General features: G+C 72.5%; 54 protein-coding genes and 2 pseudogenes (1 of these 56 cut by a window edge). 28 read left to right on the top strand and 28 right to left on the bottom strand.

The features are described from left to right. Together egtB and egtA are read right to left on the bottom strand one after the other, a co-directional pair. A protein-coding gene (gene egtB / locus P1P75_RS05335; protein WP_319252241.1) for an ergothioneine biosynthesis protein EgtB crosses the window boundary here: on the bottom strand, nucleotides 1-704 show its 5' portion. 637 nt of this gene lie to the left of the window's left edge; the window shows 704 of its 1,341 coding nt (coding positions 1-704); it begins with the start codon at nucleotides 702-704; its stop codon lies beyond the left edge, outside the window. After that, nucleotides 701-2,008 carry an ergothioneine biosynthesis glutamate--cysteine ligase EgtA gene (gene egtA / locus P1P75_RS05330; RefSeq protein ID WP_319252240.1) on the bottom strand — a complete coding sequence of 436 codons (1,308 nt, stop codon included), beginning with the start codon at nucleotides 2,006-2,008 and terminating at the stop codon, nucleotides 701-703. The genes egtB and egtA overlap by 4 nt, the downstream gene beginning before the upstream one ends. A 352-nt stretch (nucleotides 2,009-2,360) precedes the next feature. Between egtA and P1P75_RS05325 the strand changes: the two genes are divergently transcribed. After that, nucleotides 2,361-3,290 carry a TIGR02452 family protein gene (locus tag P1P75_RS05325; RefSeq protein ID WP_319252239.1) on the top strand — a complete coding sequence of 310 codons (930 nt, stop codon included), beginning with the start codon at nucleotides 2,361-2,363 and terminating at the stop codon, nucleotides 3,288-3,290. A 70-nt stretch (nucleotides 3,291-3,360) separates the two neighbouring features. Here P1P75_RS05325 and P1P75_RS05320 read toward each other — a convergent pair whose 3' ends face one another. After that, entirely contained in the window at nucleotides 3,361-3,807 is a 447-nt protein-coding gene (locus P1P75_RS05320; RefSeq protein WP_319252238.1) for a type II toxin-antitoxin system PemK/MazF family toxin, read from the bottom strand. A gap of 241 nt (nucleotides 3,808-4,048) precedes the next feature. Then, nucleotides 4,049-5,470, bottom strand: coding sequence for an amidase (locus P1P75_RS05315; RefSeq protein ID WP_319252237.1), 1,422 nt, complete (start codon nucleotides 5,468-5,470; stop codon nucleotides 4,049-4,051). Nucleotides 5,471-5,696: 226 nt separating this feature from the next. On the opposite strand from P1P75_RS05315, the gene P1P75_RS05310 reads away from it, so the two are divergent. The 3 genes and pseudogenes from P1P75_RS05310 to P1P75_RS05300 all read left to right on the top strand — a co-directional run bounded on the left by P1P75_RS05310 (nucleotide 5,697) and on the right by P1P75_RS05300 (nucleotide 8,203). Beyond that, the gene (locus P1P75_RS05310; protein WP_319252236.1) at nucleotides 5,697-7,085 is read left to right on the top strand and encodes a glycoside hydrolase family 43 protein; all 1,389 of its coding nucleotides are present in this window, start codon (nucleotides 5,697-5,699) and stop codon (nucleotides 7,083-7,085) included. A 245-nt stretch (nucleotides 7,086-7,330) separates the two neighbouring features. Continuing rightward, a pseudogene (locus P1P75_RS05305) lies at nucleotides 7,331-7,591 on the top strand (ABC transporter); the annotation flags it as partial. A gap of 147 nt (nucleotides 7,592-7,738) precedes the next feature. Next, entirely contained in the window at nucleotides 7,739-8,203 is a 465-nt protein-coding gene (locus P1P75_RS05300) for a helix-turn-helix domain-containing protein (protein WP_319252235.1), read from the top strand. Between the two features lie 396 nt (nucleotides 8,204-8,599). Here P1P75_RS05300 and P1P75_RS05295 read toward each other — a convergent pair whose 3' ends face one another. Next, complete coding sequence (locus P1P75_RS05295; protein WP_266465736.1) at nucleotides 8,600-9,127, bottom strand: TerD family protein; 528 nt, start codon at nucleotides 9,125-9,127, stop codon at nucleotides 8,600-8,602. A 372-nt stretch (nucleotides 9,128-9,499) separates the two neighbouring features. On the opposite strand from P1P75_RS05295, the gene P1P75_RS05290 reads away from it, so the two are divergent. Beyond that, nucleotides 9,500-9,883, top strand: a complete 384-nt coding sequence (locus P1P75_RS05290; protein ID WP_319252234.1) for a nuclear transport factor 2 family protein — start codon at nucleotides 9,500-9,502, stop codon at nucleotides 9,881-9,883. Between the two features lie 41 nt (nucleotides 9,884-9,924). Next, nucleotides 9,925-10,596, top strand: coding sequence for a formylglycine-generating enzyme family protein (locus tag P1P75_RS05285; RefSeq protein WP_319252233.1), 672 nt, complete (start codon nucleotides 9,925-9,927; stop codon nucleotides 10,594-10,596). Between the two features lie 459 nt (nucleotides 10,597-11,055). Here P1P75_RS05285 and P1P75_RS05280 read toward each other — a convergent pair whose 3' ends face one another. Beyond that, complete coding sequence (locus P1P75_RS05280; RefSeq protein ID WP_319252232.1) at nucleotides 11,056-11,538, bottom strand: MarR family transcriptional regulator; 483 nt, start codon at nucleotides 11,536-11,538, stop codon at nucleotides 11,056-11,058. 237 nt (nucleotides 11,539-11,775) lie between these two features. On the opposite strand from P1P75_RS05280, the gene P1P75_RS05275 reads away from it, so the two are divergent. Further along, entirely contained in the window at nucleotides 11,776-13,227 is a 1,452-nt protein-coding gene (locus P1P75_RS05275) for an MFS transporter (RefSeq protein WP_319252231.1), read from the top strand. Nucleotides 13,228-13,297: 70 nt separating this feature from the next. On the opposite strand, the gene P1P75_RS05270 is transcribed toward P1P75_RS05275, so the two are convergent. The 4 genes and pseudogenes from P1P75_RS05270 to P1P75_RS05255 all read right to left on the bottom strand — a co-directional run. After that, on the bottom strand, nucleotides 13,298-13,948 hold the full coding sequence (locus tag P1P75_RS05270) for a response regulator transcription factor (protein ID WP_319252230.1): 651 nt from the start codon (nucleotides 13,946-13,948) through the stop codon (nucleotides 13,298-13,300). Further along, nucleotides 13,945-15,267 carry a histidine kinase gene (locus P1P75_RS05265; RefSeq protein ID WP_319252229.1) on the bottom strand — a complete coding sequence of 441 codons (1,323 nt, stop codon included), beginning with the start codon at nucleotides 15,265-15,267 and terminating at the stop codon, nucleotides 13,945-13,947. The genes P1P75_RS05270 and P1P75_RS05265 overlap by 4 nt, the downstream gene beginning before the upstream one ends. Nucleotides 15,268-15,357: 90 nt before the next feature. Beyond that, nucleotides 15,358-16,512, bottom strand: coding sequence for an extracellular solute-binding protein (locus P1P75_RS05260; protein WP_319252253.1), 1,155 nt, complete (start codon nucleotides 16,510-16,512; stop codon nucleotides 15,358-15,360). Nucleotides 16,513-16,788: 276 nt separating this feature from the next. Further along, nucleotides 16,789-17,064, bottom strand: a pseudogene (locus P1P75_RS05255) (alpha/beta hydrolase); the annotation flags it as partial. Between the two features lie 394 nt (nucleotides 17,065-17,458). Between P1P75_RS05255 and P1P75_RS05250 the strand changes: the two are divergent. Next, on the top strand, nucleotides 17,459-18,340 hold the full coding sequence (locus tag P1P75_RS05250; protein WP_319252228.1) for an LLM class F420-dependent oxidoreductase: 882 nt from the start codon (nucleotides 17,459-17,461) through the stop codon (nucleotides 18,338-18,340). A gap of 164 nt (nucleotides 18,341-18,504) precedes the next feature. On the opposite strand, the gene P1P75_RS05245 is transcribed toward P1P75_RS05250, so the two are convergent. After that, on the bottom strand, nucleotides 18,505-19,068 hold the full coding sequence (locus P1P75_RS05245; RefSeq protein WP_319252227.1) for an NAD(P)H-dependent oxidoreductase: 564 nt from the start codon (nucleotides 19,066-19,068) through the stop codon (nucleotides 18,505-18,507). Between the two features lie 121 nt (nucleotides 19,069-19,189). Here P1P75_RS05245 and P1P75_RS05240 point away from each other — a divergent pair, with 121 nt between their 5' ends. From P1P75_RS05240 to P1P75_RS05230, 3 genes are all read left to right on the top strand, one after another. Beyond that, nucleotides 19,190-19,840: a helix-turn-helix domain-containing protein gene (locus P1P75_RS05240; RefSeq protein WP_319252226.1), complete on the top strand. Its 651-nt coding sequence runs from the start codon at nucleotides 19,190-19,192 to the stop codon at nucleotides 19,838-19,840. Nucleotides 19,841-20,014: 174 nt separating this feature from the next. After that, complete coding sequence (locus tag P1P75_RS05235) at nucleotides 20,015-21,052, top strand: LacI family DNA-binding transcriptional regulator (protein ID WP_319252225.1); 1,038 nt, start codon at nucleotides 20,015-20,017, stop codon at nucleotides 21,050-21,052. Between the two features lie 248 nt (nucleotides 21,053-21,300). Continuing rightward, complete coding sequence (locus tag P1P75_RS05230) at nucleotides 21,301-22,737, top strand: benzaldehyde dehydrogenase (RefSeq protein ID WP_319252224.1); 1,437 nt, start codon at nucleotides 21,301-21,303, stop codon at nucleotides 22,735-22,737. 15 nt (nucleotides 22,738-22,752) lie between these two features. Here the strand turns inward: P1P75_RS05230 and trxA are convergent, their stop codons facing one another. Then, complete coding sequence (trxA, locus tag P1P75_RS05225; RefSeq protein ID WP_319252223.1) at nucleotides 22,753-23,130, bottom strand: thioredoxin; 378 nt, start codon at nucleotides 23,128-23,130, stop codon at nucleotides 22,753-22,755. A gap of 144 nt (nucleotides 23,131-23,274) precedes the next feature. Here trxA and P1P75_RS05220 point away from each other — a divergent pair, with 144 nt between their 5' ends. Beyond that, complete coding sequence (locus P1P75_RS05220; protein ID WP_319252222.1) at nucleotides 23,275-24,693, top strand: NAD(P)/FAD-dependent oxidoreductase; 1,419 nt, start codon at nucleotides 23,275-23,277, stop codon at nucleotides 24,691-24,693. A gap of 20 nt (nucleotides 24,694-24,713) precedes the next feature. Here P1P75_RS05220 and P1P75_RS05215 read toward each other — a convergent pair whose 3' ends face one another. Next, nucleotides 24,714-25,358, bottom strand: a complete 645-nt coding sequence (locus P1P75_RS05215) for a peptide deformylase (RefSeq protein WP_319252221.1) — start codon at nucleotides 25,356-25,358, stop codon at nucleotides 24,714-24,716. Between the two features lie 133 nt (nucleotides 25,359-25,491). On the opposite strand from P1P75_RS05215, the gene P1P75_RS05210 reads away from it, so the two are divergent. Continuing rightward, entirely contained in the window at nucleotides 25,492-26,886 is a 1,395-nt protein-coding gene (locus P1P75_RS05210) for a PepSY-associated TM helix domain-containing protein (RefSeq protein ID WP_319252220.1), read from the top strand. Between the two features lie 70 nt (nucleotides 26,887-26,956). Here the strand turns inward: P1P75_RS05210 and P1P75_RS05205 are convergent, their stop codons facing one another. The 3 genes from P1P75_RS05205 to P1P75_RS05195 all read right to left on the bottom strand — a co-directional run bounded on the left by P1P75_RS05205 (nucleotide 26,957) and on the right by P1P75_RS05195 (nucleotide 28,335). Further along, complete coding sequence (locus P1P75_RS05205) at nucleotides 26,957-27,316, bottom strand: tetratricopeptide repeat protein (RefSeq protein WP_319252219.1); 360 nt, start codon at nucleotides 27,314-27,316, stop codon at nucleotides 26,957-26,959. Between the two features lie 75 nt (nucleotides 27,317-27,391). Next, complete coding sequence (locus tag P1P75_RS05200) at nucleotides 27,392-27,829, bottom strand: MarR family transcriptional regulator (RefSeq protein WP_319252218.1); 438 nt, start codon at nucleotides 27,827-27,829, stop codon at nucleotides 27,392-27,394. Beyond that, nucleotides 27,826-28,335 carry a MarR family transcriptional regulator gene (locus P1P75_RS05195; protein ID WP_319252217.1) on the bottom strand — a complete coding sequence of 170 codons (510 nt, stop codon included), beginning with the start codon at nucleotides 28,333-28,335 and terminating at the stop codon, nucleotides 27,826-27,828. The genes P1P75_RS05200 and P1P75_RS05195 overlap by 4 nt, the downstream gene beginning before the upstream one ends. Nucleotides 28,336-28,424: 89 nt before the next feature. Between P1P75_RS05195 and P1P75_RS05190 the strand changes: the two genes are divergently transcribed. The 5 genes from P1P75_RS05190 (at nucleotide 28,425) to P1P75_RS05170 (ending at nucleotide 32,364) form a co-directional block, all read left to right on the top strand. Next, complete coding sequence (locus P1P75_RS05190; RefSeq protein ID WP_319252216.1) at nucleotides 28,425-28,781, top strand: zinc ribbon domain-containing protein YjdM; 357 nt, start codon at nucleotides 28,425-28,427, stop codon at nucleotides 28,779-28,781. Between the two features lie 164 nt (nucleotides 28,782-28,945). Continuing rightward, nucleotides 28,946-29,287: a metalloregulator ArsR/SmtB family transcription factor gene (locus tag P1P75_RS05185; RefSeq protein WP_319252215.1), complete on the top strand. Its 342-nt coding sequence runs from the start codon at nucleotides 28,946-28,948 to the stop codon at nucleotides 29,285-29,287. Beyond that, nucleotides 29,284-31,017, top strand: coding sequence for a SulP family inorganic anion transporter (locus P1P75_RS05180; protein ID WP_319252214.1), 1,734 nt, complete (start codon nucleotides 29,284-29,286; stop codon nucleotides 31,015-31,017). Before P1P75_RS05185 ends, P1P75_RS05180 begins: the two co-directional genes overlap by 4 nt. A 493-nt stretch (nucleotides 31,018-31,510) precedes the next feature. Further along, nucleotides 31,511-31,930, top strand: a complete 420-nt coding sequence (locus tag P1P75_RS05175; RefSeq protein ID WP_319252213.1) for an anti-sigma factor antagonist — start codon at nucleotides 31,511-31,513, stop codon at nucleotides 31,928-31,930. Between the two features lie 83 nt (nucleotides 31,931-32,013). After that, on the top strand, nucleotides 32,014-32,364 hold the full coding sequence (locus tag P1P75_RS05170) for a metalloregulator ArsR/SmtB family transcription factor (RefSeq protein WP_319252212.1): 351 nt from the start codon (nucleotides 32,014-32,016) through the stop codon (nucleotides 32,362-32,364). 288 nt (nucleotides 32,365-32,652) lie between these two features. Here P1P75_RS05170 and P1P75_RS05165 read toward each other — a convergent pair whose 3' ends face one another. Together P1P75_RS05165 and P1P75_RS05160 are read right to left on the bottom strand one after the other, a co-directional pair. After that, a complete protein-coding gene (locus tag P1P75_RS05165) occupies nucleotides 32,653-33,144 on the bottom strand; it encodes a hypothetical protein (RefSeq protein ID WP_319252211.1) in 492 nt (163 codons plus the stop codon). Nucleotide 33,145: 1 nt separating this feature from the next. After that, entirely contained in the window at nucleotides 33,146-33,604 is a 459-nt protein-coding gene (locus P1P75_RS05160; RefSeq protein ID WP_319252210.1) for an ATP-binding protein, read from the bottom strand. Between the two features lie 128 nt (nucleotides 33,605-33,732). On the opposite strand from P1P75_RS05160, the gene P1P75_RS05155 reads away from it, so the two are divergent. Beyond that, a complete protein-coding gene (locus tag P1P75_RS05155) occupies nucleotides 33,733-33,963 on the top strand; it encodes a DUF397 domain-containing protein (protein ID WP_086771837.1) in 231 nt (76 codons plus the stop codon). A 133-nt stretch (nucleotides 33,964-34,096) separates the two neighbouring features. After that, nucleotides 34,097-35,020 (top strand): helix-turn-helix transcriptional regulator, encoded by a 924-nt coding sequence (locus P1P75_RS05150; protein WP_319252209.1) that lies wholly within the window; start codon nucleotides 34,097-34,099, stop codon nucleotides 35,018-35,020. A 21-nt stretch (nucleotides 35,021-35,041) separates the two neighbouring features. Here the strand turns inward: P1P75_RS05150 and P1P75_RS05145 are convergent, their stop codons facing one another. Next, nucleotides 35,042-35,860: an SAM-dependent methyltransferase gene (locus tag P1P75_RS05145; protein WP_319252208.1), complete on the bottom strand. Its 819-nt coding sequence runs from the start codon at nucleotides 35,858-35,860 to the stop codon at nucleotides 35,042-35,044. 195 nt (nucleotides 35,861-36,055) lie between these two features. On the opposite strand from P1P75_RS05145, the gene P1P75_RS05140 reads away from it, so the two are divergent. The 3 genes from P1P75_RS05140 (at nucleotide 36,056) to P1P75_RS05130 (ending at nucleotide 38,307) form a co-directional block, all read left to right on the top strand. Beyond that, the gene (locus tag P1P75_RS05140) at nucleotides 36,056-36,769 is read left to right on the top strand and encodes a helix-turn-helix transcriptional regulator (RefSeq protein WP_319252207.1); all 714 of its coding nucleotides are present in this window, start codon (nucleotides 36,056-36,058) and stop codon (nucleotides 36,767-36,769) included. Then, entirely contained in the window at nucleotides 36,766-37,746 is a 981-nt protein-coding gene (locus tag P1P75_RS05135; protein WP_319252206.1) for a pyridoxal-phosphate dependent enzyme, read from the top strand. Before P1P75_RS05140 ends, P1P75_RS05135 begins: the two co-directional genes overlap by 4 nt. Nucleotides 37,747-37,947: 201 nt before the next feature. Next, complete coding sequence (locus tag P1P75_RS05130) at nucleotides 37,948-38,307, top strand: cupin domain-containing protein (protein ID WP_319252205.1); 360 nt, start codon at nucleotides 37,948-37,950, stop codon at nucleotides 38,305-38,307. 27 nt (nucleotides 38,308-38,334) lie between these two features. On the opposite strand, the gene P1P75_RS05125 is transcribed toward P1P75_RS05130, so the two are convergent. From P1P75_RS05125 to P1P75_RS05115, 3 genes are all read right to left on the bottom strand, one after another. After that, entirely contained in the window at nucleotides 38,335-39,711 is a 1,377-nt protein-coding gene (locus P1P75_RS05125) for a VWA domain-containing protein (RefSeq protein ID WP_319252204.1), read from the bottom strand. Then, a complete protein-coding gene (locus P1P75_RS05120; protein ID WP_319252203.1) occupies nucleotides 39,708-40,565 on the bottom strand; it encodes a MoxR family ATPase in 858 nt (285 codons plus the stop codon). The genes P1P75_RS05125 and P1P75_RS05120 overlap by 4 nt, the downstream gene beginning before the upstream one ends. 132 nt (nucleotides 40,566-40,697) lie before the next feature. Then, nucleotides 40,698-41,546 (bottom strand): NAD(P)H-binding protein, encoded by an 849-nt coding sequence (locus P1P75_RS05115; protein WP_319252202.1) that lies wholly within the window; start codon nucleotides 41,544-41,546, stop codon nucleotides 40,698-40,700. Between the two features lie 104 nt (nucleotides 41,547-41,650). Between P1P75_RS05115 and P1P75_RS05110 the strand changes: the two genes are divergently transcribed. Further along, the gene (locus P1P75_RS05110; protein WP_319252201.1) at nucleotides 41,651-42,046 is read left to right on the top strand and encodes a helix-turn-helix domain-containing protein; all 396 of its coding nucleotides are present in this window, start codon (nucleotides 41,651-41,653) and stop codon (nucleotides 42,044-42,046) included. Nucleotides 42,047-42,111: 65 nt separating this feature from the next. Then, nucleotides 42,112-43,650: an FAD-dependent oxidoreductase gene (locus P1P75_RS05105; RefSeq protein ID WP_319252200.1), complete on the top strand. Its 1,539-nt coding sequence runs from the start codon at nucleotides 42,112-42,114 to the stop codon at nucleotides 43,648-43,650. A gap of 7 nt (nucleotides 43,651-43,657) precedes the next feature. Here P1P75_RS05105 and P1P75_RS05100 read toward each other — a convergent pair whose 3' ends face one another. The 6 genes from P1P75_RS05100 to rhaI form a co-directional block, all read right to left on the bottom strand. Next, nucleotides 43,658-44,299, bottom strand: a complete 642-nt coding sequence (locus tag P1P75_RS05100) for an LUD domain-containing protein (RefSeq protein WP_319252199.1) — start codon at nucleotides 44,297-44,299, stop codon at nucleotides 43,658-43,660. Continuing rightward, nucleotides 44,296-45,774 (bottom strand): LutB/LldF family L-lactate oxidation iron-sulfur protein, encoded by a 1,479-nt coding sequence (locus P1P75_RS05095; protein WP_319252198.1) that lies wholly within the window; start codon nucleotides 45,772-45,774, stop codon nucleotides 44,296-44,298. Before P1P75_RS05095 ends, P1P75_RS05100 begins: the two co-directional genes overlap by 4 nt. Then, complete coding sequence (locus P1P75_RS05090; protein WP_319252197.1) at nucleotides 45,771-46,526, bottom strand: (Fe-S)-binding protein; 756 nt, start codon at nucleotides 46,524-46,526, stop codon at nucleotides 45,771-45,773. The genes P1P75_RS05095 and P1P75_RS05090 overlap by 4 nt, the downstream gene beginning before the upstream one ends. Nucleotides 46,527-46,602: 76 nt before the next feature. Beyond that, complete coding sequence (locus P1P75_RS05085) at nucleotides 46,603-47,991, bottom strand: rhamnulokinase family protein (protein WP_319252252.1); 1,389 nt, start codon at nucleotides 47,989-47,991, stop codon at nucleotides 46,603-46,605. Between the two features lie 53 nt (nucleotides 47,992-48,044). Further along, entirely contained in the window at nucleotides 48,045-50,084 is a 2,040-nt protein-coding gene (locus P1P75_RS05080; RefSeq protein WP_319252196.1) for a bifunctional aldolase/short-chain dehydrogenase, read from the bottom strand. A 143-nt stretch (nucleotides 50,085-50,227) separates the two neighbouring features. After that, nucleotides 50,228-51,388, bottom strand: a complete 1,161-nt coding sequence (gene rhaI, locus P1P75_RS05075) for an L-rhamnose isomerase (protein WP_319252195.1) — start codon at nucleotides 51,386-51,388, stop codon at nucleotides 50,228-50,230. 296 nt (nucleotides 51,389-51,684) lie between these two features. On the opposite strand from rhaI, the gene P1P75_RS05070 reads away from it, so the two are divergent. The 3 genes from P1P75_RS05070 to P1P75_RS05060 are packed head-to-tail and all read left to right on the top strand — an operon-like array spanning nucleotide 51,685 to nucleotide 55,242. After that, nucleotides 51,685-53,202 (top strand): sugar ABC transporter ATP-binding protein, encoded by a 1,518-nt coding sequence (locus P1P75_RS05070; RefSeq protein WP_319252194.1) that lies wholly within the window; start codon nucleotides 51,685-51,687, stop codon nucleotides 53,200-53,202. Further along, a complete protein-coding gene (locus P1P75_RS05065; RefSeq protein WP_319252193.1) occupies nucleotides 53,199-54,236 on the top strand; it encodes an ABC transporter permease in 1,038 nt (345 codons plus the stop codon). Before P1P75_RS05070 ends, P1P75_RS05065 begins: the two co-directional genes overlap by 4 nt. Next, nucleotides 54,229-55,242 carry an ABC transporter permease gene (locus P1P75_RS05060; protein WP_319252192.1) on the top strand — a complete coding sequence of 338 codons (1,014 nt, stop codon included), beginning with the start codon at nucleotides 54,229-54,231 and terminating at the stop codon, nucleotides 55,240-55,242. The genes P1P75_RS05065 and P1P75_RS05060 overlap by 8 nt, the downstream gene beginning before the upstream one ends. Nucleotides 55,243-55,249: the final 7 nt, after the last annotated feature.

Below are 55,249 nucleotides of genomic sequence, written 5' to 3'. Positions count from 1 at the left end.
ATGAACGCCTGATAGGCGCCGTTGGTCACCGGCGTGGTGTCGATGTGGAACGCCGCCACCTCACGCCGGTGAGCGGGCTTCTCGTTGTCCAGCGCCCACGGCTCCCCGGAGGTGCCCATCGTGAACGGGCCGCCCGGCACGAGCACTTCGGACGGGCCGGTGAACAGTGGCGCCGGCCGCGGGTCGGGGGCGGTCAGAGCCTGTGGGCCCGTACGGAGCTGATGGGTGATCAGCATCGTCTCGTCGTGCTGCTGTTCGTGCTGGGCGACCATCCCGAAGGCGAAACCGGCCTCCGTCAGCCGCGTCCCGTCGAAGTCGGCCGACTCCAGCACGTCCAGGACCCGCCCGCGCACCTCTGCCGCGTAGGCGCGGGCCTCGGCGGGCGGCAGCAGCGGCAGCGAGGGCCGCTCGGAGCGAGGGTGCTCGAAGGCGTCGTACAGGCCGTCGATCTCGGGGCGCATGGCGTCACGGCCGGCCACGGCGCGCAGCAGCCACAGCTCCTCCTGGTTCCCGATGTGCGCCAGGTCCCACACCAGGGGGGACATCAACGGGGAGTGCTGAGCGGTGAGGTCGGGCTCCTCGACGCAGCTCGTCAGCAGGGTGGTGCGCTCGCGGGCGGTGACGAGGGTGCTCAGCGCCCGCTCGCGCAGCGCCTCGGTGTCCAGCGCCTCGGCGTCCAGGGTCTCGGGTGCGAGGTCGGTCATGTGCGGATGTCCTTCCCGTGTGTGCGGCCGTCGGTGCCGCACAGGCGGTCGAGCTGGTCGTCGGCGGGGCTGCGGCCCCTGCGGACGTAGTGCTCCAGGTACGCGGCGACGGCGTCCGTCACCTCGGTGGTGGCGCCGATGCGGGGCAGCGCCTCCAGGGCCGTCGTGAAGCAGGCGACAGCGGTTTCGCGCAGTTCGGGGTCGGCCAGGCCCACGCGTGCGGCCTCGCTCCAGAGCGGATTGTGCGGGGCCGGAAGTGGCCGGGACCTTTCCGCAAGCGGTTTCACGGCCCGGTAGGCGCTCTCGGCGGCCTCCGGATCGTCGAACAGCGCCGTCGTCACGGCGAGCGGCACGATCCAGCCGTCCTCGCCCGGCTGCGCGTCGATCATGCGCAGCTCCAGATGGCCACGCGGCCTGACCGGCGGGAACAGAGTGGAAACGTGGTAGTCGAGGTCCGCCCGGGTGGGCGTTCCCGACCGGGTCCACTCCCGGAAGGTCAGATCCTCGGGCACGTCCCAAGGACCGGCGTCCCGGCGTACGCACATCACCGGGGCGTCCAGGACATGGCGGGCCCAGGCGGCGCGCGGTTCCCGGTCCAGGGCGGGTGCGCCCGCGCGGCCCGCGCCGATCTCCATCCACAGCAGCTGGCGGGTGGAGCGCCAGCCCGTCGGAGCGCTGCCCAGCAGCGGCGAGTTGGCGAAGGCGGCGACCAGGACCGGGCCGAGCGTGTGCGCCAGCCACCAGCGGCGCCCGTGCCCCAGCGGGCCGGGCTCCTCGTGCCCCGCGTCCAGGCAGACCTGCACGGAGGCCGAGGTGCACATCATGGCCCGCCCGGCCGGGCCGGTGCGGTCGAGATACGCCTCCATGGCGTCGTAGCGCGGCTCGTGCAGGAACCGCCGGGGCTGGTGCCAGGGCTCGGTGCCGAGTCCGGCGAGGACAAGTCCCGCCTCGCGCAGGACCGCGCGGACGGCGTCCAGGTCGGCGGAGACGGTGTTCACGCACTCCATGAGGGAGGCGGCGGGCGGCGAGCTGAGCTCCAGCTGGCCACCGGGTTCGACGGTGAGCGCCGAGGACAGCGGCACCGTCCGCAGGGCCTCGTAGGCCGCCGCGAGTCGTTCGGGTGTGACGGGGAGCCGCGGTCCGCGCAGCTCGTGGACGATCCATTCCACTTCGACCCCGACGGTGCGGGGCGGCCCGGTCTTGAAGCAGATGCCCTTGACCAGGGCCTCCACCTCCGCCTCGGTGAGGGCTGTACGGGTCTCCGTACAGTCGCTCCCCGAAGCACTGCTCGATGTGTCGGACATGTCGGGATCCTCCTGAGATTCCACCATGCCACCGGTCCGGCTTCGGTGGCGCCGGCGCGGTTCGCTCATCCACCCAAGACCCTCGCGCCGAATCGCACAAGAGTGCCCAACGGTGCGTCCGGGACCGGAGAAGCGCCGCTTCCTCACCGCTTCCCTACCGTTTCCTGCGCGTTCTTGGTGAGGCCCGCCGGTGTTCCCGGATCGTAGAAACCCGGTTGCACCGCCTGTCCAGCATCGCTCACGATGCGTGCATGAGCACGACGGGGGAGACGGGCCGGAGGATGACCGGGATGCGGTGCGCCGCGCGGCGCACCGTGCGGCAGGTGGCTGTGGCGTCCACGGGGGTGGCGCCATGAGCGCGCGGCTGCGCGGTATCGCGCGGGAGACGGAAGAGGCCGTGGCGGCGGGCGCGTACCGGACGCCGGACGGGCGTGAGATACCGCTTGCCGCGGCGGTCGAGGCCGCCCGGGAGGGGACCCGCATGGTGGGGCCAGGCCCGGTGCCGGTCCCGGAATCGGCACGGGAAGCGGTTACGGGAATCGTGCGGCGACCCGTTTCGGAAACCGCTCGCGAACCTGTTTCGGAAACCTCCTGGCAAGCGATTCCGGACCTCCCGCCGGCCGAACCGCGGATCGAGGTCACCGGCGAGAGCAGCCTGGAGGCCGCCCGCAGACTTGCGGACGCACCGGTGGCCGTCCTCAATTTCGCCTCCGCCCGCAACCCCGGCGGCGGTTACCTCAACGGTGCCCAGGCCCAGGAGGAAGCCCTGTGCCGCGGCTCGGCCCTGTACACGTGTCTGCTGCGTGCCCCCGAGTTCTACGGCCACCACCGGGCTCACCGGGACCCGTTCTACACGGACCGCGTCATCCATTCACCTGGCGTTCCGGTCTTCCGCGACGACCGGGGCCGGTTCCTGTCCGAGCCGTACACCGCCGGCTTCCTGACGGCCGCCGCGCCGAACGCCCAAGTGGTGCTGCGTACGGCGCCGCAGCGGGCGTCGGAGCTGCCGCGCGCCCTGGCCGTACGCGCCGAACGCGTGCTGGAGACGGCCGCGGCGCACGGTTACCGGCGGCTGGTCCTCGGCGCCTGGGGCTGCGGCGTGTTCCGCAACGATCCCGCCCAGGTGGCGGGCGCCTTCCGGACGCTGCTGGGACCCGGTGGCCGCTTCGAGCGGACGTTCGCGCACGTGGTCTTCGGGGTGCTGGACCGGACGCCGGGCAGCACGGTCCGGGAAGCGTTTGCCCAGGCGTTTCCACAGCCGCGGCACCAGAACCGGGTCTGACCCGGCCGCCGCTCGGCCACGGTGGTGATCCGCGGCCGTGATCCGCGGTCCTGCCCAGCCCGTCCGTTTCTCAGCTCCAGCCGTACCGCTCCCGCAGCCGGTGCACCACCAGGTTGAACCGCATCCGGTCCAGCGCGCAGGCCTCCCGGCGCATCCCCGACTCGTGCAGCCGCAGTACACGGTCGATGTCCACCCAGGAGTCCCGCCCCGATCGGTCCCAGGGCCCGCTGCCGATCGGTACCCACTCGCGGTCCCCGTCGTGCCGCTTGCTGGACAGCTGCACGGCCAGGAAGGTCCCGGCCGCCTCGCGGGCGACGACCAGTACCGGGCGGTCCTTGCCCCGCCCGTCGTTCTCCTCGAAGGGCACCCAGGTCCAGACGATCTCGCCGGGGTCAGGGTCGCCGTCGTGGGCGGGCGAGTACTCGGTGCGCACCCGCCCGACCTCGCGGGGCTCGGCCTCGATGGTGGCGGAGGGGCCGAAGCGGCCCGGAACGTTCTCTTCGGTAGACGCGGTCACGAGGGCACCCTAGAGGCTGCCCAGGACACCCCGGCGACCGCGGTCCGTCACGACCGCCGACCGCAGTGCAGGGGGTTTCACTCGACGGGCCCTAACGGGCACGGTCCGCAGGGGATTCGGACCATGCCCGTGACGAGCCGGCCGGCGAAACCGCCCACTGACCACATCCGTTGGCCACCATGCCATGCCATGCATGCCGTGCCGTCGGGCGAGATCCGCCTCGTGCTCGGCCTCCGCCGGTTCACACCGCCGGGAAATCCGTCATGAGCGGCTCGGGCCACCGTTCGTGCCAGCGCAGCTCGGCCTCCAACTGGGCGGCGAGCGACAGGAGCAGCGGCTCGCTGTTGGCGGGGCCCAGGAGTTGCGCCCCGACCGGCAGTCCGGCGGACGTGACACCCGCGGGCACGCTGATGCCGGGCCAGCCGAGGACGTTCCAGGGCCACGCGTAGGGGCACGCGGCGATCATGGCGCGGTCGGTGGCGAACCCGCTCAGCTCCAGCAGCGCGCCGATGCGGGGCGGGGGAGCGGCCGTCGTCGGCGAGAGCACCACGTCGTACGTCTCGAAGAAGCGGCCGATACGGCGGTGCAGGACCGTCTCCGCACGGCGGGCCGCGCGCAGCGGGGCGCCGCCGAGGAGCCGGCCCAGCCGGGCGGCGTCCCGGGTGCGCCGGTCGAGCAGCGCGGGGAACGGCGCGTCGGCGACCCATTCGGCGATGCCGGCGGTCGCCCGTGGCACGAAGGTCAGCCCGATCTGCCCGTAGGGCGGGTCGGCCTCCTCGACGGTGTGTCCGAGGTCGGCCAGTGTCCCAGCCAGGCCGACGACCCGGTCGCGGACCTCGGGGAGCAGCCGGGCGGGCACGGCGGTGAACGGCGGCTTCAGCGCGAGTGCGATCCGCAGCCGGCCGGGGTCGCGGCCGACCGCGGCGAGGGCGTCGACGGCGGGCGGACAGTGCGGGTCGCGCGGATGGTTGCCGCTCGCCGCGTCGAGGAGAAGGGCCGCGTCGGCCACGGTCCTGGCGAGGGTGCCGTTGACGGTGATGCCCTGGAAGGACTCGCCGCGCGGCCAGGTCGAGACGCGTCCGCGCTGCGGTTTGACGCCGACGAGGTGGGTCCAGGACGCCGGGATGCGGACCGAGCCGGCGCCGTCCGAGCCGAGCGCGGCCGGTACCAGGCCCGCGGCCACCGCGGCCGCCGAGCCGCCGGACGAGCCGCCCGGGGTGTGCCCGGTGTGCCAGGGATTGCGGGTGGCGCCGAAGGCCGGGCCTTCGGTGAACGGCCACTGTCCCAGTTCGCAGGTGTTGGTCTTGCCGACGATCACGGCGCCCGCCGCGCGCAGCCGCCGTACCGCCTCCCCGTCCTCGGCGACCGCCGGGTGGGTGCCGGCGCAGCCGAAGGCGGTCGGCTCGCCCGCCACGTCCATGTCGTCCTTCACCGCGACCGGCACCCCCAGCAGGGGCCTGCGCACCCCGGCGGCCAACTCCCGGTCCGCGGCGTCCGCTTCGGCGAGGGCGGCCTCGGTGCGGACGATGCGGAAGGCGTTGAGGGTGTCCTGGGTCGCCTCGATCCGCGCCAGGGCCCGCTCGACCAGCGCGCGGGAGGTGACCTCCCCTGCGGCCAGCGCGCGGGCGGTGTCGATGAGGCCTTCTGAACGGTCGAGCGGCATTGCGGAGCACCTCCGGGAGCACGTCGTCTACCGAACGGTAACCTCTGGGGCCCGGCGGCGGGACGCACTCCGGCAGGCCGCGGGTTTCCGTGTCCGACGCAGGCGTCGCACAGGGCGCGGCCGTTCCTGCGCAAAGCATTGACGTGCCCTGGAGCCGCCCCTACCTTCTGATCGGCTTTCCGAACCTCGTTCGGTAAGTCGAACGTTGATAGGGAGAGAGCCGCACATGACCACACGTCGCCCCACCCCGTCCCGCCGCAGCCTGCTGCGAGCCATGGCCGCCCTGCCCGCGTCCGCGCTGGTGCTCGGGGAGATGCCCGGCCTGCTCGGCACCGCGCTCGCCGCCGCTCCGCCCAGCGGCTCGGCCACCCGCTACACCATCGTGCCGTTCCTGGACAGCAACGACGGCACGGTGAACGTCTACCAGTCGGACGACGCCACCGACTTCCGCCTCGCGAAGTCCGCCGCCTACACCCCGCCCGCCAACCGCATCCGCGACGCGAGCGTCATCAAGCACACCAACGGCTACTACTACCTGACGTACACCACCCACACCTGGCAGGACCCCAGCACCACCATCGGCTTCGCCCGCAGCACCGACCGGCTCAACTGGTCGTTCCTGTACGACTACACGGTGCCCATCGCGAACCTTTCGCGCGCCTGGGCGCCGGAGTTCTTCGTCGACAACGACGGCAGCGTGAACGTCATCGTGTCCTGCTCCACCACGGACGACGAGTGGATCTTCACCCCTTACCTGCTGAGGGCCACCAACTCGGGCCTCACCGCCTGGACTTCACCGGTCGCCCTGGCCGGCATCGGCAAGAACCACATCGACACCTTCGTCGTGAAGCTCGGCTCGACCTACCACGCCTTCACCAAGAACGAGACGACCAAGTACATCGAGTACGCCACCGCCACCAGCCTCGCCGGCCCCTACACCATCTCCCGCACCGGCAACTGGGCGGGCTGGGGCAGCTACCGGGAGGGCCCGGCCCTCGTCCAGCTCGACAACGGCGGCTGGCGCATCTTCTTCGACGGCTACGGCGACGGCACCTACTACTACAGCGACAGCTACGACACCTTCACCACCTGGAGCGCGGCCAAGGGTCTCCCGGCCGTCTCCGGCACGGCCCGCCACTTCACCGTCGTCAAGGAGACGGTGACCGGCGGAGTGAGCCTCCCCAGGAACGTCACCCGCTCCTTCCGTTCCGTCAACTACACCACCCGGCACTGGCAGACGCAGTCCTCGCTGCTCAACCTCCCGGTGGTGACCGCCTCCAGCACGGCCGCGGAGAAGCAGGCGTCCACCTTCACGGTCGTCGCCGGCCTCGCGGACGCGAACGGCTACTCCTTCCGTGACGCGTCAGGCAACTACCTGCGCCACTACTCCTACCGCGCCCGCTTCGACCCGAACGACGGCACATCGACCTTCGCCAAGGACGCCACCTTCATCGCCCGGACCGGCACCACGAGCGGCTCGGCACGCTTCGAGTCGTACAACTACCCCGGGTACTACCTGCGCCACTACAACTACCAGCTCCGCGTGGAACAGTGCGACGGCACGGAACTGTTCCGGACGGACAGCTCCTTCCTGCCGGTGACCGCCTGGGCCTGACCGGGTCGGGTCACATCAGGTCACGTCGGACCTGATCTCGTCCGACGTGACCTGACGTGGCCGGCTCGTCCTCGCTCGGGGACCTCGTGGAGCCGCCTCGTTCTGATCAGCAAAACCGAGCGGTTTACGATGGCGCCGAAACCGATCGGTTTCGGAGTTCCCGGTGCCTGAACGCCTGACACCATCCGTACTCCCCGCAAGGGCGGCACCGGGTCCTGCCGCTCGTCCGAGGTGCTCACACGCCGACGCCCCCCGAGGCGCTGCCCGGCTTCCACCGCTTCCTCGCCGAGTTCGAGCCGCTGCGGCAGCTCACCGGCGGGCTCCGCTCGATCCTCTACTGTGACGCCCAGGCCGACGCCGGCCTGACCCGTGCCTGGGTGATGATGGCCGTCGGACTCGCGGCGGGCGTGCTGTTCGGGTTCGGCGTGACGAACTGGTACGACGGCAAGGGGCTGTACCGCATCCCGGCTGAGAAGAAGCCCGAGGAGAGTGCTGTCCCGGTGTAGGGGGGCGACCCGTGCACGGTGACCCGCTGTAAACTGATCGGTTTCAACGTGTGAGCCCCGCGGCCGTGCCCGTGTCCGGCGTCCGGCGTCCGGCGTCCGGCGTCCGTCGTTGTCAGTTGCTTGGTGCAACGTGCTAGCTTTGGCGGCATGTTGGGCAGGACCTACGAAAATCAGCTGTGCTCCATCGCCCGGACCCTGGAGGTCGTCGGTGAGCGCTGGACCTTGCTGATCATTCGGGACGCACAGCTGGGCCTGCGCCGGTTCGAGGAGTTCCAGGACAGCCTGGGTATCGCTCGCAACGTGCTGACCAACCGTCTCTCCAAACTGGTCGACGACGGTTTGCTGGAGCGGGCCTGTTACCAGGAGCGGCCCGCCCGCTACGAGTACCGGCCGACGAGGAAGGCCGAGGACCTGCTCACCGCCCTCCTCTCCCTGATGCACTGGGGCGATGAGCACGCCGAGGACCCGGCCGGCCCGTCGCGGATCGCCGGTCACGCGGGATGCGGTGGCAATGTCCGAGAGCGGCTCGTGTGCACCGGATGCGGGCAGACGGTGACCTCGGACGCCGTTCTCCTGCTGCCCGGCCCGGCGCTCACGGAATCCCAGGCCTGACGCCCCCGTAGGTTCCGTACGCCCTCGATCGGCTCGCCTGCGCGTTCTCCGTCCGCTGTCGGCGTGACGAGCCGGAGGAAACGTACGGCGGAGCCGCCTGGCCGAAGCCTCGGCGGTGCGCCACTCGGGCAGTTCTGCGTGCGCCCGCCGGTCCCCTCGCGTGGCTGCCTGACGCCCCGTCACACTCGTGGCTCTCCTGGCCGCCGCACTCGCGCGCCGTGACGGCCTCCCGCCGGCCGGCTGAGCGGTCCGGGCGGCGGCGAGCAGACGGGCGCACCACCCGCCTGCGCCGCGGGCCGCAGCCGCGTTGCGGAAGCCGCCGCCACGCCGCGTTGTGGAAGCCCGCCGCCACGCCGCGTTGTGGAAGCCGCCGCCACGCCGCGGGCGGAACCGCCGCTACGACACCGCGCCCATCTCCGCCGTGAAGGTCACGGGGTCGCAGTCGAACCCGCGGACCATCTCGCGGTACGTCCACGTCGTGGCGGTGTCCCGGGTGAACTCCGCGACGGTGGTGGCGGTGGACCCGGCGACCTGCGCGAAGTCGTCCTTGAGCAGTTCCTTGTAGCCGTGAAGGACCAGCACCCCGGCGTTGGTCAGGTCGCCGAAGGTCTTCGGACCGGTGTTCTGGTGGATCACCACACCCACGACCACGCGTGCGAAGGAGGACGCCAGGCGATCCAGTTCCAGCGTCATCTCCTCGACATAGCCGAGGCCCTGGCCGGTCTGGCTGTGCCGGTTCATGTTGATGGTGCCGTCGGGTGAACGGCTGTCGAAGTGGACGACGTACACCGGCCGTCCGTGGGGATCGTCCGCCGAGTAGGTCGTGGCGATGATGTCGAGGTGGTGAGGTGGCTCGTTCCAGGGGCTGGGATCCCACTTGAGCCGTACCTCGGCCTTCGCCAGTCCAGGGTTGTCGCTGCTCACCGGATCGCCGCCTCCTCGTGCCGTACCACCACGGGACGTTCTCCCGCTCCGTCAAGTATGGCCGTCTGTCACACTGTTGAGGCCCCGTAGGGCGGACCGCCCGGCCGCGCCGGTGATCACCGCAGGCCTCGGCAGGGCCGACCCGCCCGCACGACGAGGCAGCACGACTCCGCGAGGCGGACCTGAGTCCGGCGTGGCACCCGGACCCGAGCGGCCCTGTCGGCGGCGGTGCGGCGAGCACGGGGTGATCCGAGCAGCCATGATGATCACTGACAGGCATGCGCCGAGGTACGCCCACGACTGCCGCGCGGTGACGGCGACCCTGCCGGGGTGAGCCGGCGGCGGAGACGGGGCACGACGACAGGAGCCCGTATGAACCCCTCAGCCGACGTCAACACCCGCATGGAGGTCATCGACGCCTACCGGGCCCATCTGCGGGCGATGGCCGACGGCGACACCGTCGCGCTCGACGCCCTGCTCGACGACGGGTTCACCCTGACGCAGACCACGGGGGACCGGCAGCAGAAGGCCGAGTGGCTGGCGGACCTGCGCGCGGCGACGTTCGTCCCCCTCGGGATCGAGGAGAAGACCGTGACCGTCGTGGTCGACGGCGGGACGGCACGCCTCGTGGGCCGTGTCGTCACCCGCGCGACCGGGGACGACGCCCCCGAGGACCAGCGGCTTCAGCTGACCATGGACTACGCCCGGGTACGCGACAGCTGGATCGCTCTGCGTTCCGTGGCCAGAAGTTGGTGAACGCGGCGGGGCCCGCCGCCCGCCGGTGAGATCATCGGCCCATGGACGTGCAGGCGGGGGACCGGATGGTCGACGTGGCGGCGGGCCGGGTCACGTTGGCGGACCGGCGGACCGGCCGGAGCTGGACCGTCGACCTCGCCCCGTACCGCATCGGGGTGTACCCGGTCACCCGGGAGCTGTACGCGCGGATCACCGGCGGGCCGCCGGACGGCCCGCGAGGGCTGCCCGTGGAGAGCGTCTCCTGGTGGGACGCGGTCCGTTTCTGCAACGCCCTGTCCCACGCCGAGGGCCTGGCCCCCGTCTACGATCTCGCGGCCGACGGCGGGAGCGCCGGGCGGGACGCGACGGCCGACGGATACCGGCTGCCGACCGAGGCCGAGTGGGAGCACGCCTGCCGCGCCGGCACCACCGGACCGCGCTACGGCGCCCTCGACGACATCGCCTGGTACCGCGGCAACTCGCAGGAACGCCTCCATGAGGTGGGCGGCAGACTCCCCAACCCGTGGGGCCTGCACGACATGCTCGGCAACGTCTGGGAGTGGTGCTGGGACCACTACGACACCGAGGTCTACGGCAGCTACCGCGTGCTGCGCGGCGGCGGCTGGTTCGACGAACACTGGAGCTGCCGCGCCTCCGTACGGCGCCGCAGCCATCCCACCTTCCGCGTGGACGACGTCGGCTTCCGTGTCGCCCGGTCGGGACGTGCGCGGTGAGGGTCCGGCTGCTCGCCGTCCTGTGCCTGGCCGGCGCGCTGTCGGGGTGCTCGCTCAACGGCCGGGGAGTGGCCTGCACACAGGCGGACATGGACTCGGCCGTCGGCGTGCGTGGCCGCCCGCCGACTTCGGGGGCGCGGACGCGGCCGTCGTAGGGGTCTGTGTGGGGGAGCGGTGCGCCCAGCGGGCGTCGGGCAGACCCGAGGAGCCGTTCGCGAGTCTCTCGGTACGGCGGCCGGACGGCATCGGCGACACCACCGAGCCGGTACGGCTCACCGTCACCTCGGCCGAGGACGGCCGGGGCGTCGTGAGAGACCGGGTCCTGGCCCGGCTGACCGAGCAGCACCCCGACGGCCCCTGCTGCCGCCCACGATCCGAACCGCGGCCTACCGCGCCCACCCGGAGCGGGGGCTCCTACCGGCCGCGGGAACCAGCCCCCGCTGACCACGGCGGCCGGCGTCAGCCGCCGGTCTCGTCGTCCTGCGCGGAGGGGCGCGGCCACGGGCGCCCGCCGATGGCCTCGATGCCGTTGTTGAAACGCTTGAGGTAGGACGCGAACGCGGTGATGTCGTCCTGCGACCAGTCCGCCATCACCCGGTCCAGGACCTCGACGATGCCCCGCCGCTCCTCGTCGAGCAGCCGCTCGCCCTCCGTCGTCAGCCGGAACTTGCGGGCCATTCCGCCCTCCGGATCGGGAATCCGGCTCAGCAGGCCCGCACGCACCGCCGCCGCGGTCTGCCGGTTCAGGGTGGAGGCGTCCAGGCCGAAGGCATCGCTCAGTTCCCCGATGGACATCGGGCCCTGCACCCGGATCCGGCTCAGCAGGATGTAGGCGCTGCGCTCCAGGACGGCGTCCGTGCGGCGGCCCCCGCGCCGGCTGAGGAACGTATGGCGGCTGAGCAGCATCTGCTCGTACTCGACCTCGTGCGTCGGCCTCTGCATGTGCCCGAGCCTCCTGTTTCGTGCGGCTGCCCCGGGGCCCGTCCCGGCGGCGGCCGCTCCATCCTGGCACACCGTTCTGCACGCCCCACATCACATGGCTGATACATAAGACATGTATGATGCACATCCTTCGTTCCGTGCTCGTTCCCTCACCGTGCTCGTTCCGTCGTCCGGTGCTCTTCCCGGAACCCTGGCCGAACGGGCCGAACCCCCTAGAGAAAGCCGAGGAGTCCACCCATGGACGCCCCCCAGCCCACGGCCCGCGCGGGCGGCGTGGTCGCCACGCTCGCGCTCGCCGGCGTCACTGCCGCGATCATGCAGACCCTGGTCACCCCGCTCATCGCCGAGCTGCCGCAGATCCTCGACACCTCGTCCTCGAACGCGGCCTGGGTCATCACGGTCACCCTGCTGGCCGCGGCGGTCTGCGTGCCGGTCGTGGGCCGCCTCGGCGACCTGCTGGGCAAGCGGCGCATGCTCCTCGCCTGCGCCGTGCCGCTGATCGTGGGCTCTGTGGTGTGCGCCCTCGCCTCCGACGTCGTCACGATGATCGTGGGACGTGGACTCCAGGGCATGGGCATGGGCATGCTGCCGCTCGGCATCGCCCTGCTCCGCGACGTCCTCCCCGCGGAGAAGCTCAGCTCCTCGATCGCCCTGGTCAGCGCCTCCATGGGCATCGGCGGCGGCCTCGGCCTGCCCATCGCCGCGGCGATCGCCCAGTACGCCAACTGGCGCGTGCTGTTCTGGGGTTCGGCCGGCATGGCCGTCGCCGTCACCCTGCTCATCTGGTTCCTGATTCCCGACGTGCCCGCCGGAGCCAAGGGCCAGCGCTTCGACCTGCCCGGCGCGCTCGGCCTCGCCGCCGGCCTGGTCTCCCTGCTGCTCGCCGTCTCCAAGGGCGCCGACTGGGGCTGGGGTTCGGCCACCACGCTCGGCCTGTTCGCCACCGCCGTCGTCGTCTTCGTGGCCTGGGGATTCTGGGAGACCCGCACCACCGACCCGCTGACCGACCTGCGCACCACCGCCCGCCCGCGGGTGCTGCTCACCAACCTGGCGTCCGTCTTCGTGGGCTTCGCCATGTACGCGAGCATGCTCGTCATGCCCCAGCTGCTCCAGTTCCCGGAGGCCACCGGCTACGGCCTCGGCCAGTCGATGCTGGCGACCGGCCTGTGGATGGCGCCCGGCGGCATCATGATGATGTTCGTCGCCCCCCTCGGGGGGAAGCTCACCAACGCCCGCGGCCCGAAGTTCACCCTGGTCTGCGGCGCGCTGGTCATCGCCGCCGGCTACGGCCTGTCCATGGCGCTGATGGATTCCGCCTGGGGTCTGATGGTCGTGGGCATCGTCATCAACAGCGGCGTCGGCCTCGCCTACGGGGCGATGCCCGCCCTCATCATGAGTTCGGTACCGGTGTCGGAGACCGCCGCCGCCAACGGCTTCAACACCCTCATGCGGTCGCTCGGCACCTCGATCGGCGCCGCCGTCGTCGGTGTGATCCTGGCCCAGATGACGACCACCTCGGGGGGCGTCAGCCTCGCTTCCGAGGACGGTTTTCGCACCGCGCTCCTCGTCGGCGGCGGCCTCGCCCTGGTCTCCGCGGCCATCGCGTGCTTCATCCCCGGCGTCCGCCCGGCCGCCTCCGGCACGCAGGAGACCGGCGCGGCGCCCGAGCCCGCGCAGGCCAAGGCCTGAGTCCCGGCACGGGTGCGGGGCGTTCCACCGCTACGGCCCCGCACCCGCCGCAGGAATCAGGCCGGTTTCGTCAGGCGAGGTCCAGCAGCCCCCTGCGGACCGCCTCCGACACCGCGGCCGCCCGGTTGTCCGCGCCGAGCTTGCGGTAGACGCGCACGAGGTGCGTCTTGACGGTGGCCTCGCTCAGAAACAGGGCCTCGGCGATCGCCCGGTTGCCGAGGCCCTCGGCCAGCAGCCGCACCACTTCGACCTCCCGCCCGCTCAACTCCCGCTGGGCGTCCTGCACTTGACCGACCAGGCCGCCCACGATCTCCGGGGCGAGCCCCAGCGCGCCGGCCGCCGCACCCCGTACGGCACGGAACAGCTCCTCCGGCGGCCCCGCCTTGAGGACGTATCCGCGGGCCCCCGCCTCCAGCGCGCGCACGACGTCGGCCCGGCCCGAGTAGCTGGTCAGCATGACGACGGGAATGCCGGGCGCCTCGGCCGCCAGCCGGCGCACCGCCGCCACCCCGTCCATCCCCGGGGCGCCGCCCGCCCCGAACCGCAGGTCCATCAGCACCACGTCCGGCAGCAGTGCGGCCGTGAGCCGTACGGCCTCCTCGGCGCTGCCCGCCTCGCCCGCCACCGTCAGATCCGGCTCCCCCTCCAGCAGTGCGCGCAGCCCGGCCCGTACGACGGCGTGGTCGTCGGCGATCAGCAGGCGCAGCGGCGCGGCGGTCACCGGGCGGCCACCGCACTCGCCGAACCGGCCGCACTCGCCGAACCGGGCGCACTCGCCGAACCGGGCGAACCCGCCGGCGAACCGGCAGGGCCGGTCTGCGGCGGGGCGGGCACCACGGCGCGCACCCGGGTGCCGCGTCCGGGAGCGCTGCCGACGTCCAGGTCTCCGCCGCACTCGCTCAGCCGCGCCTTCGCGGCGGGGAACCCGAATCCGCGGGAGCCGTGGGACAGGGCCCCGGAGCCGGCGCACGCGGGATCGAAGCCGGCCCCGTCGTCCAGCACTTCCAGCTCCACCCGGTCCGGCTCCCGCCGCAGGGTGACCTGGACGTTCACCGCGCGGGCGTGCTCACGCACATTGGCCAGGCTGCTCTGCGCGACCCGGAACAGTGCCGCGGTCGCCGGACCGTCCAGGGCCGAACCGGCCGCGCCGACCGGCCGGAACCGCACCCTGGCCGCCGCGCCCTCGGCCTGGGCCCGCGCGCACAGCAGTCGCAGCGCGCCCTCCAGACCGGCCTCGTCCACCGCGGACGGCGTCAGGTCGCTGATGATCCGCCGGGTCTCGCCCAGGTTGGCGTGCAGCCCGTCGGCGACCGCCCGGATCCGGGTACGGGCCACGCCGGGCCGCGCGTCCCAGTCCCGGTCCGCCGCCTGCAACAGCATCACGCCGCCCGCGAGTTCCTGGGCCAGCGTGTCGTGCAGATCCCGGGCGATCCGGGCCCGCTCGGCCAGCACCCCGGCCTCCCGCTGCTGCCGCGCCAGGACGTCGCGGGTGCCCCGCAACTCCTCGACGAGCCGCTGCCGTTCCACGGCTTCCCGCTGCTGAGCGCGGTACAGGGCGACCGTGCCCCACACGGCCGCCACCGGGATCAGCACCACCTCGGCGTCGAACCCGCCGCTGCTGCGCACCAGTTGAGCGGCCAGTACGACGGTGAGCGCGCCCACCGCCACCCCGGCCGCCCGCCGGTCCAGGGCCCGCAGGGCGGCACAGGCGAGCGGCACCGCGCACCACACGTAGGCGGTGGTGAGCGAAGGCGGCGCGAGGACGACGAGGACGCCCCACAACAGGACGAGCGCCCCGGTCCACAGATGCCGGCCGAACCGCCCCAGCCGGTCCCAGGCGGCGGGACCGCTCGCGTACACCAGCGCCAGCGTCGCGCTGACGGCCACGATGTCCCGGCACAGCGGAGCCCGCAGCTCCACCAGCCGGACCGTTCCGGCGCCGACCACCAGGAAGAACGTGAGGTGGGCGAGGAACGGCAACGCCGAACGGCTCCCGCGGGCGGCCGTCGGAGCGGGGCGGGCGGGAGCGCGGTCGGGCACGACGGATTCCCTTGGACGATGATCTGTTCGAACAGGGGGGCCGAGTCTATCCGTCGCCTGTAGGGCGGGTGTGAAGGACGGGGCTCGCCGCTACGCGCCCGGGTGCAGGCCGAGCGTCCCCGGCGTGGGGGCGCCGGTCACCTCGCCGAAGTACAGGGCGAACGTCTGCTTCCAGCGCTCGACCTCGGCCCGGTCGGCCATGAAGCGGGGGAAGCCGTCGACGTGGGCGTCGGGGTACTCCCAGATCGGTTTGAGACCGGCCGCGGGAGTGATGTCGGTGCGCACCGACCAGCCGTTGAACGAGGCCTGTTGCTGGGCGGTGGACAGTTGCCAGTTGAGGTAGAGGCGGGCGGCGGCGGGGTGCGCGGCCTGCCGCAGGATCGCGGCCCGCTGTCCCCACGCCATGAAGGGGTGCCCGTCGGCGACGACGAACCGCTGTGTCGACGACGGGGGCGAGTTCAGCGACCCCGAGGTGCCGATGCCGATGGCCTTCTGCCCGCTGCGGACGGCCACGCCGGGCGTGTGGCTGCCGCGCGCGAACTGGACGTCCTGCGCGGCCAGCTTCGCCGCCCACTCCCAGCCGTACCGCTTGACGTACTGCGCGTACAGGTAGAGGACGGCGTCGTCGTCGTGCGGGTAGGAGGAGGCGATCCTGCCCTTCCACTTCGGGTCGATCAGGTCGAGCGGGGTGCGGGGCGCGTCCGCACCGACGGCGTCGGTCCCGTACACGGCGCCGAAGGCGATGACGCCGATGGCCACCCAGGCGCCCTGCGGGTCCTTGAATCCGTCGTGGACCTGGGAGAACCCGGCGGGCCTGTATGACAGGAGACGGCCCTGCGCCTTCCAGCGGACGAAGTCCTGGACCGTCTGGAGCTGGACGACGTCGGGTACCAGCGTGCCGGTGGCGAACTGGTTGTCGACGCGCACGTCGTGGTACTTGCTGTAGTCGACGACCAGCGTCAGGTCGATGTCCGGGAAGCGGCGGAGGAAGGCCGCCCTGGCGCCGTCCTGCTGGGTCGGGGTGTCCCCGCCGGCGTAGAGGACGAGCTTGCCGCCTTCCGCCAGCGCCGCCTGGTACAGCTCGTCGAGCGACCTGGTCTCCTCGGCACCGCCGGACCGCTGCTGCGGAGAGGCCGCGGCGGGCGAGGCAGCCGCGGGGCCGGAGCCGAGACCGAGCGCGCCGATACCGAGGGCGGCACCGGCTCCGGTCGTGAGGAGACGCCGCCTGCTGGGGGAGATGGGCATGCTGAGGACCTCTCTGAGGGGGAGGAAACGGGGGGGTGTCGGTGACCGGGCGCCACGGTCACCGCCGATTCTTCCGCCGCGCGAGCGAGACGCGCGTCCTGCGGACGGAGCGGAGACCGGGCGTCCGGGGTAATCCGCGTTCAACCGAACGGTTGAACGCCGGCTCGCCCCCTCCGGGGCCGCCCGCGGACCTACCCCCGCGGCAGCCTCCGCAACGTCAGCGCGAGGTGCAGACGCAGCCGGCCCCGGGGTGTGCGGGTCGGCCGGCCCAGCAGGCCAGACCACCGGGCGAGGCCGGTCGGGGGCCGGGGCGGTGGGCCGGCAGATCAGCAGCGAGCTCTCCGGGGAGCCCTCGGCGCCGGAGCACGGTCCGGTCCTCGACCTCGAACGCGCCGCCGGCCGTCAGGTCCTCCTCGGCCAGCAGCGCGATGCCCGGCGACTGCCGGACGGCCTCGATGTCTCCTCCATGCTCATGCCGGGCGTGATCTTGTCCTGGATCAGTTCCAGGGCGGCGGCGAGTTCGGGGTCGAAGGGCGGCGGGACGGTCGTCATGGTGTCTCCTTCGCGCGAACGCGGCGGCTCGTCCCGCCATCCTCGGCTCCCCCGCGCCGGGCGGAGGCCCGCCGGACGGCGGAATCCGCCCGCCGTCCGGCGGATACCGCCGCAGGCCGGGCCCGCCACGGCGTGGTGGCCGCGTCCGCGCGATGTCGGTCACCTGGACGCCGATGCGGGGCATCGGCCGCAGGAGTCGCCGACGAAGAGTCCGCATCCCGTCAGCCCGGTGGGACAGGACGGGGTGCGGTCGCCCCGGCAGCGACGTTCGTCGCGCAGGGGTCGACCGGCTTCCCGCGTGCGGCGCGTTGCGGGATCTCTTCTTGACTTGGAGAGCGCTCCAGCATCTAGCGTCGTCACGGTTGTTGAGGACGGCCGGTGAACGGAGAAGGACATGCGTGTCGGTGTGCACATCAACCAGTTCGGCAACTCCGGGGGTGGTCCCGCGCTCGGCGCCGAACTCGCCGCGGTCGGGGCCGCCGCCGAGGCGGCCGGGGTGAGCCGGCTGTCGGTGATGGACCACTACTTCCAGATGGAGTTCAACGGCGGCGCCGAGGAGCCCATGCTGGAGGCGTACACCACGCTGGCGTTCCTCGCGGCGCACACCTGCACGGTCCGTCTCGGCGCGCTGGTGACCGGAGTGACGTACCGGCATCCCGGCCTGCTCGCCAAGATCGCCACGACGCTCGACGTGGTGTCCGGCGGCCGGGCCTGGCTGGGCGTCGGGGCGGCTTGGTACGACCGTGAGCACGAGGGTCTGGGTGTGCCGTTCCCGCCGGTCGCCGAGCGGTTCGAGCGGCTGGAGGAGACCCTGCGGATCTGCCGGCAGATGTGGGACCCGGCCGACAACGGGCCCTTCGAGGGCCGGCACTACCGGCTGGCCGAGACCCTGTGCGTCCCGGCGCCGGTCAGCACGCCGCACCCGGAGATCCTCATCGGCGGCGGGGGCGAGCGCAAGACGCTGCGGCTGGTGGCCCGCTATGGCGACGCCTGCAACCTGTTCGCCTCCTCGCCCGAGGAGGTCCGCCACAAGCTGGACGTCCTGCGCGGCCACTGCGAGGCGGAGGACCGCGACTACGGCACGATCCTCAAGACGCTCACCTATACGGGCGAGGCGGCCACCGAGGAGGACCTGGACGCCCTTCTGCGGGACGTGTCCGGTTACTCCAAGCTCGGCGTGGACACGGTGATCATCGCCCCGAGCCTTGGGGAGACGTCCGGATGGCTGGAGCGGTTCGTCGGCCCGGCGGTGGAGCGGCTGGCGGAGCTGGACTGAGTCCGCGGCGGACCGGCCGCCGGACCGCGTCTTTGGCGGACCCGCCACACGGACCCCGCCACACGGATGCGCCACACGGAAGCGCCGGAAGGGGCCCGGAGAGGACTCCGGGCCCCTGTGCGCTCAGCTCCGCTGCTCAGCCATGTCGCTGTCCGCTACGGGGATCAGGCGGCGACGGTCTCGCCCGCGTGGCCGTGCAGGCGGGCCACGACCTCGGTCAGCTGCGCGGCGACCTCGGCGTCGTCCGCCGGGTGGGTCTCGGCGAAGCGGGTCAGGGAGCCGGGGATGGACAGCTTGAGGTCCTCGATCACGTTGGCACCGGCGATGCCCACGGCCTTGCGGGCCTCGTCCTGCGCCCACACGCCGCCGAACTGGCCGAACGCGGTGCCGACCACGGCGGCGGGCTTTCCGGCGAAGGCGCCGGCGCCGTACGGGCGGGACAGCCAGTCGATGGCGTTCTTCAGGACGGCGGGGATGGTGCCGTTGTACTCGGGGGAGAAGAGCAGGAAGGCGTCGGCGGCCTGGGCGGCCTCACGCAGCTTGGCGGCGGCGGCCGGCACGCTGCCCTCGACGTCGAGGTCCTCGTTGTAGAACGGGATCTCGGCAAGGCCTTCGAACAGGGCGACCTCGGAGCCCTCGGGAGCGACCTTGACGGCCGCCTCGGCGAGCTGACGGTTGGTGGAACCGGCGCGGAGGCTGCCGACGAGCGCGAGGATGCGGACAGACATGGGTCACTCCCAAAAGGCTGGAACATTGTCGTAACGGAACCGGACCGGGGTCCGCTTCACTGTTCTAGCACCATAACCGGACCGCGGTCCAGTTTCATTCCCGGTGCTTTACGCTGAGTTCATGTCCGCCCTCCTGCCGCCCCTCCCCGGACCCGAGACACCCCTCGACGGCCTCGAACTGCTCCAGCTCGGGTCCGCCGAGGACGAACCCTGCCTGCGCGCCGACGCTGCCCGTAACCGCGCCCGGCTGCTCGACGCCGCCGCCCGGCTGGTCGCCGAGCACGGTGCGGCCGGGGTCACCATGGAGGCGGTGGCCGCCGCGGCGAACGTCGGGAAGGGGACCGTCTTCCGCCGCTTCGGCGATCGCACCGGACTGCTGACGGCGCTGCTGGACCACTCCGAGCGCAACTTCCAGGCGGCCTTCCTCGGCGGACCCCCGCCGCTCGGTCCCGGCGCCGAACCCGCGGAGCGCCTGCGGGCGTTCGGCATCGCCTACCTGCGGCGCGCCATCGAAGAGCTGGACCTGCTGCTGGCGGCCGAGGGGGGCCCGGACCGCCGCTTCACCAGCCCGGTCCACCGCCTGCACCACGGCCACCTCGCCCTGCTGCTGCGTCAGGCGGTCCCGGACGCAGACGCGGACCTCCTGGCCCACACCCTGCTGGGCTACCTCAACCCGCCCCTGATCCACCACCTGGTCCGTCAGTGCGCCACCCCGCCGGTCCGCCTGGAAACCGGCTGGACCGACCTGGTCGACCGGATCACCGGGAGCTGAGCCGGGCCCCGGCCACGAACCGCTTCGCCGGAGCACGGACGACCGCCGGCCGCGGCAGCGTCGTTCACGACACGGACGACCGCCGGCCGCGGCACTGTTAGTCCAAACACGGACGATTTGAGCGTTCCCCCGCCCAAAACCCCCGCCCCCGCTTCTGCCAAGATGCCGTACGTCATGGTGCAGATACCGAACACGCCCGCGCCGACATCGCCGTCGGCGCCGCGCTCCGTGCCCACGAGCGCCGACGTGGCCCGCCTGGCCGGCGTCTCCCGCGCGACCGTCTCCTACGTCCTGAACAACACCGGCGCCGTCCGGATCAGCGAGCCCACCCGCCGCCGTGTCCACCGGGCCGCCGAGGAACTCGGGTACGTGCCGCACGCGGCGGCCCGCAGCCTGCGCGCCGGACACAGCCGCATGGTCCTGATGCCCGCCCCGCCCGTCCCGGCGGGCCCCCTCCACAGCCAGTTCGTGCATGACTTCCAGGGCGCTCTCAGCCGCCTCGACTACACCGTCGTCCAGTACGGCAACAGCGGCCTGTGCGGGGACGAGGCCGCCCGCGCCTGGGCCGAACTGCGGCCCGTGGCCGTCCTGGTGCCCGGTCCCGGCCTCGGCCCGCGCGGCGTCGCCGTGCTCAAACGGTCCGGCGCCCGCGCCGTGGTCACCCTCGGCACCGAGCCTGTCGACGGTGCCCATGCCCTGCTCACCGACCACGCCGGCGTCGGCCGGGGCGCCGCACGCCATCTGTACGCGCGAGGCCGCCGCCGTATCGGCGTGGTGGTCCCCGAGGAGCCCGGCACGCAGACGTTCTCCGCGCCGCGCCTCGACGGCGCCCGCGAGGCCGTGCACGGCACCGGCGCCATCGTCACCGCGCTGTCCCTGGCCTACACCGAGGAGTCCGCGGCCGCGCTCGCCGCCCGCTGGCACGACCTGGGCCTGGACGGGGTCTTCGCCTACGACGACGAGTACGCGATGCTGCTCATGAGCGCCCTCCAGGACGAGGGCGTGCGCGTCCCCGAGGACGTGGCCGTCATCGGCGCCGACGATCTGATGCTGGCCAGGCTGCTGCGCCCGCGCCTGAGCACCGTCCGGATCGCGCTGCCCTCGGCCCGCCGCCTCGCCGAGCTGGTCGACCGGGCGGTCCGCAACCCGGCCGCCACCCCCGAGTCGTACGAACTGTTCGAGGCTACGGTGGTTCAGCGGGACTCGACGTGACCGGCGCCCGAGCGGGTCGCCCCTGACCGGCACGGCCGAAGGTCGCGCGTCGCGGCCCGCCCGGTTCCGCCACCCGACGACTAGGATGTTGCACGCTCAACCAGATGGGACCGCGTTCGACACCGGACGCAGCTCGCCCGGCTGCCCGGATCACCGCATCCCGCCACGCGACCGCCCGACCGGCGGCGCACACACGGGACCTCCGTTCCCTCCGGTACGTCCCGTGGGTCACAGATCGGAGAGCCGTCATGCCGTTGCTCGACCCCACGACCTGGCAGTCCGGCGGCCTGTCGGGCCCCGCGCACCCCGTCACCGAGCCCGCCACCGGCGACCGTCTCGCCACGGTGGTCCTGGCCGGCCCCGAGGACGTCGCCCCGGCCGCGGAGGCCGCCCTCGCCGCCCGCACCGAGTGGGCCCGCGCCCCCCACTTCGTCCGCGCCGCGGTGCTGCGCAAGGCCGGCGACCTGTTCGGCGCGCACGCCGGTGAACTGCGCGAGTGGCTGGTACGGGAGTCAGGGTCCATACCCGGCAAGGCCGACTTCGAACTGCACGTCGCCGCCCAGGAGTGCTACGAGGCCGCCGCCCTCGCCTCCCGCCCGGCCGGCCAGGTCCTGCCCACCGAGGCGCCCCGGCTGTCGTACACCCGGCGCGTCCCCGTCGGGGCCGTCGGTGTGATCGCCCCGTTCAACGCCCCGCTGATCCTGTCGATCCGCTCGGTCGCGCCGGCCCTGGCGCTCGGCAACGCGGTCCTGCTCAAGCCGGACCCGCGCACGGCGGTCTGCGGTGGTCTCTCCCTGGCCGCGGTCCTCGCCGAGGCCGGTCTCCCCGAAGGGCTGCTGCAGATCCTGCCGGGCGGCGCCGAGACGGGCGCGGCCCTGGTCGCCGACCCGCGCGTCCCGGTCATCTCCTTCACCGGTTCCACCGCGGCCGGCCGCGCGGTCGGCGAGGCCGCCGGACGCCACCTCAAGCGCGCACACCTGGAACTCGGCGGGAACTCCGCCCTGATCGTCCTGGAGGACGCCGACCTCGACGCGGTGATCTCCACCGCCGCCTGGGGCTCCTTCTTCCATCAGGGCCAGATCTGTATGACCACCGGCCGCCACCTCGTGCACGCCTCGCTCTACGAGGAGTACGTCGAGCGGCTCGCGGCGAAGGCCGACGCCCTGGCAGTGGGCGACCCGCACCGCGCGCAGGTCCACCTCGGCCCGCTCATCGACAGCGGCCAACTGGCCAAGGTGCACGCTTTGGTGGAGGCCAGCACGGCGGCCGGCGCCAAGCTCGCGGCCGGCGGCACGCACGAGAACCTCTACTACCGCCCGACCGTCCTCGCGGGCGTCGACGACCGCACCCCCGCCTACGCGGAGGAGGTCTTCGGACCCGTGGCCCCGGTCCGCGCCTTCCGCACCCCCGAGGAGGCCGCCGCCCTGGCAGCCGCCAGCTCCTACGGACTGTCCCTGGGCATCGTCACCCGCGACCCGGCCCGCGGGCTCGACCTGGCCGAACGCATCCCAACCGGCATCGTGCACATCAACGACCAGACGGTCAACGACGAGGCCGTGGCGCCGTTCGGCGGGGTCGCCGCCTCCGGCACCGGCGCCCGCTTCGGCGGCGAGGCCAACCTGGAGGCCTTCACCGACGTGCGCTGGACGACGGTGCGCGGCGACGTGGCGCCGTACCCGTTCTAGCTGTGGTTCCGGGGCTCACTCGCCCTGGGGCGCCTGCTGCTCCGCCACGGACTTGCGGACCTCGTCCATGTCCAGCTTGCGGGCCTGCCCGATGACGTCCGTCAGGGCGGCCTCGGGCAGGGCGCCCGGCTGCGCGAACACCGCGACCCGCTCACGCACGATCATCAGCGTGGGGATCGACTGGATGCCGAAGGCCGCGGCCAGCTCCGGCTGGGCCTCGGTGTCCACCTTGCCGAAGACCAGGTCCGTGTTCTCCGCGGCGGCCTTCTCGTAGACCGGGGCGAACTGACGGCACGGCCCGCACCAGGACGCCCAGAAGTCGATCAGGACGAAGTCGTTCTCGGTGACCGTCTGGTCGAAGTTCTCCTTGGTGAGCTCCACGGTGCTGCTCATGACGTGATTCCCTCTTCCCGGTGCTTCCTGCCGGGGTCCTCCCGGCATGGGGTCAAGCCGACCTCGCCAACACGGCAGGCCGGTCGCGTATTCCGCGCCCCTACCCGTGTGGCCACGCCGCACACCACCCACCAGACTGACCCCATGACGGAAACGGAAACCATCGCGTACGACGTCGTGGTGCTCGGGGCCGGGCCCGTGGGGGAGAACGTGGCCGACCGCACCCGTGCGGCCGGCCTCACCACCGCGGTCGTGGAGAGCGAACTGGTCGGCGGCGAATGCTCCTACTGGGCCTGCATGCCCAGCAAGGCCCTGCTGCGACCGGTCATCGCCCAGGCCGACGCCCGCCGCCTGCCCGGCCTGCGCCAGGCGGTACAGGGCCCCCTCGACGCGGAGGCGATCCTCGCCCACCGCGACTACTTCACCTCGGACTGGAAGGACGACGGCCAGGTCGGCTGGCTGGACGGCATCGGCGCCGACCTCTACCGCGGTCACGGCCGCCTGACCGGCCCGCGCACGGTGGCCGTCGGCGACAAGGTGCTGACCGCCCGGCACGCCGTCGCCGTATGCACCGGCACCCGGGCCGTCCTGCCCGATCTGCCGGGCCTGGCCGAGGTCGGGCCGTGGACCAGCCGCGAGGCGACCAGCGCCCAGTCCGTGCCCGGCCGCCTGGTCGTGGTCGGCGGCGGAGTGGTCGCCACCGAGATGGCCACCGCCTGGCAGGCCCTCGGCTCGCAGGTCACCCTCCTGGTACGCGGCAAGGGCCTGCTCAACCGCATGGAGCCGTTCGCCGGCGAACTGGTCGCCGAGGCGCTCACCGCGGCCGGCGCGGACGTGCGCACCGGGACCTCGGTGAAGTCGGTGACCCGCACCGACGGCACGGTCGTGGTCGTCACCGACACCGGCGACCGGATCGAGGCGGACGAGATCCTCTTCGCCACCGGCCGCGCCCCGCGCACCGACGACCTCGGCCTCGACACGGTCGGCCTGCAGCCGGGTTCCTGGCTGCCGGTCGACGACAGCCTGCGCGTCACCGGCAGCGAGTGGCTCTACGCGGTCGGCGACGTCAACCGGCGCGCCCTCCTCACCCACCAGGGCAAGTACCAGGCCCGTATCGCCGGCGCGGCGATCGCCGCCCGTGCCTCGGGTGCCACGGACCTGGACGCCGGACCATGGGGCGCCCACGCCGCCACCGCCGACCACGCCGCCGTCCCGCAGGTCGTCTTCACCGACCCGGAGGCCGCCGCGGTCGGCCTCTCCCTCGCGGAGGCGGAACAGGCCGGACACCGCGTCCGCGCCGTCGACGTCGACCTCTCCTCGGTCGCCGGTGCGGGCCTGTACGGCGAGGGCTACAAGGGCCGCGCCCGCATGGTCGTCGACCTGGAGGAGGAGATCCTGCGCGGTGTGACCTTCGTCGGCCCCGGCGTCGGGGAACTGATCCACTCGGCGACCGTCGCCGTCGCCGGCCAGGTCCCCGTCGCCCGCCTGTGGCACGCCGTGCCGTCCTACCCGACGCTCAGCGAGGTGTGGCTGCGCCTGCTGGAGGCGTTCCGCGACAACTGACGTACCGAGTACCGGTCCGGTCACGGCAGCCCGAAGCCCAGCGCGCGGGCTGCCTCCTGCGGTGTCGGCTGCGCCCAGCGCCGGGCCACCGTCTCGTTGGCGGACAGCGAGCGCAGCTCGGCCCGGTCCAGGTAGAGCAGGCCGTCGAGGTGGTCCGTCTCGTGCTGCACGATGCGGGCGGGCCATCCGCCGAACTCCTCGTCCAGCGCCCGGCCGCTCTCGTCCTCGCCGGTCAGCCGCACCTCGGCGTGCCGGGCCACAACGGCCTGCCAGCCCGGCACGCTCAGGCAGCCCTCGAAGAAGGCGACGCGGCCCGAACCCACCGGCCGGTAGGCGGGGTTGACCAGAACGCGGAAGGGCTGCGGCACCCGTCCGCGGGCCAGCCGCACCTCCTGCGGCACCGGTGCCGGGTCCTCGATCACCGCGATCCGCAGCTCCACGCCGACCTGCGGCGCGGCGAGGCCCACGCCCGGCGCCGCCCGCATGGTGAGGCGCAGCGCCTCGACGAACCGGGCCAGCAGCGCGGGGCCGAGCTGACCGTCGTAGCGCTCGGTGCCGGTGCGCAGGACCGGATCGCCGGCCGCCACGATCGGCAACGGGCCGCCGGCGGCGAGGAGTTCCTCGACCCGCTCGGCAAGAGGTGCGCGAGGACTGGGAGATGCCATCCGGCCAGCATGCCACGACCACGACGACTGTGACGCAGGTCACCGAAGTGGCCGGGAACTCGGCGGGACCGCGGTCCGACTACTGCTCCGTCACGGCTGATACGTCCCCACCGACCACCGGAGAAGCCCGCCGATGTCCATCGCTCCCTCGACCACGGACCAGGCCCCGCGGCCCGCGGAACCCGCGCCGGGACCCCGCGGCCCGTGGGCCCCGCTGCGTCCGCTCGTCCTGCGCCTGCACTTCTACGCCGGCCTGCTCGTCGCCCCCTTCCTCCTCGTCGCCGCCCTCACCGGCTTCCTCTACGCGGGCGCCTTCCAGGCCGAGAAGCTGGTCTACGCCCACGAGACGACCGTCCCCGTCGGCGACGCGAAGCTGCCGGTGTCCGAGCAGGTCGCCGCCGCCCGCAAGGCCCACCCCGAGGGCACGGTCACGGCCGTACGGCCCTCCCCGCGAGCCGACGCCTCCACCCGGGTGCTGCTCTCCGGCGTCGAGGGCGTCGATGCGACCCACTCCCTGGCCGTGTTCGTCGACCCCTACACCGGCGAGGTCCGCGGCGCGCTGGATCAGTACGGCTCGACCGGCGCGCTGCCGCTGCGGACCTGGATCGACGAGTTCCACCGCGACCTCCGCCTCGGCGAGAACGGCCGTCTCTACAGCGAGTTGGCCGCGAGCTGGCTGTGGGTGATCGCGGGCGGCGGCGTCGCGCTGTGGTTCTCCCGCCGCCGTGCCCTGCGCAAGGTCCGCGGCACAGGCGGCCGTCGTCGCACCCTGGGCCTGCACGGCACGGTCGGCGTCTGGGCCGCCGCCGGGTTCTTCTTCCTCTCCGCGACCGGGCTCACCTGGTCCCAGTACGCCGGCGCGCACATCGACGAACTGCGCACCTCGCTCGGCCAGTCCACCCCGGCCGTCTCCTCGGCGGCGGGCGGTGGCGAGCACGCCGGCCATGACGCGGCCGGCGGTGACGGCGGCGACGGCGAGCACGGCGTCGGCCTCGACAGGATCCTGGCCGCCGCCCGCACCGAGGGCCTCGGCGACCCGGTGGAGATCGTGCCGCCCGCCGACGCCGGATCCGCGTACGTCGTACGGCAGGTGCAGCGCAGCTGGCCCACCAAGCAGGACGCCGTGGCCGTCGACCCGGCCTCCGGCGAGGTCACCGACGTGCTGCGGTTCGACGACTTCCCGGTGCTCGCCAAGCTGACCCGCTGGGGCATCGACCTGCACACCGGCGTCCTGTTCGGCCTGGCCAACCAGATCGCCCTGATGGGACTCGCGCTCGCGCTGATCCTGCTGATCGTGTGGGGCTACCGCATGTGGTGGCAGCGCGGCCGCGGCTCCGCCTTCGGGCGGCCGATCCCGCGCGGCGCCTGGGCACAGGTCCCGCCGTACGTCATGGTGCCGCTGATGGCGGCGATCGCCGTGCTCGGCTACTTCCTGCCGCTCCTCGGCATACCGCTCGCCGTGTTCCTCGCCGTGGACGTCGTCCTCGGGGAGCTGGCCCACCGCAGGGGACGGCGGACGTCCGTCTGAGCGCGTCCGGCACGACGGAGCGGCCCGGCGGTGACGCGCACCGCCGGGCCACTGCGGGCCGGACGTCCTGTCAGGCCTGCGCGAAGTCACCCGTGAACGCCGAGGCGATCCTCAGGTGCGGGCGGGCCTCCGCGTGCCGCCCCTGCCGCTCCAGGGTGCGGCCCAGCATCAGGCGGGCGTAGTGCTCCACCGGGTCACGCTCCACGATGGCGCGCAACTCGGTCTCGGCGCGGCTGAGTTGGGCCGAGTGGTAGTAGGCGCGGGCCAGCAGCAGCCGCGGTCCGCTCTGATCCGGCACCTCTTCGACCAGCCCCGCCAGGACCCGCGCGGCGGCGGTGTACTCCTTGGCGTCGAAGAACAGCCGCGCCCGCTCCCAGCGCTCGGCCGGCGTTCCGTGGGCGTAGTACTCGGTGTCGTAGGTGATGTCCACTCGTGGCCTCCTTCGACCGCCACAACCGCGCCGGAAGGTTGAAAATTCCACCGCATGCCCGACCGGGTCACCCGGCTACATGGCGGCCAGTTCCGCCTCCGCCCGCTCGGTGATCCTGGTGAGCACGCGGCCGGCGACGGCCCGGTCCTCCGCGGGGATCCCGGCGTAGATCCGGGCCGTGACCGGGGCGGTCTCGGCGGTCACGGTGTCGTGCAGGGCCCGACCGGCGTCCGTGGCGCGGATGCTCGCCCCGTCGGCCGCCAGCAGGCCCATGGTCACCAGCTCCCCGATGACCGCGTGTGCCTCGGTGGGGTCGATCTTGAGGGAGGCGACGACCCGGCCGGCGAGCGCCTCCCGGTCGAGGGGGCCGTCGGCGACGGCCGGCCGGAGGGTGAGCTGCTGTTGGAACGTGACTCCGTGGCGGCTCAGGACGCGCTCGAGGACGGCGCGGGCGGCGTAGTGGGCCAGGCCGATGACACGGCTGTCGACGGGAGGTGCGGTGGTGGTGGTCATGACTTCCCCTTGCTGCTCTCGTCAGTGATGGTCTGTGCCGTGCTGTCGTGCGGTGGTTCCAGGGGTGCGTCGAGCAGGAGGGCCAGTTCGCTCGCGAAGGTGCGGGTGCGGGCGCTGTCCAGGCCGCCGAGCGGTCGCGTCAGCTGCTCCAGCAGCCCGTGCACCATCCCGATGGCCCGCCGGGTGACGTCCACGCCCTGCTCGGTGAGCGCCAGTTGCACCGCGCGCGGATCGCGCGGATCACGGGTGCGCTCGATCAGCCCCGCGGACTCCAGGGCGCGGGCCAGCTTCGACACGTACAGCGGTTCGAGGCCGGTGTGGTCGGCGAGCCGCCGCTGACTGGGGCGCTCACCGGCGTGCCGCATGCCGTGCAGTGACGCGACGATCGCGTACTGCGCGTGGGTGAGGCCGAGCGGTGCCACCGCACGGTCCACCGCCACCCGCCACTTCGTGGACAGCCGCCACACCAGATATCCGGGCGTCGCCCCTTCGGAACCCTTGCTCATGCCCATACCGTACATGGCGATTATGTACATGGCTACTATCGCCCTGAAGCGCGGCGGGCCACCGTCGGAACGCCGGATACGCTGGCCGCGTGAACGAGAACCTTCCTCCCTGTCCCCAGTGCTCCTGCGAGTACACCTACGAGATGAACGCCCTGGTGGTGTGCCCGGAGTGCGGCCACGAATGGGTGCCCGCCGAGGACGGCACGGACTCCGGCGCCCCCGCCGAGCAGGTCGTCAAGGACTCCGTCGGCAATGTGCTGAAGGACGGCGACACGGTGGTCGTCGTGAAGGCGCTCAAGGTCAAGGGGAGCCCTTCCGGCATCAAGGCCGGCACCAAGGTGCGCAACATCCGGCTGGTCGACGGCGTCGACGGGCACGACATCGACTGCAAGATCGATGGTTTCGGCGCGATGCAGCTGAAGTCCAGCGTGGTCAGGAAGGGCTGAGCCCTCCGAGCCCTCCCCATGAGCTTCCCGGCGGCGCATCCACCGGATGCTGAATTGCAAAATTTCGCAATTGCCTAGATGCTGTGTTGGTCGTGTTCGCAGGTAGTCGTGAGCGCGGCCTTCGCTCGCCCCGGTGGGGGCGCCGTCGGGGAAGTCGAGGGACCGTGTCCGTTCCGCTGTACCAGGCCAAGGCCGAGTTCTTCCGCATGCTGGGGCATCCGGTACGTATCCGCGTACTGGAGCTGCTCCAGGACGGCCCCATGCCGGTGCGCGGCCTGCTCGCCGCCATCGAGGTCGAACCCTCCAGCCTCTCCCAGCAACTGGCCGTACTGCGCCGGTCCGGCATCGTCACCTCCACCCGGGAGGGCTCGACGGTCGTCTACGCGCTGGCCGGCGGTGACGTCGCCGACCTGATGAAGGCCGCGCGCCGGATCCTCACCGAGATGCTCACCGGGCAGAACCAGCTGCTGGCCGAGCTGCGGGACGGCGAGGTCACCACCCGATGACGTCCGCTCTCGCGCGGATCCGGGGCCGGATCGCCGCCCTGCTGCCCGGCCGGGGCGATCTGGCGGAACTGCGCCGCGATCCACGCCGGGACCTTCTCGCGGGCCTGACCGTGGCGGTCGTCGCACTGCCGCTCGCCCTCGGCTTCGGCGTCTCCTCCGGGCTCGGCGCCGAGGCGGGCCTTGCGACCGCGGTCGTCGCCGGCGCGCTCGCCGCGGTGTTCGGCGGCTCGAACCTCCAGGTGTCCGGGCCGACCGGCGCGATGACGGTCGTGCTCGTGCCGATCGTCGCCGCACACGGACCGACCGGGGTGCTGACCGTCGGGCTGATGGCGGGCGCGATACTGGTCGCCCTCGCCCTGCTCAGAGCCGGCACATACATGCAGTACGTGCCCGCGCCCGTCGTCGAGGGCTTCACCCTCGGCATCGCCTGCGTGATCGGCCTGCAACAGATCCCGAACGCGCTCGGGGTGCCCGAGCCGGAGGGCGACCGCGTCCTCGTGGTGACCTGGCACGCGGTGGAGGAGTTCACGAAGAACCCCAACTGGACCGCCGCCGCCATCGCTCTGGCCGTCGCCGCCGTCATGCTCGCCGGGGCCCGCTGGCGGCCCACCGTCCCCTTCTCCATCCTCGCCGTCATCGCGGCCACCGTCGTGGCCGAAGCGGCCGGACTCGACGCGGCGAAGCCGATCGGCGACCTCCCGTCCGGCCTGCCCGCGCCCTCCCTCGCCTTCCTCGACCCGGGCACGCTCGGCTCCCTGCTCGCCCCGGCCGTCGCGGTCGCCGCCCTGGCCGCCCTCGAATCGCTGCTGTCGGCCTCCGTCGCCGACGGCATGACCGTCGGACAGAAACACGACCCGGACCGCGAGCTCTTCGGCCAGGGCCTCGCCAACCTCGCCGCCCCGCTGTTCGGCGGCGTGCCCGCGACCGGGGCCATCGCCCGCACCGCCGTCAACGTCCGCACCGGCGCCGGATCCCGCCTCGCCGCGCTCACCCACGCGGCGGTCCTCGCGGCGATCGTGTTCGCCGCCGCGCCCCTCGTCTCCAGGATCCCGCTCGCCGCGCTCGCCGGAGTCCTCCTGGCCACCGCGGTCCGCATGGTCGAGGTCGGCTCCCTGCGGGCGATGGCGAGGGCCACCCGCTCCGACGCCCTGATCCTGGTGCTCACCGCCGTCGCCACCCTTGCGCTCGACCTCGTGTACGCCGTGATCATCGGCCTGGTCGTCGCGGGAGCCCTCGCCCTGCGCGCGGTGGCCAAGCAGGCACGGCTCGAAGAGGTCCCGCTCGACCGGGGCGACCACAGCGCCGAGGAACACGCTCTGCTCGCCGAGCACATCGTGGCGTACCGCATCGACGGACCGCTGTTCTTCGCCGGTGCCCACCGCTTCCTGCTGGAACTGGCCGAGGTCGCCGACGTACGCGTCGTCATCCTGCGCATGTCCCGCGTCACCACCATCGACGCCACCGGCGCCCTCGTCCTCAAGGACGCCGTGGAGAAACTCCACCGGCGCGGCATCGTCGTCATGACGTCCGGGATCCGCGCCGGCCAGCGACAGGTCCTGGACTCGGTCGGCGCGCTGGAACTGCTGCGCCTGCAGGGACGCGAGTACGCGGGCACACCCGAGGCGATCAAGGCCGCCCACCTCTACCTGGAGGGCGCCGGCTTCATGCCGTCCCTCTCCGGCCGGCCGGCCCGGTCCGTCGGCGAGGAAACAGGGGGGACCGTCGGATGAGTACCCGGCGCGCAGCCCTGCACCACCGGCACGTCCTCACCCCGCCGCCGATGCCGTCCGCAGCCTGGACGGTCCGGGAGACAGCCGAGCAGGCGACGACCGAGTGGGGCTTGGGCCCGCGCCACCCCACCGTGGACCCGGCCCCGCTGATCCTCGGCGAACCGGTCACCCCCAGCGTCCGGCACGCCGCGGTGCCCTCCCCGCACCTGACGGCCATCCACGCGGCCGGCGCCGGCCCGCTCGCCTCCGCCGTGCACGAGCGTCACCCCTGCCCCTCGCCGCTCCACGCGCGGCCACCAGTGGCGCTACGGGCGGCCTGCGGGTCGCGGGCAACGGCGTCGCGGGCGTGCTCCCGGGCGACACCACCGTCATGGAACCCGCCCTCGGCCTGGGCGGCACCGCGGTCCTGCGCACCGACGCCGACGGCCGGGGCAGGAGCATCTGGATCACCCTCCCCCTCTGAGCCTTCCCACCCCACCAGGAACGGACGACGATGACGATCGAATGGCGCTACACCGTCGAGCAGGACCTCGGCATCCTGTCCGTCTCGGGATACCTGGGCCCGGACGCGGTCCGCCGCTTCACCGGTGCCATCGGCTGGGTGGTGGGACGGGGGAGCGGTCCGGTCATCGTCGACCTGACCGGACTGCGCAGCTGGTCGGCGGAGGGACAACTGACGATCATCGAGGCCGCGCGACGTCTCGCCGCGGCCGGCCGCCCTCTGGAGCTGGCCGCCATCCCCGCCGACGGGTCCCTCGTCCCCGACCGGGACTGCCCGCCCATCCCCGTGCACGCCGACCTGGCCGGCGCGCTCGCGGCCCACGGCACCCCGCACGGCGAGGCGCCCGAGGGCCGCCACGAGTGGCGTACGACGGGGTGGCCGACCGCGGACGTGCCGGTCCCCCGGAGCTGAACGCGGTGACGGCGCACACCTGCGGAGTCGCTAATCTTGGCAACTGACGCACTGGTCACCGCTCTTCGCGGGGGGACGGCACGATGAGCACGCCGCTGTACCAACTGAAGGCCGAGTTCTTCAAGACGCTCGGCCATCCGGCGCGCATCCGCGTCCTCGAACTCCTCAGCGAACGCGAGCACGCGGTGGCGGAGATGCTGCCCGAGGTGGGCATCGAGCCGGCCCATCTCTCGCAGCAGCTCGCCGTGCTGCGCCGCGCGAACCTCGTCGTGACCCGCAAGGAGGGCTCGACCGTGTACTACTCGCTGACCAGCCCGTACATCGCGGAGCTGCTGCGGGTCGCGCGCACCATCTTGTCCGGGGTCCTGGCCGGACAGGCCGAGCTGCTCGCAGACCTCCGGGCCGCCCAGACCCAGGCGCGACCCCCGTCCTGACCGCGCCTCAGCCCGACTGACCTGACCTCGGTTCGGAAAAGGCGTCGCCGGCGGTCAGGCCGGTGCCTTCCAGGAAGATCCCCGACTGGCCCGCGTCGATGGTGACCGCCATGACCTGGGCGGCGAAGTGCTCGTTGAGTGCGCGGAAAACGCCGCTCCGGACGCCGTCCTCGATCAGTTCGTGGACTCGGTGCGCGGCTGCGGCGCGGCGACGACGAATCCGCGTCCGCCGCACACGCTGGGCACGGGCGCGCGGTCAGGGTTGCTCATGGCCCACAACCCGACGGGTCACCGGTCGGTCAGTGTGGCGTCGAGTTCCCTGCTGGCCCGGACGAGGTCGCGGTCCGGTTCGTCGAGCAGGTGGCGCAGGACGCCGCGCTGGGCCCGGACGGCGTGGCGCGCGTCGCGTTCCCATTCGACGTACTTCTCGCGGCGGCGCAGCAGCTTGGGGTAGGCGGCGGCGGTGGTCTCCCACTGCCGGGCGTCGGCGATGCTTTTCAGCAGGTGCAGTATCTCGACGCGGCAGGTGACCTGCGGGAGCCGGACGAGTTCCCAGAGGAAGGGCACGGTGGCCGCCGTCGCCTGGCCCACCACGAAGCCGTACTGGCAGATGCGCTGGCGCAGTTGGCCGAGCGCGGGCCCGGCGGTGTCGGCGTCGCCGCGGGCGACGGTGGTCAGCAGGACCGGGATGGCTTCGGCGGACCCGGTCGAGTCGGCTATCTCGGGCCAGGGCACATGGCCGAGGTCCTCGAGCGGCGTGGATCTCTTGATGGCAGTCATGTCAGGTGTGGGTACGGGTCGGGAGCATGGCCCAGACGGTCTTGCCCACGGGGGAGCGGCGGGTCCAGCCCCAGTGCTCCGAGAGGGCTTCGACCAGGTGCAGTCCACGGCCGTGCTCCAGCAGGGGGTCTTCTCCGGCGTGCGGGTAGACGGGCAGGTCGTTGCTCGGGTCGGTGACGGCACACACCAGGTGGGAACGGCGCAGCGAGAGCCTGAGCCGTACGTCCCCGTCATCCTCCGGCGGGTCCGGCAGGGCGTGCAGGACGGCGTTGGCGGCGAGCTCGGTGACGACGGTGAGCGCGTCGTCGGCACAGTGCTCCAGGGACCAGCCGTCCAGCGTGCGGTGGGTGAAGTCCCGTGCTGCGGCGAATCCTTCCCGGCTGCCCGCGAGGTGCAGCACGGCCGTTCTGGACAGGCCGCGGACGGACCCGGGACTCCGGAACTGCGCAGGTGATGACACGGCATCTCCCTGAGGCAACGTCAGTACAAGGCGGTGGAACTGCGGTTGACGACAGGGCTATTATCCACGCTGACGATGTCCTCGTGCAATTTCACGGGAAATTGCGCGTACGAAGCGAGGAGAGTGCAGTGTCGTCAGTGCCGAACGGAGTCCCGGCGAGCGCGCTGGGTGCCCGCTGGATCAAGAGCAGTCACAGCAATGCCGAGGGCAACTGTGTGGAGGTGGCCGTCCTGGACGGGGGAGGAGTCGCGATGCGCAACTCCCGTGACCCCGAAGGGCCGGCGCTGATCTACACGCCGGCCGAGGTGGCGGCGTTCGTGGCCGGAGCGAAGGGCGGAGAGTTCGACCATCTGCTGTAACGGCATGCGATCACCTGGTGTCGGGGCGGCACGGACCGGCACAATTCCCGTGCGCCATGCAGTCGGTGGCCCTCGGATGCGACAATGAGGTCTGTCGTCTGCCGGACAACGCAAGCCAGAACGGGGAGCCAGGATGTCTGCCGAGTCGCCTCGCGTCTCCCGCCTCGAACCGTATCTGAACCGGGCCGAGCCCGCCCCGACCTTGCTGAAAATGCTGGTCGGTGTGCAGTTGGCGGGCATCCGCGAGGACGCCGGACTGTCCCAGGACCAGGCCGCGCGTGCGGTCGGCTTCAGCCCGGCGAAGCTGTCGCGGATCGAGGCGGGCAAGGGGCGTCGCCCTCCCACGGAGGGCGATGTCCGCGCACTGCTGAACCTCTACGGATCAGAGGATCACGAGGCCTTGGTCCTGCTCCGGTTGCTGCGGCAGGCGGGGGAGCCGGGCTGGTGGCAGCGCTATGACAAGCGGCTGATGCCCGAGTGGTTCGACCGCCTGGTGGGACTCCAGGAGGCGGCCACCGCCATCCGTACCTTCGAGATCCAGTACGTGCCGGGCCTGTTGCAGATCCCGGCGTACACCCGTGCCGTGGTCGAGCGCGGCCTGCCGACGGCACCGGTCCGCGAGGTGGAGCGGCGGGTGGAGCTGCGCACGCGGCGCACCCGGCTCCTGGAGCGGCCGGACGCCCCGCAGTTGTGGGCCGTCATGGACGAGTCGGTGCTGCTGCGTGTGCTCGGCGGCCGTGAGGTCATGCGGGAGCAGCTCGACCACCTGATTGCCATGGCCGCGCTGCCCCATGTGACCGTCCAGGTGGTGCCGTTGGACGTCACGCACGCCTCCGCGCCGTCGATCCCGGTGACGTATCTGCGGTTCGGCGGCTCCGATCTGCCCGATGTCGTCTACCTCGAGCAGATCAGAAGCGCCACCTTCCTGGAGGACCAGGACGAGACGGAGGAGTACCGGGTCACGCTGGACCGGCTGGCCGACGAGGCGCTGAACCCGCGTGATTCCCTCGCGCTTCTGCGGGAGACGGCGCGCACGCGCTACCGCCCGGCCCCGTGAGTCCCGCGCACCGGGCGGGGGTCAGGGCAGTTTCGCCACGCCGCCGTACTCGATCCACTCCTGGGTGAGCTGACGGGGTGCCACCTCGGTGTCGGGGCGCCAGGTGGAGACCTCCACCAGGCCGGGATCGAGGATCTCCAGGCCGGCGAAGAGCGCGTCCATGTCCTTCTCCTGACGCACCCGGCCCCAGTGGCCCTGGGTGGCCTGGTCCATGAAGTTCGTGACGAACTCGCGGACTTTTGCGTCCTCGCTGACCAGTTGGCACATCACCAGGAAGCTGCCCGGCGCGAGGCGTTCGGCCACGCGGCGGACCACGGCCGGCGGTCCGTCGGTCTCGCTGTCCGGGATGCAGTGGAAGACGGAGTTGAACAGCACGGCCACCGGCTGCGAGAAGTCGATCAGCCGCTCGGTGTCGGGGTGGGCGAAGATCGCCTCGGTCTCGCGCATGTCGGCGTGGATGACGGTGGTGCGTTCGTCCTGCTCCAGCAGGGCCCGGCCGTGCACGAGCACCATCGGGTCGTTGTCGACGTAGACGACATGTGCGCTCGGGTCGATGCTCTGGGCGACATGGTGCACGTTGTTCTGCGTGGGCAGGCCCGACCCGTGGTCCAGGTACTGCCGGATTCCGTGCTCCTGCGTCAGGGTCCGTACGACGCGCTGCAGGAAGCGCCGGTTGTTGAGGGCGAGGGCGCGCGTGCTGGGGACGACCTTGTCGAGTTCCTCGCACGCCGCGCGGTCCGCCGCGTAGTTGTCCTTGCCGCCCAGATAGTGGTCGTACATGCGCGCGGCTGTCGGAACCGTGGCATCGATCGACGTGGACAGCTGCTTGCCTGGCTGCATCTCTTCCCCCAGTCCGGGCCCGCGCCGAGGGCTGGCGCGGTCGGCAACCCATCCTAGGAGAGCGGCAATTGGCGATGCCACCCCTTGATCCGTGGTTCCCCTGAAGGCGGGACGGGAGGGGGCGTGGGCTTGGAATTCCTGTCCAGCACCTGGAACTGTGATCTAATAGGGGTAGGTGTACGGAGGAGGAACCGCATGACGGTCGAGGACCGCCCGGACGAGGACCCCCGCAGGGCCGAGCGTGACGCGATCCTGCGTGCCCTCGGGCCCGTCGTGAACGGCATCGCGGCGACCTTCGGTCCGGTGTGCGAGGTGGTGCTGCACGACTACCGGCGTCCGGAGACCTCCGTGGTCGCCGTCGCGGGGGAGGTGACCGGGCGGACCGCCGGAGGGGCGATGAGCGAGATCGGCATGCGCGTCCTCGCCCGCGGCGACGACGCCGACGACGAACTCAACTACCTCACCCGCACCGGCGCCGGCCGGACGCTCAAGTCCTCCACGATGGTGCTGCGCGACTCCGCCGGCACGGTGTTCGGGGCCCTCTGCGTCAACGTGGACGTCACCGAGGTCGGTCGCGTGCAGAACCTCCTCGCCGCGCTCGCCGGGGCCGGCGGTCCGTCCGCGGACACACCCGTGACCACCTTCGGCGACGACATCGACTCCGTCGTCGACTCGCTCCTCGACGCCCATCTGCCGCGCGACCGTAGCTGGGCCGGCCTGGAGCGGCCCCGGCGCCTCGCTCTCTTCCGCGCCCTCGACGAACGCGGGGTGTTCGCCGTACGCCGGGCGATCGAGCAGGTCGCCGCCCGCCTCGGCATCTCCCGCGCCTCCGCCTACAGCTATCTGTCCCAGGCCCGGACGGCCGCCGGGCCCGGCCCGCACCCCACCTCCGAGGGAGCCCACCCGTGACGACCGCACCTTTGCCGATCATCACCCTGGACGACGTCCGCGACGCGGCCGCCCGCCTCAAGGGCGTCGCCCACCGCACGCCCGTTCTGCGCTCCCGCACCCTCGACGCCCTCGTCGGCTCCGAAGTCCTCCTGAAATGCGAGAACTTCCAGCGGGTCGGCGCCTTCAAGTTCCGCGGCGCCTACAACGCGGCCTCCCGGCTGACCAGCGAGCAGCTCGCGCGCGGCATCGCCGCCTACTCGTCCGGCAACCACGCCCAGGCCGTCGCCCTCGCCGCCCGGGAACTCGGCACCACCGCGGTGATCGTCATGCCCGACGACGCGCCGCACTCCAAGCGGGCGGCGACGCAGGCGTACGGCGCCGAGATCGTGACCTACGACCGCTACGGCGGCGACCGGGTGGCCATCGCCGAGACCCTGGCGGCCGAGCGGGGCCTGGCCGTCATCCCGCCCTACGAGCACCGCCACGTCATGGCGGGACAGGGCACCGCCGCACTCGAACTGCTCGAGGAGGCCGGTGAGCTGGGGGCGCTGCTGGCGCCGGTCGGCGGCGGCGGACTGATCGCGGGCAGCGCCACGGCGGCCAAGGGGCTTCACGAGGGGATCCGGATCGTCGGCGTCGAGCCGGAGGCCGGTGACGACACCCGGCGCTCGCTGGAGGCGGGCCGGCGCGTCGAGATCCCGGTGCCGCACACCATCGCCGACGGGCAGGCCCTGCACACGCCCGGCGAACTCACCTTCTCGGTGAACCGGCGGCTGGTCGACGCGATCGCGCTGGTCTCCGACGACGAGATCCGCACGGCCATGCGCTTCGCCTTCGAACGCCTGAAGATCGTGATCGAGCCGAGCGGCGCCACCCCGCTGGCCGCCCTGCTCTCCGGGCGGGCCGGCCCCCTGCCGCGCCGGGTCGGTGTGATCGTCTCGGGCGGCAACATCGACGCGGAGCGCTTCGCCCGGCTCTGCGGCGACGGCGCCTGAGAACGCCTGCCGGTCCGCTGCCGGTTCGCTGTCCGGTCGGCAGGGGGCCGGGGGGGCCGCCATGCCGGTTCACCCGAATGGCGGCCCCCCGGTAGCGGGCGGAGGATGAACGTGTGGGGACCGGCCCCCACCGGTGACGTCCGGTGCCGCCGGGGAGACCGGTCCCGGCCGCGGTCGACAGCGGCCGGAAGGAGAACCGTCATGATGGAAGTGAAGACGCTCGACAAGCCGGACGAGCGACGGGACTTTCCGCGGGGACACCTCGAAGCCGTCCACATGACGGGCCTCGACTTCGCCGTGGCGACCTTCGAGCCCGGCTGGCGCTGGTCGGAGTCGGTGGCGCCGATCGCGGGAACCGACAGCTGCATGGTCCACCACAACGGCTACATCGCCCAGGGCCGGCTGCGCATCCGCATGGACGACGGAGCCGAGAGCGAAGTGGGCCCCGGTGACGTCTACGTCTGCTCACCCGGCCACGACGCCTGGGTGGTCGGCGACGAGCAGGTCGTGGCCTACGACTTCGCCGGGCAGATGGCCCAGGAGTACGCCAAGGCCGACTGAGGCCGACAGGTCACACCCACGACCGGATCAGACCGGGAGGATGCGGCTGATCAACGCGCCGAGCTGGTGGGCGTTGCGGCACTCGTGCATCGCGACCAGCTCGGCGTAGTCGAGGGCGGCCGAGTCTCCTGTGCCCCACTGCGGACGCGGCTCGGGATTCAGCCAGTGCACCCGGCGCGCCCGCCCCAGGATCCGCCGTACGGCGGGCAGGTTCGGGTCGCCCATGTTCGTGCGGGCGTCGCCCAGCACGAAGACCGTCGTGCGGGGGCCGACCGCCGCGCCGTACCGTTGCGCGAACTCGCCCAGGGAGGTGCCGTAGTCGCTGCTGGCGTGCCAGCCCGTCAGGGTGGCCTCCGCGCGGATGCGGGCGCCGAGGCCCTCCGGGTCGGCCGAGCCGTGCCGGAGCAGGCCGGTGATCTCGTCGACACGGTTGACGAAGGCGAACACCCGTACCTTGCTGAACTGGTCGTGCAGCGCCTGCACCAGCAGCATCGTGAAGTCGGAGAACCCGGACACCGAGCCCGACACATCGCACAGCAGCACCAGTTCGGGCCGGGCCGGGCGCCGGCGGCGCAGCACCGGACGCATCGGCACCCCGCCCGTCGACAGCGAGCCGCGCAGCGTGCGCCGCAGGTCGATCGCGCCGCGCGATGCCCGACGCCGCCGCGCCGCCAGCCGGGTGGCGAGCTTGCGCGCCAACGGGTGGACCGTGCGCCGTAGTTCGGCCAGCCGGTCGCGGCCCGCGTACAGGAAGTCGACCCGGTCGGCGGTCGGGGCCACCGCGCGCCGCGCGATCTCGTCCCGGCCGCGCCGCTCGGCCACCCGCCGCCGCGCCTCCACGGCCACCAGTGCCCGGAAGGCGTCGATGCGCCGCCGGACCTCGTCCTCCAGCAGCCGGTCGGTGAAGCCGGCGGCCCCGCCGCGGCGCCGGACCTCGTCCCGCACCCGCGCCAGCAGGGTCTGCGGGCGCAGCCGTTCGAGGGTCTGGTGCGCCGACCAGCCGTCCGCCCCCGGTGAACTGCCGTATCCGCCCAGGCCGTCGACGGCCTCGATCGCCAACCGGGCGGTCAGGGCCTCGTCATTGTCGGCGAGGGCCGCGGCGAGCCGGTCGCGCAGGTCGTCCCGGTCCGCCGCCGCGGCGGAGTCCGGCCCGCCGGTTCCGGGCGCGCCGACGCCGTACGGGAAGTACAGGTCGAAGACCGTGTCGAACACCCGCCGCTGGTCCGCGGAGTGCAGCAGGGTCGCGGCGAGCCCCTCGCGCAGCAGCGCGCGGTCCGCGAAGCCCAGGGCGGCCGCGGCCTGAGCGGCGTCGACCGTCTCACCGGTGCCGATCCGCACGCCGTGCGAGCGCAGCGCGGCGACCAGGCCCGTCAGCCTCGCCGTCACCTCCGTCGCGGCGGTCACACGGCGTCCAGGTCGAGCTTCGCGGCGGCCTTCAGCACATCGTCCTGGTGCTTGAGGATCACGCCGAGGGTGTCGTGCACGAGGTCCGCGTCGAGTGCGTCGGCGCCCAGGGCGAGCAGGGTGCGCGCCCAGTCGATCGTCTCCGCCACGGAGGGCACCTTGCGCAGGTCCATCGCGCGCAGCGCGCCCACCACCCGGACCACCGACTCCGCCAGCGCCGCGTCGATACCGGGCACCTTCAGCCGGACGATCCGCCGCTCCAGCTCCTGCTCGGGGAAACCGATGTGCAGGAACAGACAGCGGCGGCGCAGCGCCTCCGACAGCTCCCGGCTCGCGTTGGAGGTGAGCACGACGAAGGGGCGGCGGGTCGCGGTGATCGTGCCCAGCTCGGGGACGGTGATCTGGAAGTCGCTGAGCACCTCCAGGAGGAGGCCCTCCACCTCGACGTCGGCCTTGTCGGTCTCGTCGATCAGCAGCACCGTCGGCTCGCCGCCGCGGATCGCGGTGAGCAGCGGGCGGGGAAGGAGGAACTCCTCGCCGAAGATGTCCGTGCGGGCCTCGTCCCACGTCTCGTCGCGGCCGGCGCTGATGCGCAGCAGCTGCTTGGCGTGGTTCCACTCGTACAGCGCGCGGGACTCGTCGACGCCCTCGTAGCACTGCAACCGCACGAGCCGGGCCCCGGCCACCTGGGCGACGGCCTTGGCGAGTTCCGTCTTGCCGACACCGGCCGGCCCCTCCACGAGGAGCGGCTTGCCGAGCCGGTCGGCGAGGAAGACGGTGGTGGCGACGGAAGGTGAGGCCAGATAGCCGGTCTCGGCGAGGCGTGCGCAGACATCGTCGACGGACGTGAACAACGGGGCCTCCGGCGGTCGGACGCGTACGGGGCGAGCGGGATGAGCACCCCGGGCACTATCTAAGCGCTTGTTCAGCGGCCTTGTCATCCGGCTTGCACATCGGCACCGGATGTCAGTACCCGGTCGCACCGGTCACCCCCGGAACGCGGCCACGTGCCGCCGGGCCCAGTCCGCGAACGGGCGCGGTGCGCGGCCCAGCACCCGCTCCACGTCCGGGCTGACCCGCAGCTCGGCCGGCGTCGGATCGCCGAGGATGGCCAGGGTGGTGTCCACGACGGGCTCGGGCATGAACGCCAGCATCTGGGCGCGGGCCTCGTCCCGGCTCTGCTCGGTGAACCGCACCGGTTCCCCGAGCGCCGCTCCGATCGCCTGCGCCCGCTCGCGGGGAGTCGTCGCGGCGGGGCCGGTCAGCTCGTACACGGCACCGGCGTGCCCGCCTTCGCGCAGGGCCACGGCCGCGACCTCGGCGATGTCGGCCGGGTCGACGGTGGGCAGGCCCACGTCCCCGAAGGGCGCCGCGACGGTGCGGTGGGCGCGGACCGGCTCCGCCCAGGCGAACGCGTTGGAGTGGAAGCCGCCCGGCCGCAGGATCGTCCACTCCAGCCCCGATTCGCGCACGGCGTCCTCGACGGCACGCGCCAGAGGGCCGTGCGACTCCGACTCGGGCCGGGTCGCGACGCCCTGGGAGGACAGCAGGACCACCCGGCCGACCCCGCCCGCCTTCGCCACGTCGAGCAGGTCGCGGGGGCGGAGCAGACGCAGGCTCACGCCGCCGTCCTGGAGGAACAGCGCGTCGGCGCCGTCGAGGACCGGCCGCAGGCTCTCCGCGTCGGTGAGATCGGCGCGCACCGCACGCACTCCGTCGGGTACTTCCGCGTCCGAGACGGTCCGGGACGTCGCCGTCACCGGTTCGCCCGCCGTCGCGAGGACGCGCACGAGTTCCCGGCCGGCGTTCCCCGTCGCCCCTGTCACCACGATCATGAGTAACTCCCTGGTCAGAATGGGTCGTTGGTCGATGACGGGGACGCTAACACCGCCGATATAGTAGGTACCTAGAGGAAAGTGACTTCCCCGGAGGGATGCGCATGACCGGCAGGACGGCCACCCACCACGCCCCCGCGGACCCGGCGAGCGCCCCCGAACTCGCCTGCCCCATCGCCCCCGTCGTGGACATCGTGTTCAGTCGCTGGACCACGCCGATCCTGTGGACGCTCCACACCCACGGCCGGCAGCGCTTCGTCCAGCTGGAGCGCCGGATCGGCGGCATCACCCCCAAGGTGCTGACCCAGCGCCTCAGACAGCTCGAACGCGACGGGCTGGTCGTGCGCACCTACCATCCCGAGGTGCCCCCGCGCGTCGAGTACGAGATCAGCGAACTCGGCCTCGGCCTCGCACCCCTCTTCGCCCACCTCGCCGAATGGGCCACGGACAACCTCCCCAGGGTGGAGCGGGCCCGCGAGGGCTACGACGGGAGACAATGACCCCAACCCTTGAGCGGGCCCCCGCCCCGCCGTGTGACCGGCCCCGTCGCGGGAACCCGGGGCCCATGGAACAGCAGGCGCACATCCACGGGTCGTACTGGCTGCACACCGTGCCGCCGGGTGATCCGGAGCCCCCGTTGGAGGGGCCGCTCACCGTCGACGTGGCCGTCGTCGGCGCCGGCATCGCGGGACTCAGCACCGCCCTGGAACTGGCCAGGCGGGGCCGTTCGGTCGCCGTCCTGGAGGCCCACCGGATCGCGGCGGGCGTCACCGGGCACACCACGGCCAAACTGAGTGCTCAGCACACGCTCGTCTACGACCACCTGCGGCGCACCCGCGGCCCCGACGGCGCCCGGCTGTACGCCCGCTCCCAGACGGACGCCGTCCGGCACGCTGCCGAGATCGCCGAGGAGCTGGGGATCGACTGCGAATGGGAGGACACCGCCAGTTACACCTACGCGGAGGACCCCGCCCGCACGGACCTGCTGAAGGCCGAGGCGGAGGCCGCGCGTGAGGCGGGGCTGCCCGCCGAGTTCGTGACCGAGACCGAACTGCCGTTCCCCGTCGCGGGCGCCGTCCGGGTCGCCGACCAGGCGCAGTTCCACCCGCGCAAGTACCTCCTGGCCGTCGCCGACGCCATCCGGCGGCTCGGCGGCACCCTCCACGAGTACAGCCGCGTCACCGACCTCCACGAGGGTGACCCGTGCGAGCTGACCGTGGAGTCCCCGGCGTCCGCGACCAAGGTGACCGCCCACTCCGTCGTCGTCGCCACCCACTACCCCGTCTTCGACCGCGCCCTCCTCTTCACCCGGCTCCGCCCGCGCCGCGAACTCGTCGTTGCGGCGCCGATCGACGCCGGACGCGCGCCGCGGGGCATGTACATCACCCCGGAGCGCAACACGCGCTCGGTGCGCAGCGCGCCCCTGCCCGACGGCCGGCGGCTGCTCGTCGTGACCGGCGAACACTTCACCCCCGGCACCGGCGGAGACGTCGAGGAACGGTTCGGCACGCTCGCCGACTGGGCGACCGGGCACTTCGGCGAGCTGGACTTCACCCACCGCTGGGCCACCCAGGACAACGAGTCCACCGACTCCGTTCCGCTCGTGGGGCCCCTGCACCCCGCGAGCAAGAACGTGTACGTGGCCACCGGCTTCGGCGGCTGGGGCCTCAGCAGCGGCATCATGGCGGGCCGGATGCTCAGCGACCGCATCACCGGATACGTCTGCCCCTGGAACGACCTCTACGACCCGCGCCGTATCGCCTCCGTCGTCCGCGAGGGCGCCGCCTTCCTCAAGCACCAGGCCGACGTGGCCCGTCACTTCGTGGGGGACCGGCTGCCCACGGGGACCGGATCGGCCGTGGACGAGATCGCCCCCGGAGACGGCGCGGTCGTGCGCGTCTCCGGGGAGCGCCGCGCCGTCCACCGCGACGAGGCCGGACAACTGCACGCCCTCTCCGCACGCTGCACGCACCTGGGCTGCCTGGTGGCGTTCAACCGCGCGGAGCGGGCCTGGGAGTGCCCGTGCCACGGCTCACGCTTCGACCTACAGGGCAAGGTGATCCAGGGCCCGGCCCAAAGCCCTCTGGAGCAGAGGGAGTTGTGACGGCCGCTCAGCCGACCAGGATCACTTCCAGCGTACGCGGGCCGTGCACGCCCTCCACCCGGTCGAGTTCGATGTCGCTGGTCGCCGAGGGGCCGGAGATCCAGGTCAGCGGGCGGGCCGGGTCCAGCCGTTCCATGGCCTGCGGCACGGACGAGACCACCTGCCCGGGGACGCGTACGACACAGATGTGGTGGTCGGGGACGAGGGTGATACGGCGACGCCCCTGGTCGGGGGAGCCGTCGAGGACGATGGTGCCGGTCTCGGCCACCGCCACCGCGCAGGCAGTCACCACACTGTCGACCCGGTCGAGTTCGTCCGGCGTGCTCCCGGCGAGGTCGGGAAGCCGCTCCGCGTCGGTGGCCGCCAGCCAACCGGGGTCGAGGCCCGGCGGGGCGAGCACCGTCCTGGTGCCCCGCGCCGCCAGCATCCCGGCGATCGTCGCCGCCAGATCGTCCGCCGAGCAGCGGTGCACGATCGCCCGGTAGTCCGCCAGGTTCTCCGCCAGCAGCTCCACCGTCTCCTCGATGCTCCGGTCGCCGTGCTCGCGCAGATAGCCGCGGCCGACCGCCTCCTCGTACGACGGCTCGTCGCCCGGTACGTCGGCCAGCGCGCGCCGTACCCGGCCCAGGATCCGTTCCCTGCTGCTCACTTGGCACCGTCCGTTCCGCCGTGCGTGCGCTGCCACCAGTCGCGGAAGGGCTCCGCCGGCACGGCCGGGAGGTCCCGGGTGCCGCTCCACGCCTTGCCGGGGCCCGGCAGCGTGCGCGGGTGCAGGCGGCGGGTGCGGGAGGCGAGCCGCTGGCCGGTGCGCAGGGCGCCGGGGTGGCTGAACGCCCACCGGGCCGCCCGCATCGCCGCCCGCTCGGCGGCATGTCCCTTGGCGGGCTTGAGTACCACCTTGCTGCCCTCGCGGGTCACCGGGCCGCCCTCGACGACCCGTTCGCGCAGGTGCACCAGCACTTCCGGGATGTCGATGGCGACCGGGCACACCTCGTAGCAGGCGCCGCACAGCGAGGAGGCGTACGGCAGGGAGGCGTCGATCTCGCTTGCCGTGCCCCGGAGTTGGGGGCTGAGGATGGCGCCGATGGGCCCGGGGTAGACGGAGCCGTAGGCGTGTCCGCCGGCGCGTTCGTAGACGGGGCAGACGTTGAGGCAGGCGGAGCAGCGGATGCAGCGCAGGGCCTGGCGGCCGACCTCGTCGGCGAGGGTGTCGGTGCGGCCGTTGTCGAGGAGGACCAGGTGGAAGGCCGAGGGCCCGTCGCCGTCCGTCGTGCCGGTCCAGGTCGAGGTGTAGGGGTTCATGCGCTCGGCGGTGGAGGAGCGGGGCAGGGTCTGGAGGAAGACCTCCAGGTCGCGCCAGGTCGGCACGATCTTCTCGATGCCGACGACCGAGATCAGGGTCTCGGGCAGGGTCAGGCACATCCGTCCGTTGCCCTCGGACTCCACGACCACGAGGGTGCCGGTCTCGGCGACCATGAAGTTGGCCCCGGAGACGCCGACCTTGGCGCGCAGGAACTTCTCGCGCAGGTGCAGGCGGGCGGCGTCGGCGAGTTCGGCCGGCGTGTCCGTCAGTCCCTCGGGCGCGGGGCGTCCCCACTCGCTCATCTCGCGGGCGAAGATGTCCCGGATCTCCCCGCGGTTGCGGTGGATCGCGGGGACGAGGATGTGCGAGGGCTGATCCTTGCCCAACTGCACGATCAGTTCGGCGAGATCGGTCTCGTAGGCGCGGATCCCCTCGGCTTCGAGGGCCTCGTTGAGTCCGATCTCCTGCGTGGCCATGGACTTGACCTTCACGACCTCCGACTCGCCGGTCATCTTCACCAGGTCGGCGACGATCCGGTTGGCCTCCTCGGCGTCGGCCGCCCAGTGGACGATGCCGCCCGCCGCCGTGACCGACTCCTCCAACTGCACGAGGTAGCGGTCGAGATGCCGGAGTGTGTGCTCCTTGATCTGCTTGCCGGCCTCCCGCAGCTCCGCCCAGTCGTCGAGTTCGGCGACCGCCTTCGCGCGTTTTCCGCGGATGGTGTGGGTGGCGTGCCGCAGATTCTTGCGCAGCGTCGCGTTGCCGACCGCCTCGTGGGCGGCCTTCGGAAACGCCGGCATCCCGAGATACGTTCCGCTCATAGGGCCGGTTCCTCCTCCGTGCTCGCCAGGATCTCCGCGATGTGCACCGGCCGCAGACCGGAGCGGAGCCGGGACATCGTGCCGCCGATGTGCATCAGGCAGGAGTTGTCGGCGGCGCACAGGACGTCCGCGCCCGTGGACTCGGCGTTGCGTACCTTGTCCGCGCCCATCGCGGCGGACACGTCGGCGTTCTTCACCGCGAAGGTCCCGCCGAAGCCGCAGCACTCGTCGGCGCCCGGCAGCTCCACCAGCTCCAGCCCCTTCACCGCCTGGAGCAGCCGCCGGGGCCGCTCCCCGAGGCCGAGGCTCCGCAGCCCGTGACAGGTCGGGTGGTAGGTCACCGTGTGCGGGTAGTACGCCCCGACATCGGTCACGCCGAGCACGTCGACGAGGAACTCGGTCAGCTCGTACGTCTTCGGCACGACCGGCGCCAGGGTCGCGGCCAGGGTGTCGCCGCGCCCCTCGGCGCGCGCCCGCTCGCCCATCCGCGGATACAGCTCGCGCACCATCGCCCCGCAGGACCCCGAGGGCGTCACGATCGCCTCGTACTGGCCGAAGACCTCGGAGAAGTGGCGGGCGAGGGGTTCGGCCTCGTGGCGGTAGCCGGTGTTGTAGTGGGCCTGGCCGCAGCAGGTCTGGGCCATCGGGAAGTCGACCTCGACACCCAGTCTGGTCAGGAGTCTCACCACGGCGCGGCCGGTGTCCGGATACAGCGTGTCGTTGACACAGGTCAGGAACAGTGCGACACGCATCGCGGCTCCTCGGGGGTTGTTCATCGGATGGGTGCAGGGTAGTCCGGGGGCCGGGCCGGGGCAGGCCCCGACTCGGTCACCGCTCGGCGAGCCGGGCCTGCGCGTCCCGCCAGCGCCCGGTCCCGCCCTGCGGCTCGTAGCGCGTCAGCGGCTGGGTCCTGGCGAGCAGGGCGCGCATGGCGTGCCGGTCACCGACCAGCCCGTGCGCCCTGGCCTGGACGAGGACGTTGCCGAGCGCGGCGGCCTCTGTCGGGCCGGCCACCACCGGCAGCCCGCAGGCGTCGGCGGTGAGCTGGCACAGCAGCGCGTTGCGGGTGCCGCCGCCGACGATGTGGACGACGTCGACGGGGTGACCGGCCAGCCGCTGGGCGTCCTCGACCGCCCGCCGGTGGGCGAGCGCGAGCGAGTCCAGAATGCAGCGGGTGATCTCCGCCGGGGACTCCGGCACCGGCTGCCCGGAGGCACGGCAGGCCTCGGCGATCCGCTCCGGCATCCGTCCCGGCGCCAGGAAGACGGCGTCCCCCGCGTCCACCACCGACCGCAGGGCCGGCACCGCGGCGGCTTCGCGCAGCAGCCCGCCGAGATCCGGGTTGCCCCAGGCCCGTACGCACTCCTGGAGCAGCCACAGCCCCATGATGTTGCGGAGGTAGCGGACCGTGCCGTCCAGCCCCAGCTCGTTGGTGAAGTTGGCGGCGCGGCTGTCCTCGGTGAGGACGGGCGCGTCGAGTTCCAGGCCGGCCAGGGACCAGGTACCGGTGCAGATGTAGGCGAAGCGCTCGCCCGTCGCCGGTACGGCGGCCACCGCGGACGCCGTGTCGTGCGACCCGACGGCCGTCACCGGCACGGGCCCGGTCAGCCCGGTCTCCTCCAGCACCGCCGGCCGCAGCACCCCGGCGGCGTCTCCGGGCCGCCGCAGCGGCGGGAACAGGCCGAGGTCGATGTCCAGCCGCGCGGCGAGGCCGTACGACCAGTCGCGGGTCCGGGGATCGATGAGCTGGGTGGTGGAGGCGTTGGTCAGCTCGGTGCCCTGCTCGCCGGTCAGCCAGTACGACAGCAGATCGGGGATCATCAACAGTCGCTGGGCGAAGTCCAGTTGACGGCTCTCGCGGGCCGCCGTGAGCTGGTACAGGGTGTTGAACGGCGCGTACTGCAACCCCGTCGCCGCGTACAGCTCGGCGGCCGGGACGCGTCCCCACACCTTCTCCGCGACGCCCTGCGTGCGCTCGTCGCGGTAGTGCACCGGGTTGCCCAGCAGGGCCCCGTCGGCGTCGAGCAGGCCGTAGTCCACGGCCCAGCTGTCGATGCCGACGGAGTCGACCTGCCCGGCGGCCCGCAGCCCCTCCAGCACCCCTGCGTACAGGCCGAGCACGTCCCAGCGCAGCCCCTCCGGCACGCGCACGGGCCGGTTGGGGAAACGGTGCGCCTCGGCCAGCTCCAGCGAGTCCGGGGTGACGCGGCCGACCATCACGCGCCCGCTGGAGGCGCCGAGGTCGACCGCGGCGTACGACTTCACGGCGGTCACCGGAGGAAGGCGGCGGCCACACCCGCGTCGACGGGGATGTGCAGTCCGGTGGTGTGGGTGAGTTCGCCGCCGGTGAGCGCGAACACGGCGTTCGCGACGTGGTCGGGCAGGACCTCCCGCTTGAGGATGGTCCGCTGCGCGTAGAACTCGCCCAGCTTCTCCTCGTCCACCCCGTAGACGGCCGCGCGCTTGGCGCCCCAGCCGCCCGCGAAGATGCCCGAGCCGCGCACCACGCCGTCGGGGTTGATCCCGTTGACACGGATGCCGTGCTCTCCCAGCTCGGCGGCCAGCAGCCGCACCTGGTGGGCCTGGTCGGCCTTGGTCGCGGAGTAGGCGATGTTGTTCGGACCGGCGAAGACGGCGTTCTTCGACGCGATGTAGACGATGTCGCCGCCCAGCTCCTGCGCGATCATCACGCGGGCCGCCTCACGCGAGACGAGGAAGGAACCGCGGGCCATGATGTCGTGCTGGAGGTCCCAGTCCTTCGCGGAGGTCTCCAGCAGCGGCTTGGAGATGGAGATACCGGCGTTGTTGACCACCAGGTCGACCCCGCCGAAAGCGAGTGCCGCCGCCCGGAAGGCCTCGGCGATCTGCTCCTCGGAGGTGACGTCGACGGTCACGGCGACCGCCTTGTCCGGGCCGCCCAGCTCCTCGGCGACGGCCGCCGCGTTGTCCGCGTTCAGATCGGCGACGACGACGCACGCGCCCTCGGCGACCAGCCGGTGCGCGATCGCCCTGCCGATCCCGCTGCCCGCGCCCGTCACCAGCGCCACCCGCGTCGCCAGCGCCTTCGGCTTCGGCATCCGCTGGAGCTTGGCCTCCTCCAGCGCCCAGTACTCGATGCGGAACTTCTCCGACTCCTCGATCGGCGCGTACGTCGACACCGACTCGGCGCCGCGCATCACGTTGATCGCGTTGACGTAGAACTCGCCCGCCACCCGGGCCGTCTGCTTGTCCTTGCCGAAGGAGAACATGCCCACCCCGGGCACCAGCACGATCGCCGGGTCGGCGCCGCGCATCGCGGGGGAGCCGGGCTCGGCGTGGCGCTGGTAGTAGGCGGCGTACTCCTCGCGGTAGGAGGCGTGCAGCTCCTTCAGTCGCGCGACGGCCTCCTCCACCGGGGCGGTGGGGGGCAGGTCCAGGACCAGCGGCCGCACCTTGGTGCGCAGGAAGTGGTCCGGGCAGGAGGTGCCGAGCGCGGCCAGCCGCGGATGCTCGGCGGCGGCCAGGAAGTCCAGGACGACACCGCCGTCGTCGAAGTGCCCGACCTGCGGCCGGTCCTGCGAGGCGATCGCCCGCACGTACGGCGCGAGCGCGGCGGCCCGCTCCCGGCGCTCACCCTCGGGCAGCGCCCCGTACCCCTCGACGGCTGGCCCGAAGGGTTCTGCCTTCCCCTTCTCCGCCAGGAAGGCCTCCGCGGTGCGGATGATGTGCAGCGAGTTGCGCTCGCACTCCTCGGCGGTGTCCCCCCAGGCGGTGATTCCGTGCCCGCCGAGGATGCAGCCGATCGCCTGCGGGTTGGCGGCCTTCACGGCGGCGATGTCCAGCCCCAGCTGGAATCCGGGCCGCCGCCACGGCACCCACACCACGCTGTCCCCGAAACACTCGGCGGTCAGCTTCTCCCCGTCGGCGGCGCAGGCCAGCGCGATACCGGAGTCCGGGTGCAGATGATCGACGTGGGCGGCGTCCACCAGGCCGTGCATCGCGGTGTCGATGGACGGCGCGGCGCCGCCCTTGCCGTGCAGGCAGTAGTCGAACGCGGCGACCATCTCGTCCTCGCGCCCGACGCCCGGGTAGACATCGACGAGCCCCCGCAGCCGGTCCAGCCGCAGCACGGCCAGCCCCGCCTCGGTCAGGGTCCCGAGGTCGCCGCCGGACCCCTTCACCCACATCAGTTCGACATCCCCGCCGGTGACGGGATCGGTGCCGGTGCCCTTGGCGGACGTGTTGCCGCCGGCGTAGTTGGTGTTCCGGGGATCAGCGCCGAGCCGGTGCGACCGGGCGACGAGAGCGGCGGCTTCGGGATGCGGTGCCATGACAGTCTTTCCTAACTATTGGACACGGGTGAGAGGAGCGCCCCAAAGGGGCGCGGGGCTTGTGCCGATATGCGGCTCCGCCGCGTGGGCGCGACCAGCCACATCCGGCCCGCAGCCCGAGAACTACGGCTCCCGGCAGACGCTCACGCGCCCCAACCGGCCTGTTCCCCCCCAACCCGCTCAGCAACGATCGCCTCGGCCCACCCGGACGCCTTGTACGCCTTGAGGGGCTCGGGGTTCAGCCCCATCTCTTCCCGCACATCCCGCAGCAGCGGCCGTACGTCCGTGTTGTAGGCGTCCATCAGCACCGCGTTCGCCTCCAGCACGTCGCCGGACGCCTGCGCGTCGGCCAGCGCCGACCGGTCGACGAGGAGGGCCTTCGCCGTGGCCTCCTGGACGTTCATCACGGACCGGATGATCGCCGGGATCTTCGCCTCGATGTTGTGGCACTGGTCGAGCATGAACGCCACCTCGGCGTCCAGCCCGCCGCCCCGGACGACCTCGTACATGATCCGGAACAGCTGGAAGGGGTCGGCCGATCCCACCATCAGGTCGTCGTCGGCGTAGAAGCGCGAGTTGAAGTCGAAGCCGCCGAGCTTGCCCTCGCGCAGCAGCGTGGCCACGATGAACTCGATGTTGGTGCCCGGCGCGTGGTGCCCGGTGTCGACGACGACCTGCGCCTTGGGACCGAGCTTGAGGCAGTGGGCGTAGGCGGTGCCCCAGTCCGGCACGTCGGTCGTGTAGAACGCCGGCTCGAAGAACTTGTACTCCAGCAGCATCCGCTGCCCGTCCCCGAGCCGCCCGTACACCTCGGCCAGCGCCTCGGACAGCCGGTCCTGCCGTGCCCGGATGTCGTCCTGCCCGGGATAGTTCGTGCCGTCGGCGAACCACAGCTTCAGATCGGCGGAGCCGGTCGCGTCCATGACGTCGACGCACTCCAGCAGGTGGTCCACCGCCTTGCGGCGCACCGCCGCGTCCGGGTGGCAGACGCTGCCCAGCTTGTAGGCGTCGTCCTGGAAGGTGTTGGAGTTGATCGTCCCCAGCTTCACCCCCCGGTCCACGGCATGTTTCGCAAGCGCGGAGTAGTCCTCCACCTTGTCCCAGGGGATGTGCAGGGCCACGGTCGGGGCGACGCCGGTGAACTCGTGCACCTTCGCGGCGTCGTCGAGCTTCTCCTGCGGGTTGCGCGGCACGCCCTCCTGGGCGAACACCTTGAAGCGGGTGCCCGAGTTCCCGTACGCCCACGACGGCGTCTCTACGGCCTGGGTCTTGAGTGCGGCCTTCACCGCGGTGAGGTCGGTCACTTGGGGCTCCTGTGACTTCGGTCCGGAAGGACAACCTGAACGGCTTCCGGAAAGGCTTCCGGGTGAAACGATTCAGAACGGGAAACTATGAGCCTGCCGAGGGTGTGTCAACCCCTCCGTCCAGGCCCACTCTCCGTGACTGATGCGTGACCTTCGACTATCGAAAACTTTTCGACCCGGACCCATTGACGTGACATGTCCGTAGTGCCTAACGTCCCGGCAATCCAGTTGAAACCTTTCACGACGCCGCAACGGGCCCTCAGGGACCGTCGGCGGGCGTCGTCGAGGAGCCATCCATGACCCACCCGTCCGACACGGGAGCAGCCCCGGTGCTCGCGCTCAGGGACGTCTCCAAGTCCTTCGGCGCCGTACGCGCTCTGCGGGGCGTCTCCCTGGAGCTGTCCGCCGGCGAGGTGCACGCACTCGCCGGCGAGAACGGCGCGGGCAAGTCGACCCTCATCAAGGCGCTCGCGGGAGTGCACCGACCGGACACCGGTCAGGTGCTGCTCGACGGTGAGCCCGTCGTCTTCCACGGCCCCGGCGACGCCCGCGACGCCGGCATCGCCGTCATCTACCAGGAGCCCACGCTCTTCCCCGACCTCTCGATCGCCGAGAACATCTTCATGGGCCGCCAGCCACGGCGGGCCCTCGGCCGCATCGACCACAAGGCCACCCACGAGGCCACCGCCGCCCTGATGCGGCGCCTGGGCGTCGACCTCGACCCCGACCGCCCGGCTCGCGGTCTGTCGATCGCCGACCAGCAGATCGTCGAGATCGCCAAGGCGCTCTCCTTCGACGCCCGCGTCCTGATCATGGACGAGCCGACCGCCGCCCTCACCGGCAGCGAGGTCGCCCGCCTCTTCAAGGTCGTGCGCACCCTGCGCGACCAGGGCGCCGCAGTCCTGTTCATCTCGCACCGGCTGGAGGAGATCTTCGAGATCTGCCGGCGGGTCACGACCCTGCGTGACGGCGCATGGATCGCCAGCGAGCCCCTCGACGGCATGACCGAGGACGACCTGGTCCGCCGGATGGTCGGCCGCGACCTGGCCGAGCTGTACCCCAAGCAGCACGTCGAGCCGGGCGAGGTCGCCCTCAGCGTCCGCCGGCTGACCCGCGAGGGTGTTTTCACCGACGTCTCCTTCGAGGTGCGGCGCGGCGAGATCGTCGGACTCGCCGGCCTGGTCGGCGCCGGGCGCACCGAGGTCGCCCGCGCGGTGTTCGGCATCGACCGCTGGGACGCCGGTGAGGTGGAGGTCGACGGCCGCAGGCTCGTCAACGGCGCGCCCTCCACCGCCATGGCCGCGGGTCTCGCCCTGGTCCCCGAGGACCGGCGCGCCCAGGGCCTGGTGATGGACATGTCCATCGAGCGCAACATCGGCCTGACCGGACTCCGCAGCACCGTGAAGGCCGGCCTGATGGACCGCGGCGCCGAACGCAGCCGCTCGCTCGACTGGGCGGTCCGGCTGCAGGTGAAGTACGCCCGCATCGCCGACACCGTGGGCACGCTCTCCGGCGGCAACCAGCAGAAGGTCGTCCTCGCCAAGTGGCTGGCCACCGGACCCAGGGTGCTCATCGTCGACGAGCCCACCCGCGGTATCGACGTCGGCACCAAGGCCGAGGTGCACCGGCTGCTGTCCGAGCTGGCCGCCGACGGCGTCGCCGTCCTGATGATCTCCTCCGACCTGCCCGAGATCCTCGGCATGGCCGACCGCGTGCTGGTGATGCACGAGGGCCGGCTCACCGCCGAGATCCCCCGCTCCGACGCCACCGAGGAAACCGTGATGGCCGCAGCCACGGGGAGGGCCGCCGCATGACGGTGACCGCTCCCGAAGCCCCCGCCGCCGAGGCGTCCAAGGCCGACGGCACCCGCCTGGTGGACCGCGTCTTCAAGATGCGCGAACTGGCCATCCTGCTCGTCTTCCTGGTGATGATCGGCGTCACCCAGGCCGGCAACAGTGAGTTCCTGTCCGAGCAGGGCATCAAGGACCTGCTGCTCAACGCGACGATCCTGGTCCTGGTCGCCACCGGCCAGTCCCTCGTCGTCATCACCCGCAACGTCGACCTGTCCGTCGGCTCCACGCTCGGCATCAGCGCCTTCGCCGCCGGCGTCTACCTCCAGGGCGGCGGCAATCCCGTCGTCGCGGTCGTCCTCGCCGTCCTGCTCGGCATCGGCTTCGGCCTGCTCAACGGCCTCCTGGTCAGCCTCGGCCAGGTACCCGCCCTGGTCGTCACCCTCGGCACGCTGTACATCATCCGCGGCATCGACTCCATCTGGGTCGGCTCCCGGCAGATCACCGCGGCCGACCTCCCGCAAGGCTTCGTCGACTTCGGTTCCGGCGGCCTCTCCGCGGTGCCCTGGCTGGCGATGATCGCGCTCGTCGTCCTGATCGCCACCGCCTACTACCTCAAGCAGTACGGCAGCGGCCGCGAGCTGTACGCCCTCGGCTCCAACCCGGAGGCCGCCCGCCTCGCCGGCATCCCCGTCCGCAAGCGGATCCTCGTCGCCTACACCTTCTGCGGCGCCCTCGCCGGCCTCGCCGGAGCCCTGTACCTGGCCCGGTTCGGCAACGTCGACTCCGGCACCGGCACCGGCTACGAACTCACCGTCGTCTCCGCCGTCGTCGTCGGCGGAGTGGTCTTCACCGGCGGCTCCGGCAGCGTCTACGGCGCCGCCCTCGGCGCCCTGCTGCTGACCTCCGTCAACAGCGTGCTGCCCGCCCTCGGCGTCAGCTCCGTCTGGGTGCTCGCCATCAACGGCATCCTGCTCCTCCTCGCCATCGCCGTCGACCGCGTGGTCGCGCTGCGGGTGGCGTCGGCACTGAAGAAGAGGAACGCCCGCCATGCCTGAGTCGCTGACCCGCGCCATCCGGTGGGACACCGTCGTCGGCGCTCTCCTCATCGTCCTGCTCCTGCTGAGCTTCTCCGTCGTGGACGGCTTCGGCAACGCCCTCAACCTGTCCTTCCTGATCGGCAACACGCTCCCCATCGCGCTGGTCGCCCTGCCGATGACCCTGCTGGTCGTCTCCGGCGAGATCGACCTGTCCGTCGCCTCCACGGCCGGCCTGTCCGGCGCGGTGATGGGTGCCCTGTGGAACCAGGGCATGACCATCGAGGCGATCATCCCGGTCTGCCTGCTGCTCGGCCTGGTCTGCGGCCTGATCAACGGCCTGCTGGTGACCCGCCTCGGGCTGCCTTCCCTCGCCGTCACCATCGGCACCATGGCCGCCTACCGGGGCATCGCGCAGATCGTGCTCGGCTCCGACGCGGTCACCGACTTCCCCACCCAGTACCTGGACTTCGCGGCCGGACGCATCGGGGACACCTTCGTCCCGCAGGCCCTCCTGCCCTTCATGGTGTTCCTCGCGATCGCCGTGGTCGCCCTGCACGCCACCCCGTTCGGGCGGTCGCTCTTCGCGATCGGCGCCAACGAGGAGGCCGCCCGGTTCGCCGGGATCCGCGTCAAGCGCCAGAAGCTGATCCTGTTCACCCTGACCGGCGTGATGGCCTCCCTCACCGGCATCTTCTGGGCCCTGCACTACGCCAGCGCCCGCTACGACAACGCCACCGGCCTCGAACTCTCCGTCGTCGCCGCGGTACTGCTCGGCGGCATCGACTTCGACGGCGGCAAGGGCACCCTCGGCGGAGCCATCGCCGGTGTCTTCCTCCTCGGCGCCCTGCAGAACGTGATGAGCCTCCAGGACGTCTCCGCCCAGTCGCAGATCGTCGTCACCGGAGTCCTGCTCGTCCTCTCCGTGCTCGGCCCCCGGGTCGCCCGCCAGATCGCGGTCGCACGGGCCGGCCGACGAGCCGCGTCGGCACCGCCACCCGCCGGGACACCCGCCCCGGCCTCCTGACCTCCCA

Origin of the sequence: Streptomyces sp. ID05-39B (assembly GCF_033794725.1) — a bacterium.
In the GTDB taxonomy this organism is placed as follows: Bacteria; Actinomycetota; Actinomycetes; order Streptomycetales; family Streptomycetaceae; genus Streptomyces; species Streptomyces bobili.
Note: the sequence above shows the minus strand (reverse complement) of the source record. Positions and strands in the feature narration are given on the sequence as shown.

Coding starts and splice junctions, on each gene's coding strand:
- P1P75_RS05105 (WP_319252200.1), top strand. CDS start 42,112: ATGGAACAGCAGGCGCACATCCACGGGTCGTACTGGCTGCACACCGTG.
- P1P75_RS05220 (WP_319252222.1), top strand. CDS start 23,275: ATGACGGAAACGGAAACCATCGCGTACGACGTCGTGGTGCTCGGGGCC.
- P1P75_RS05165 (WP_319252211.1), bottom strand. CDS start 33,144: ATGACTGCCATCAAGAGATCCACGCCGCTCGAGGACCTCGGCCATGTG.
- P1P75_RS05085 (WP_319252252.1), bottom strand. CDS start 47,991: ATGGTCGGCCGCGTCACCCCGGACTCGCTGGAGCTGGCCGAGGCGCAC.
- P1P75_RS05145 (WP_319252208.1), bottom strand. CDS start 35,860: ATGCAGCCAGGCAAGCAGCTGTCCACGTCGATCGATGCCACGGTTCCG.
- P1P75_RS05210 (WP_319252220.1), top strand. CDS start 25,492: ATGTCCATCGCTCCCTCGACCACGGACCAGGCCCCGCGGCCCGCGGAA.
- P1P75_RS05310 (WP_319252236.1), top strand. CDS start 5,697: ATGACCACACGTCGCCCCACCCCGTCCCGCCGCAGCCTGCTGCGAGCC.
- P1P75_RS05140 (WP_319252207.1), top strand. CDS start 36,056: ATGACGGTCGAGGACCGCCCGGACGAGGACCCCCGCAGGGCCGAGCGT.
- P1P75_RS05175 (WP_319252213.1), top strand. CDS start 31,511: ATGACGATCGAATGGCGCTACACCGTCGAGCAGGACCTCGGCATCCTG.
- P1P75_RS05170 (WP_319252212.1), top strand. CDS start 32,014: ATGAGCACGCCGCTGTACCAACTGAAGGCCGAGTTCTTCAAGACGCTC.
- P1P75_RS05215 (WP_319252221.1), bottom strand. CDS start 25,358: ATGGCATCTCCCAGTCCTCGCGCACCTCTTGCCGAGCGGGTCGAGGAA.
- P1P75_RS05245 (WP_319252227.1), bottom strand. CDS start 19,068: ATGTCTGTCCGCATCCTCGCGCTCGTCGGCAGCCTCCGCGCCGGTTCC.
- P1P75_RS05150 (WP_319252209.1), top strand. CDS start 34,097: ATGTCTGCCGAGTCGCCTCGCGTCTCCCGCCTCGAACCGTATCTGAAC.
- P1P75_RS05280 (WP_319252232.1), bottom strand. CDS start 11,538: ATGCAGAGGCCGACGCACGAGGTCGAGTACGAGCAGATGCTGCTCAGC.
- P1P75_RS05290 (WP_319252234.1), top strand. CDS start 9,500: ATGAACCCCTCAGCCGACGTCAACACCCGCATGGAGGTCATCGACGCC.
- P1P75_RS05285 (WP_319252233.1), top strand. CDS start 9,925: ATGGACGTGCAGGCGGGGGACCGGATGGTCGACGTGGCGGCGGGCCGG.
- P1P75_RS05180 (WP_319252214.1), top strand. CDS start 29,284: ATGACGTCCGCTCTCGCGCGGATCCGGGGCCGGATCGCCGCCCTGCTG.
- P1P75_RS05070 (WP_319252194.1), top strand. CDS start 51,685: ATGACCCACCCGTCCGACACGGGAGCAGCCCCGGTGCTCGCGCTCAGG.
- P1P75_RS05250 (WP_319252228.1), top strand. CDS start 17,459: ATGCGTGTCGGTGTGCACATCAACCAGTTCGGCAACTCCGGGGGTGGT.
- P1P75_RS05060 (WP_319252192.1), top strand. CDS start 54,229: ATGCCTGAGTCGCTGACCCGCGCCATCCGGTGGGACACCGTCGTCGGC.
- P1P75_RS05300 (WP_319252235.1), top strand. CDS start 7,739: ATGTTGGGCAGGACCTACGAAAATCAGCTGTGCTCCATCGCCCGGACC.
- P1P75_RS05065 (WP_319252193.1), top strand. CDS start 53,199: ATGACGGTGACCGCTCCCGAAGCCCCCGCCGCCGAGGCGTCCAAGGCC.
- P1P75_RS05275 (WP_319252231.1), top strand. CDS start 11,776: ATGGACGCCCCCCAGCCCACGGCCCGCGCGGGCGGCGTGGTCGCCACG.
- P1P75_RS05130 (WP_319252205.1), top strand. CDS start 37,948: ATGATGGAAGTGAAGACGCTCGACAAGCCGGACGAGCGACGGGACTTT.
- P1P75_RS05260 (WP_319252253.1), bottom strand. CDS start 16,512: ATGCCCATCTCCCCCAGCAGGCGGCGTCTCCTCACGACCGGAGCCGGT.
- P1P75_RS05080 (WP_319252196.1), bottom strand. CDS start 50,084: ATGGCACCGCATCCCGAAGCCGCCGCTCTCGTCGCCCGGTCGCACCGG.
- P1P75_RS05235 (WP_319252225.1), top strand. CDS start 20,015: ATGGTGCAGATACCGAACACGCCCGCGCCGACATCGCCGTCGGCGCCG.
- trxA (WP_319252223.1), bottom strand. CDS start 23,130: ATGAGCAGCACCGTGGAGCTCACCAAGGAGAACTTCGACCAGACGGTC.
- P1P75_RS05200 (WP_319252218.1), bottom strand. CDS start 27,829: ATGACCACCACCACCGCACCTCCCGTCGACAGCCGTGTCATCGGCCTG.
- P1P75_RS05110 (WP_319252201.1), top strand. CDS start 41,651: ATGACCGGCAGGACGGCCACCCACCACGCCCCCGCGGACCCGGCGAGC.
- P1P75_RS05315 (WP_319252237.1), bottom strand. CDS start 5,470: ATGCCGCTCGACCGTTCAGAAGGCCTCATCGACACCGCCCGCGCGCTG.
- P1P75_RS05090 (WP_319252197.1), bottom strand. CDS start 46,526: ATGCGTGTCGCACTGTTCCTGACCTGTGTCAACGACACGCTGTATCCG.
- P1P75_RS05095 (WP_319252198.1), bottom strand. CDS start 45,774: ATGAGCGGAACGTATCTCGGGATGCCGGCGTTTCCGAAGGCCGCCCAC.
- P1P75_RS05115 (WP_319252202.1), bottom strand. CDS start 41,546: ATGATCGTGGTGACAGGGGCGACGGGGAACGCCGGCCGGGAACTCGTG.
- P1P75_RS05230 (WP_319252224.1), top strand. CDS start 21,301: ATGCCGTTGCTCGACCCCACGACCTGGCAGTCCGGCGGCCTGTCGGGC.
- P1P75_RS05240 (WP_319252226.1), top strand. CDS start 19,190: ATGTCCGCCCTCCTGCCGCCCCTCCCCGGACCCGAGACACCCCTCGAC.
- egtA (WP_319252240.1), bottom strand. CDS start 2,008: ATGTCCGACACATCGAGCAGTGCTTCGGGGAGCGACTGTACGGAGACC.
- P1P75_RS05325 (WP_319252239.1), top strand. CDS start 2,361: ATGAGCGCGCGGCTGCGCGGTATCGCGCGGGAGACGGAAGAGGCCGTG.
- P1P75_RS05195 (WP_319252217.1), bottom strand. CDS start 28,335: ATGAGCAAGGGTTCCGAAGGGGCGACGCCCGGATATCTGGTGTGGCGG.